61 protein-coding genes and 1 pseudogene (2 of these 62 running past the window's edge) are annotated in these 55,281 nt (G+C 56.3%); 30 read left to right on the plus strand and 32 right to left on the minus strand.

The annotated features are described in order from the left end of the window. Positions 1-10 carry the start of a helicase HerA-like domain-containing protein gene (locus AACY26_RS03505; RefSeq protein ID WP_339511016.1) on the minus strand. It extends 1,499 nt beyond the left edge of the window, so the window shows 10 of its 1,509 coding nt (coding positions 1-10); its start codon is at positions 8-10; its stop codon lies off the left edge, out of view. Between the two features lie 175 nt (positions 11-185). Here AACY26_RS03505 and AACY26_RS21320 point away from each other — a divergent pair. Next, positions 186-1,205: pseudogene (locus tag AACY26_RS21320) on the plus strand (HAMP domain-containing protein); the annotation flags it as partial. Positions 1,206-1,298: 93 nt separating this feature from the next. Then, positions 1,299-2,063: a methyl-accepting chemotaxis protein gene (locus tag AACY26_RS21325; protein WP_425439594.1), complete on the plus strand. Its 765-nt coding sequence runs from the start codon at positions 1,299-1,301 to the stop codon at positions 2,061-2,063. Between the two features lie 59 nt (positions 2,064-2,122). Here AACY26_RS21325 and AACY26_RS03515 read toward each other — a convergent pair whose 3' ends face one another. From AACY26_RS03515 to purU, 3 genes are read right to left on the minus strand one after another with little or no spacing between them, the layout of a single operon-like run. Next, a complete protein-coding gene (locus AACY26_RS03515; protein ID WP_339511020.1) occupies positions 2,123-2,308 on the minus strand; it encodes a hypothetical protein in 186 nt (61 codons plus the stop codon). A gap of 48 nt (positions 2,309-2,356) precedes the next feature. Further along, positions 2,357-2,782, minus strand: coding sequence for a CBS domain-containing protein (locus AACY26_RS03520; protein ID WP_339511022.1), 426 nt, complete (start codon positions 2,780-2,782; stop codon positions 2,357-2,359). A gap of 45 nt (positions 2,783-2,827) precedes the next feature. Next, positions 2,828-3,679 (minus strand): formyltetrahydrofolate deformylase, encoded by an 852-nt coding sequence (gene purU / locus AACY26_RS03525; protein WP_339511024.1) that lies wholly within the window; start codon positions 3,677-3,679, stop codon positions 2,828-2,830. 290 nt (positions 3,680-3,969) lie between these two features. Between purU and mvaT the strand changes: the two genes are divergently transcribed. Then, positions 3,970-4,344 carry a histone-like nucleoid-structuring protein MvaT gene (mvaT, locus tag AACY26_RS03530; RefSeq protein WP_339511026.1) on the plus strand — a complete coding sequence of 125 codons (375 nt, stop codon included), beginning with the start codon at positions 3,970-3,972 and terminating at the stop codon, positions 4,342-4,344. Between the two features lie 179 nt (positions 4,345-4,523). Here mvaT and sbcB read toward each other — a convergent pair whose 3' ends face one another. Beyond that, positions 4,524-5,963, minus strand: coding sequence for an exodeoxyribonuclease I (sbcB, locus tag AACY26_RS03535; RefSeq protein WP_445261264.1), 1,440 nt, complete (start codon positions 5,961-5,963; stop codon positions 4,524-4,526). Between the two features lie 162 nt (positions 5,964-6,125). Between sbcB and AACY26_RS03540 the strand changes: the two genes are divergently transcribed. From AACY26_RS03540 to AACY26_RS03565, 6 genes are read left to right on the plus strand one after another with little or no spacing between them, the layout of a single operon-like run. Next, positions 6,126-6,872 carry an RDD family protein gene (locus AACY26_RS03540; RefSeq protein ID WP_339511030.1) on the plus strand — a complete coding sequence of 249 codons (747 nt, stop codon included), beginning with the start codon at positions 6,126-6,128 and terminating at the stop codon, positions 6,870-6,872. Continuing rightward, positions 6,869-7,852 (plus strand): stage II sporulation protein M, encoded by a 984-nt coding sequence (locus AACY26_RS03545; protein WP_339511032.1) that lies wholly within the window; start codon positions 6,869-6,871, stop codon positions 7,850-7,852. Before AACY26_RS03540 ends, AACY26_RS03545 begins: the two co-directional genes overlap by 4 nt. After that, positions 7,839-9,452 carry a DUF4129 domain-containing protein gene (locus AACY26_RS03550; protein ID WP_339511034.1) on the plus strand — a complete coding sequence of 538 codons (1,614 nt, stop codon included), beginning with the start codon at positions 7,839-7,841 and terminating at the stop codon, positions 9,450-9,452. Before AACY26_RS03545 ends, AACY26_RS03550 begins: the two co-directional genes overlap by 14 nt. After that, on the plus strand, positions 9,449-10,756 hold the full coding sequence (locus AACY26_RS03555) for a DUF4350 domain-containing protein (RefSeq protein WP_339511036.1): 1,308 nt from the start codon (positions 9,449-9,451) through the stop codon (positions 10,754-10,756). Before AACY26_RS03550 ends, AACY26_RS03555 begins: the two co-directional genes overlap by 4 nt. Next, positions 10,753-11,793, plus strand: a complete 1,041-nt coding sequence (locus AACY26_RS03560; RefSeq protein ID WP_339511038.1) for an AAA family ATPase — start codon at positions 10,753-10,755, stop codon at positions 11,791-11,793. Before AACY26_RS03555 ends, AACY26_RS03560 begins: the two co-directional genes overlap by 4 nt. A gap of 34 nt (positions 11,794-11,827) precedes the next feature. Further along, positions 11,828-13,159 carry a DUF58 domain-containing protein gene (locus AACY26_RS03565; RefSeq protein ID WP_339511040.1) on the plus strand — a complete coding sequence of 444 codons (1,332 nt, stop codon included), beginning with the start codon at positions 11,828-11,830 and terminating at the stop codon, positions 13,157-13,159. A gap of 82 nt (positions 13,160-13,241) precedes the next feature. Here AACY26_RS03565 and AACY26_RS03570 read toward each other — a convergent pair whose 3' ends face one another. The 3 genes from AACY26_RS03570 to AACY26_RS03580 all read right to left on the minus strand — a co-directional run bounded on the left by AACY26_RS03570 (position 13,242) and on the right by AACY26_RS03580 (position 14,640). Continuing rightward, positions 13,242-13,526 (minus strand): PA4642 family protein, encoded by a 285-nt coding sequence (locus tag AACY26_RS03570; RefSeq protein ID WP_339511042.1) that lies wholly within the window; start codon positions 13,524-13,526, stop codon positions 13,242-13,244. Between the two features lie 69 nt (positions 13,527-13,595). Further along, positions 13,596-14,078 carry a WbuC family cupin fold metalloprotein gene (locus AACY26_RS03575; protein ID WP_339511044.1) on the minus strand — a complete coding sequence of 161 codons (483 nt, stop codon included), beginning with the start codon at positions 14,076-14,078 and terminating at the stop codon, positions 13,596-13,598. A 4-nt stretch (positions 14,079-14,082) separates the two neighbouring features. Further along, the gene (locus AACY26_RS03580; protein WP_339511046.1) at positions 14,083-14,640 is read right to left on the minus strand and encodes a hypoxanthine-guanine phosphoribosyltransferase; all 558 of its coding nucleotides are present in this window, start codon (positions 14,638-14,640) and stop codon (positions 14,083-14,085) included. Positions 14,641-14,921: 281 nt separating this feature from the next. On the opposite strand from AACY26_RS03580, the gene upp reads away from it, so the two are divergent. Then, positions 14,922-15,560 (plus strand): uracil phosphoribosyltransferase, encoded by a 639-nt coding sequence (upp, locus tag AACY26_RS03585; RefSeq protein ID WP_339511048.1) that lies wholly within the window; start codon positions 14,922-14,924, stop codon positions 15,558-15,560. A 2-nt stretch (positions 15,561-15,562) separates the two neighbouring features. Next, positions 15,563-16,825, plus strand: a complete 1,263-nt coding sequence (locus AACY26_RS03590; RefSeq protein ID WP_339511050.1) for a uracil-xanthine permease family protein — start codon at positions 15,563-15,565, stop codon at positions 16,823-16,825. Positions 16,826-16,875: 50 nt separating this feature from the next. On the opposite strand, the gene AACY26_RS03595 is transcribed toward AACY26_RS03590, so the two are convergent. From AACY26_RS03595 to AACY26_RS03610, 4 genes are all read right to left on the minus strand, one after another. Next, positions 16,876-17,127, minus strand: a complete 252-nt coding sequence (locus tag AACY26_RS03595; protein WP_339511052.1) for a hypothetical protein — start codon at positions 17,125-17,127, stop codon at positions 16,876-16,878. Positions 17,128-17,228: 101 nt separating this feature from the next. Continuing rightward, positions 17,229-18,440 carry an RNA polymerase sigma factor gene (locus AACY26_RS03600; RefSeq protein WP_339511706.1) on the minus strand — a complete coding sequence of 404 codons (1,212 nt, stop codon included), beginning with the start codon at positions 18,438-18,440 and terminating at the stop codon, positions 17,229-17,231. Between the two features lie 47 nt (positions 18,441-18,487). Further along, positions 18,488-19,249 carry an ABC transporter permease gene (locus tag AACY26_RS03605; RefSeq protein WP_339511054.1) on the minus strand — a complete coding sequence of 254 codons (762 nt, stop codon included), beginning with the start codon at positions 19,247-19,249 and terminating at the stop codon, positions 18,488-18,490. Beyond that, positions 19,246-20,175: an ABC transporter ATP-binding protein gene (locus AACY26_RS03610; protein ID WP_339511056.1), complete on the minus strand. Its 930-nt coding sequence runs from the start codon at positions 20,173-20,175 to the stop codon at positions 19,246-19,248. Before AACY26_RS03610 ends, AACY26_RS03605 begins: the two co-directional genes overlap by 4 nt. 339 nt (positions 20,176-20,514) lie before the next feature. Here AACY26_RS03610 and AACY26_RS03615 point away from each other — a divergent pair, with 339 nt between their 5' ends. Both AACY26_RS03615 and AACY26_RS03620 read left to right on the plus strand, forming a co-directional pair. Next, positions 20,515-20,844 (plus strand): I78 family peptidase inhibitor, encoded by a 330-nt coding sequence (locus AACY26_RS03615; RefSeq protein WP_339511058.1) that lies wholly within the window; start codon positions 20,515-20,517, stop codon positions 20,842-20,844. 34 nt (positions 20,845-20,878) lie between these two features. Continuing rightward, a complete protein-coding gene (locus AACY26_RS03620; RefSeq protein ID WP_089359492.1) occupies positions 20,879-21,796 on the plus strand; it encodes a LysR family transcriptional regulator in 918 nt (305 codons plus the stop codon). Positions 21,797-21,847: 51 nt separating this feature from the next. Here the strand turns inward: AACY26_RS03620 and madM are convergent, their stop codons facing one another. The 9 genes from madM to mdcA all read right to left on the minus strand — a co-directional run bounded on the left by madM (position 21,848) and on the right by mdcA (position 29,232). Continuing rightward, positions 21,848-22,612: a malonate transporter subunit MadM gene (gene madM / locus AACY26_RS03625; RefSeq protein ID WP_339511065.1), complete on the minus strand. Its 765-nt coding sequence runs from the start codon at positions 22,610-22,612 to the stop codon at positions 21,848-21,850. Between the two features lie 5 nt (positions 22,613-22,617). Continuing rightward, complete coding sequence (gene madL, locus AACY26_RS03630; protein ID WP_339511067.1) at positions 22,618-23,028, minus strand: malonate transporter subunit MadL; 411 nt, start codon at positions 23,026-23,028, stop codon at positions 22,618-22,620. 72 nt (positions 23,029-23,100) lie between these two features. Beyond that, complete coding sequence (mdcH, locus tag AACY26_RS03635) at positions 23,101-24,036, minus strand: malonate decarboxylase subunit epsilon (protein WP_339511069.1); 936 nt, start codon at positions 24,034-24,036, stop codon at positions 23,101-23,103. Next, a complete protein-coding gene (locus AACY26_RS03640) occupies positions 24,033-24,686 on the minus strand; it encodes a malonate decarboxylase holo-ACP synthase (RefSeq protein WP_339511071.1) in 654 nt (217 codons plus the stop codon). The genes mdcH and AACY26_RS03640 overlap by 4 nt, the downstream gene beginning before the upstream one ends. A gap of 30 nt (positions 24,687-24,716) precedes the next feature. Next, a complete protein-coding gene (gene mdcE / locus AACY26_RS03645) occupies positions 24,717-25,523 on the minus strand; it encodes a biotin-independent malonate decarboxylase subunit gamma (RefSeq protein ID WP_339511073.1) in 807 nt (268 codons plus the stop codon). Further along, the gene (locus AACY26_RS03650) at positions 25,520-26,386 is read right to left on the minus strand and encodes a biotin-independent malonate decarboxylase subunit beta (protein WP_339511075.1); all 867 of its coding nucleotides are present in this window, start codon (positions 26,384-26,386) and stop codon (positions 25,520-25,522) included. Before AACY26_RS03650 ends, mdcE begins: the two co-directional genes overlap by 4 nt. Then, positions 26,379-26,678, minus strand: coding sequence for a malonate decarboxylase subunit delta (locus AACY26_RS03655; protein WP_339511077.1), 300 nt, complete (start codon positions 26,676-26,678; stop codon positions 26,379-26,381). The genes AACY26_RS03650 and AACY26_RS03655 overlap by 8 nt, the downstream gene beginning before the upstream one ends. 2 nt (positions 26,679-26,680) lie before the next feature. Continuing rightward, the gene (locus tag AACY26_RS03660) at positions 26,681-27,559 is read right to left on the minus strand and encodes a triphosphoribosyl-dephospho-CoA synthase (protein WP_339511078.1); all 879 of its coding nucleotides are present in this window, start codon (positions 27,557-27,559) and stop codon (positions 26,681-26,683) included. Next, complete coding sequence (gene mdcA, locus AACY26_RS03665; protein ID WP_339511080.1) at positions 27,559-29,232, minus strand: malonate decarboxylase subunit alpha; 1,674 nt, start codon at positions 29,230-29,232, stop codon at positions 27,559-27,561. The genes AACY26_RS03660 and mdcA overlap by 1 nt, the downstream gene beginning before the upstream one ends. Before the next feature lie 189 nt (positions 29,233-29,421). On the opposite strand from mdcA, the gene AACY26_RS03670 reads away from it, so the two are divergent. Then, positions 29,422-30,960: a sigma-54-dependent transcriptional regulator gene (locus AACY26_RS03670; protein WP_339511082.1), complete on the plus strand. Its 1,539-nt coding sequence runs from the start codon at positions 29,422-29,424 to the stop codon at positions 30,958-30,960. Here AACY26_RS03670 and AACY26_RS03675 read toward each other — a convergent pair. The 5 genes from AACY26_RS03675 to AACY26_RS03695 form a co-directional block, all read right to left on the minus strand. Beyond that, a complete protein-coding gene (locus AACY26_RS03675; RefSeq protein ID WP_339511084.1) occupies positions 30,957-31,727 on the minus strand; it encodes a crotonase/enoyl-CoA hydratase family protein in 771 nt (256 codons plus the stop codon). The genes AACY26_RS03670 and AACY26_RS03675 overlap by 4 nt on opposite strands. Before the next feature lie 100 nt (positions 31,728-31,827). Continuing rightward, positions 31,828-32,739 carry an SDR family oxidoreductase gene (locus AACY26_RS03680; protein WP_339511086.1) on the minus strand — a complete coding sequence of 304 codons (912 nt, stop codon included), beginning with the start codon at positions 32,737-32,739 and terminating at the stop codon, positions 31,828-31,830. A gap of 124 nt (positions 32,740-32,863) precedes the next feature. Continuing rightward, a complete protein-coding gene (locus AACY26_RS03685; protein ID WP_339511088.1) occupies positions 32,864-33,775 on the minus strand; it encodes an alpha/beta fold hydrolase in 912 nt (303 codons plus the stop codon). Beyond that, positions 33,775-34,557 (minus strand): class II aldolase/adducin family protein, encoded by a 783-nt coding sequence (locus tag AACY26_RS03690; RefSeq protein ID WP_339511089.1) that lies wholly within the window; start codon positions 34,555-34,557, stop codon positions 33,775-33,777. Before AACY26_RS03690 ends, AACY26_RS03685 begins: the two co-directional genes overlap by 1 nt. 148 nt (positions 34,558-34,705) lie before the next feature. Beyond that, positions 34,706-35,158: a flavodoxin gene (locus AACY26_RS03695; protein ID WP_339511090.1), complete on the minus strand. Its 453-nt coding sequence runs from the start codon at positions 35,156-35,158 to the stop codon at positions 34,706-34,708. A 105-nt stretch (positions 35,159-35,263) separates the two neighbouring features. Between AACY26_RS03695 and AACY26_RS03700 the strand changes: the two genes are divergently transcribed. The 3 genes from AACY26_RS03700 (at position 35,264) to AACY26_RS03710 (ending at position 36,804) form a co-directional block, all read left to right on the plus strand. Beyond that, positions 35,264-35,722, plus strand: a complete 459-nt coding sequence (locus AACY26_RS03700; protein WP_339511708.1) for a PAS domain-containing protein — start codon at positions 35,264-35,266, stop codon at positions 35,720-35,722. Positions 35,723-35,767: 45 nt separating this feature from the next. Continuing rightward, a complete protein-coding gene (locus tag AACY26_RS03705; RefSeq protein WP_339511091.1) occupies positions 35,768-36,124 on the plus strand; it encodes a hypothetical protein in 357 nt (118 codons plus the stop codon). Positions 36,125-36,195: 71 nt separating this feature from the next. Further along, the gene (locus AACY26_RS03710; RefSeq protein ID WP_339511093.1) at positions 36,196-36,804 is read left to right on the plus strand and encodes a PilZ domain-containing protein; all 609 of its coding nucleotides are present in this window, start codon (positions 36,196-36,198) and stop codon (positions 36,802-36,804) included. Positions 36,805-36,822: 18 nt separating this feature from the next. On the opposite strand, the gene AACY26_RS03715 is transcribed toward AACY26_RS03710, so the two are convergent. Further along, a complete protein-coding gene (locus AACY26_RS03715; RefSeq protein ID WP_339511095.1) occupies positions 36,823-37,776 on the minus strand; it encodes a MerR family transcriptional regulator in 954 nt (317 codons plus the stop codon). Positions 37,777-38,117: 341 nt separating this feature from the next. Here AACY26_RS03715 and AACY26_RS03720 point away from each other — a divergent pair, with 341 nt between their 5' ends. The 7 genes from AACY26_RS03720 (at position 38,118) to AACY26_RS03750 (ending at position 42,632) form a co-directional block, all read left to right on the plus strand. Continuing rightward, positions 38,118-38,687, plus strand: a complete 570-nt coding sequence (locus AACY26_RS03720; protein ID WP_339511097.1) for an antibiotic biosynthesis monooxygenase — start codon at positions 38,118-38,120, stop codon at positions 38,685-38,687. 251 nt (positions 38,688-38,938) lie between these two features. Continuing rightward, entirely contained in the window at positions 38,939-40,027 is a 1,089-nt protein-coding gene (locus tag AACY26_RS03725; protein ID WP_339511099.1) for an alpha/beta fold hydrolase, read from the plus strand. Between the two features lie 222 nt (positions 40,028-40,249). Continuing rightward, positions 40,250-40,960, plus strand: coding sequence for a dihydromonapterin reductase (gene folM, locus AACY26_RS03730; RefSeq protein ID WP_339511101.1), 711 nt, complete (start codon positions 40,250-40,252; stop codon positions 40,958-40,960). A gap of 22 nt (positions 40,961-40,982) precedes the next feature. Beyond that, positions 40,983-41,543 carry a GTP cyclohydrolase I FolE gene (folE, locus tag AACY26_RS03735; protein ID WP_339511103.1) on the plus strand — a complete coding sequence of 187 codons (561 nt, stop codon included), beginning with the start codon at positions 40,983-40,985 and terminating at the stop codon, positions 41,541-41,543. A 2-nt stretch (positions 41,544-41,545) separates the two neighbouring features. Then, complete coding sequence (gene folX / locus AACY26_RS03740; RefSeq protein WP_339511105.1) at positions 41,546-41,917, plus strand: dihydroneopterin triphosphate 2'-epimerase; 372 nt, start codon at positions 41,546-41,548, stop codon at positions 41,915-41,917. 71 nt (positions 41,918-41,988) lie between these two features. Then, positions 41,989-42,285, plus strand: coding sequence for a DUF1244 domain-containing protein (locus tag AACY26_RS03745; RefSeq protein WP_339511107.1), 297 nt, complete (start codon positions 41,989-41,991; stop codon positions 42,283-42,285). Positions 42,286-42,290: 5 nt separating this feature from the next. Then, positions 42,291-42,632, plus strand: coding sequence for a HopJ type III effector protein (locus AACY26_RS03750; protein ID WP_339511109.1), 342 nt, complete (start codon positions 42,291-42,293; stop codon positions 42,630-42,632). 63 nt (positions 42,633-42,695) lie between these two features. Here the strand turns inward: AACY26_RS03750 and trxB are convergent, their stop codons facing one another. Beyond that, the gene (gene trxB, locus AACY26_RS03755) at positions 42,696-43,643 is read right to left on the minus strand and encodes a thioredoxin-disulfide reductase (protein ID WP_339511111.1); all 948 of its coding nucleotides are present in this window, start codon (positions 43,641-43,643) and stop codon (positions 42,696-42,698) included. A gap of 267 nt (positions 43,644-43,910) precedes the next feature. On the opposite strand from trxB, the gene cysZ reads away from it, so the two are divergent. Beyond that, the gene (gene cysZ / locus AACY26_RS03760; RefSeq protein ID WP_339511113.1) at positions 43,911-44,678 is read left to right on the plus strand and encodes a sulfate transporter CysZ; all 768 of its coding nucleotides are present in this window, start codon (positions 43,911-43,913) and stop codon (positions 44,676-44,678) included. Between the two features lie 29 nt (positions 44,679-44,707). After that, a complete protein-coding gene (locus tag AACY26_RS03765; protein WP_339511115.1) occupies positions 44,708-45,910 on the plus strand; it encodes a glycosyltransferase family 4 protein in 1,203 nt (400 codons plus the stop codon). Between the two features lie 104 nt (positions 45,911-46,014). Here AACY26_RS03765 and AACY26_RS03770 read toward each other — a convergent pair whose 3' ends face one another. The 3 genes from AACY26_RS03770 to AACY26_RS03780 form a co-directional block, all read right to left on the minus strand. Further along, positions 46,015-47,118 carry an NADH:flavin oxidoreductase gene (locus tag AACY26_RS03770; RefSeq protein ID WP_339511117.1) on the minus strand — a complete coding sequence of 368 codons (1,104 nt, stop codon included), beginning with the start codon at positions 47,116-47,118 and terminating at the stop codon, positions 46,015-46,017. A 313-nt stretch (positions 47,119-47,431) separates the two neighbouring features. Continuing rightward, the gene (locus AACY26_RS03775) at positions 47,432-47,941 is read right to left on the minus strand and encodes a glutathione peroxidase (RefSeq protein WP_339511119.1); all 510 of its coding nucleotides are present in this window, start codon (positions 47,939-47,941) and stop codon (positions 47,432-47,434) included. A 149-nt stretch (positions 47,942-48,090) separates the two neighbouring features. Then, the gene (locus AACY26_RS03780) at positions 48,091-48,576 is read right to left on the minus strand and encodes an FKBP-type peptidyl-prolyl cis-trans isomerase (RefSeq protein WP_339511121.1); all 486 of its coding nucleotides are present in this window, start codon (positions 48,574-48,576) and stop codon (positions 48,091-48,093) included. Here AACY26_RS03780 and AACY26_RS03785 point away from each other — a divergent pair. The 4 genes from AACY26_RS03785 to AACY26_RS03800 all read left to right on the plus strand — a co-directional run bounded on the left by AACY26_RS03785 (position 48,545) and on the right by AACY26_RS03800 (position 53,359). After that, on the plus strand, positions 48,545-48,892 hold the full coding sequence (locus AACY26_RS03785; RefSeq protein WP_339511123.1) for a DUF3565 domain-containing protein: 348 nt from the start codon (positions 48,545-48,547) through the stop codon (positions 48,890-48,892). The genes AACY26_RS03780 and AACY26_RS03785 overlap by 32 nt on opposite strands. A gap of 10 nt (positions 48,893-48,902) precedes the next feature. Then, positions 48,903-50,099, plus strand: coding sequence for an acetate kinase (locus AACY26_RS03790; RefSeq protein WP_339511125.1), 1,197 nt, complete (start codon positions 48,903-48,905; stop codon positions 50,097-50,099). Positions 50,100-50,151: 52 nt separating this feature from the next. Further along, positions 50,152-52,245 (plus strand): phosphate acetyltransferase, encoded by a 2,094-nt coding sequence (pta, locus tag AACY26_RS03795; RefSeq protein ID WP_339511127.1) that lies wholly within the window; start codon positions 50,152-50,154, stop codon positions 52,243-52,245. Positions 52,246-52,471: 226 nt separating this feature from the next. Then, positions 52,472-53,359: an acyltransferase gene (locus tag AACY26_RS03800; RefSeq protein WP_339511710.1), complete on the plus strand. Its 888-nt coding sequence runs from the start codon at positions 52,472-52,474 to the stop codon at positions 53,357-53,359. Between the two features lie 21 nt (positions 53,360-53,380). Here AACY26_RS03800 and AACY26_RS03805 read toward each other — a convergent pair whose 3' ends face one another. After that, on the minus strand, positions 53,381-55,281 hold the 3' portion of the coding sequence (locus AACY26_RS03805) for a putative bifunctional diguanylate cyclase/phosphodiesterase (protein ID WP_339511129.1). Its footprint extends 229 nt past the window's final position; the window shows 1,901 of its 2,130 coding nt (coding positions 230-2,130); the start codon falls outside the window, past its right edge — the gene reads right to left on this strand; it ends in the stop codon at positions 53,381-53,383.

Consider the following 55,281-nt stretch of genomic DNA (forward strand, 5'->3'; position numbering starts at 1 on the left):
CTACAGCCATATTTACCGTCCTCTGGATTAAAGCTTCTGGGCCCACTTGCCGACATATCGGACAGTGGTGCCGTTGAAAAATGTAGCGCAGTAGTTTTTCGCTGGTTCCCTAAGGCCGCTAGTTTGCGACGCCGTATATATCCTTCTCAAAGACTGACTTCAGTACCCCAGGGGCGCAAGCGTGTATGAACACAAATTTAAAATTCAGTCACAAGATACTGCTTGCCGCTGTATTAGTTGTAGTTGCAGCCTTCTCAATTTTCACACTGTACAACGATTACCTGCAACGCAACGCCATTCGACAAGACCTTGAAAGTTACCTGCATGAAATGGGTGACATAACCGCCAGCAACATCCAAAACTGGTTATCTGGCCGGATTTTGTTGGTTGAGAGCGTTGCCCAGTCAATATCGAACAACCCGGACAATGCCGCGGTTGTCAGCCTGCTTGAACAGAAAGCCCTGACCTCAACTTTCGATTTTACTTACCTGGGCGGCACCGATGGCAGCTTTGCCATGCGCCCCGATGACAAAATGCCAGATGACTATGACCCGCGCACCCGACCCTGGTACAAAGAAGCGCTGGCAACTGCCGGCACCACGCTGACCGAACCTTATGTGGACGCAGCAACAGGTGGCCTGATCATCACCATTGCGACGCCAGCACCTAATGCTGGCGTGGTTGGCGGCGACTTGAGCATGAAAACCCTGGTCGAGACCATCAATTCGCTGGATTTTGGAGGTATGGGCTACGCATTTTTAGTCAGCTCGTCGGGCCAAATTCTGGTCCACCCAGACAAGTCCTTGGTGATGAAGTCACTCAAGGATGTCTACGCAGGCAATGCCCCAACCATCAGCAGCACGATCAGTGAGGTAGAAATCAATGGCAGCACGCGCATCATCAGTTTCGCCCCGGTAAAGGGCTTGCCGTCGGTTAACTGGTACCTGGGCCTGTCAATCGATAAGGACAAAGCCTATTCGATGCTCAGTGAATTCCGCACCTCGGCCATTATTGCAACAGTCATTGCAGTGGTACTGATCATGCTGTTGCTGAGCGTCTTGATGCGGATGCTTATGCAGCCACTGCATACAATGGGCAAAGCGATGCGGGACATCGCCATGGGTGAAGGAGACCTGACTCAACGCCTGGCCATAACCAGCCACGATGAGTTCGGTGAGATGGCCAAGTCGTTCAATCAGTTCGTTGAGCGGATTCACACCTCGATTCGTGAAGTGTCCTCGGCCACCACCCAGGTCAACGAAGTTGCCAAACTGGTGGTAAACGCCTCGAATTCCTCGATGCTCAACTCAGATGAGCAAGCCAGCCGGACCAACAGTGTCGCTGCTGCAATCAATGAACTTGGCGCCGCAGCCCAGGAAATTGCACGCAATGCAGCAGACGCCTCAACCCAGGCCTCGGATGCGCGCGAGCAAGCAGAGGATGGTCGCTCGGTGGTTGAACGCACAATCGCGGCGATGAATGATCTGTCTGGGAAAATCAGCACTTCTTGCAGCAACATCGAAGCGCTGAACAGCAAGACCGTGAACATCGGCCAGATCCTTGAGGTGATCAAAAGCATCTCGCAACAGACTAACTTGCTGGCCCTCAACGCTGCGATTGAAGCCGCGCGGGCTGGTGAAGCAGGACGTGGCTTTGCTGTCGTCGCCGATGAGGTGCGCAACCTGGCGCATCGCACACAAGAGTCGGCACAGGAGATTGAAAGCATGATCGAAGAGCTGCAAGTTGGCTCACGCGAATCAGTGACAACAATGACCGAAAGCCAACGTTACAGCGAGGAAAGCGTGGCAATTGCCAATCAGGCCGGCGAGCGCCTTGGCAGCGTCACCCAACGTATTGGTGAAATCGACGGCATGAACCAGTCAGTGGCCACTGCAACCGAGGAGCAAACCTCAGTGATCGAGTCGCTTAACATGGACATCATCGAGATCAACACCCTGAACCAGGAAGGTGTCGAGAACTTGCAGGCCACACTTCGCGCCTGCAGCGACCTGGAGCGCCAGGCCACCCGTCTCAATCAATTGGTAGGCAGTTTCCGCATCTAGCGCAACAAGTGCTTACAAGGAGGGCGCCGTCATGGCGCCCTCTTCAATTGTGGCGTTGGCTATGCGGCGCCTTCGTCCCGCTCATCCTCTTGATCAATATTCTGTGTCTGCTTGAGCAGCGCTTGCGCAGCAGAGAAGTCTGCGCCGTCTTCTGGGCTTAATTGATCAATGTCGTAACGGCTCAAACAGCCCTCGCCAACCGTATCGGGCGCCTTGGACACCGCGCGATCAAGTGGATCAGCCATGCGTTATCTCCTTTGCGTTGATGGCCAGTGATATGGCAACCGGGTTAATCAATCAGCCTGTGACTTACCCTGATCATGCTGGGCAAATTCTTTTGCAGCGCGCAACACATCGCTGCGACTAATCTGGCCAATCAGGCGACCATCGGCAATCACCGGCATACGCCCAAGCTTGCCTTGTAAAAAGCGCTCGGAGACTTCAATTACGCTGGTTTCCGGGCCGATGCTTTCAATATTACGACTCATGTAATCGCCAACTGTGCCGCCAATCGACTCGTAATAGGCGCCAGACAGTGTTGCGCGCAGACAATCACCCTCCGATATCAAACCCACCAGGCGCCCCTGTGAATCAACCACCGGAGCGCCAGAAATCCGATGCTCAAGCAATCGATTTATCGCAGTGAATAAATCGGTCTCGGCGCGAAATGTCACCAGGTGAGTGGTCATGTAATCACGAACTTTGATTGACTTGAGCATAATCGGATTCCTCTAAGCGTCGCCTGGCTGGCGTCTACAAGGCGATCAATCAAATACAACCGTCTTGTTGTCGTGCACCAGAACACGATCTCCTAAGTGATAGCGTAGCCCACGTGAGAGCACCATTTTTTCAACGTCCTTACCGAGACGTACCATTTCCTCGATGCTTTCGCGATGGCTTACACGTACGACGTCTTGTTCGATGATCGGACCTGCATCCAATTCCTCGGTAACATAGTGCGAAGTCGCACCAATCAACTTAACGCCCCTTAACGACGCCTGGTGATAGGGCTTGGCGCCAACAAAGGATGGCAAGAAGCTGTGGTGGATGTTGATAACGCGTTGCGCGTAATCACGGCACAACTGCGGCGGTAATATCTGCATGTAGCGTGCAAGTACAATCACATCCGCCTGATGCGCCTCGACCAAACGTGCCACTTCATCGAATGCTGGTTGCTTGTCTTGCGGATCAACCGGAACATGGTAGAAGTCAATACCGTGCCACTCGACCATACTGCGCAAGTCATTGTGGTTGGATATTACGCAAGGTATTTCGCAATCCAGCTCCCCGCTGTGCCAGCGATGCAGTAAGTCAGCCAGGCAGTGCGACTCACGACTCGCCATCAGAACAACACGTTTCTTGTGATCCGAGTCGGTCACTCGCCACTCCATCGAAAACTCACGTGCAATTGGACCGAAAGCCTGCTTAAAGCCGTCTATATCAAAGGGTAGAGAGTCCGCACGAATTTCATGACGCATAAAGAACCAGCCAGTCTGATTGTCCGAGTGATGACTGGCCTCGGTAATCCAACCGTTATAGGTAGCCAGAAAATTACTGACCTTGGCCACAATACCAACACGGTCTGGACAGGCAATTACCAGCCGAAAAGTGCGCATGAAAAGCTCCTGCTAAAGTTACAAAGGCGCCATTCTAGACAGCGCGAGAAAAAACCGCATTAACCCTGGCTGAACGGGGCATACAAAAATGCCAAACCCGACCGCAGCCTCAGACAATAGGCACATCAAATAAGGGGAAATGTTATTCACACGCCCATTGTTAGCCCTGTGTAAAACAACCTGTTACTTGCAAGAGTGTGACTTTTCTTTATAAAGCTGTTTACTTGTGAAAAGTGCATGTCTATTATTTGTTATACGTAGTCACCCCCGAATGAATCAAGGTACACAATATGTCGCTTATCAACGAATACCGCGCTACAGAAGAAGCCATCAAAGAACTGCAAGAACGCCTGAAGAACATGTCACAAGATGACAAGCTGCAGAAAGAGCTGGAATTTGAAGGTAAACTGCGCAAACTGATGGGCGAATACCAAAAATCCCTGCGTGACATTATCGCGCTGCTTGATCCGGACGCCAAAGTCAGCAAGAACGCGCGTGCAGGTAAAACCACCGGTACCAAGCGTGCTCGTAAAGTTAAGCAGTACAAAAACCCGCACAATGGTGAAGTCATCGAAACCAAAGGTGGCAACCACAAGACGCTAAAAGAGTGGAAAGCCAAGTGGGGCGGTGACGTGGTTGAAAGCTGGGCTACTTTGCTGGGCTAATCGTCCGCAAGTTGTTCACTGCTAAACAAAACGCCGGTCAAACCGGCGTTTTTTTATGCCAAAAAAAAATCGCCAACAATAGTGCAGCCCATGCCCTGCCTGGAAAAAATATTAAATACGTTATTAATGACTACACAGCTTGGCCTGCCGTCCTACATTAACAGGCGAAAAATAATCGGCTAAGAAAGCCGGTAACGTACAACCAACTGCTCAACATAGGCTTGCCACTCGTGCAAAATTAGTTGTTGAGAAGGTGTTGCAGTTAAAAGCGCCTGGCTCAAGGCCTCGGCAAATTGAGTTACTGTATTGGGCGCACCGTATTCGGGCAGCGTTAAGCGATGCTGGCAAAATACTTGCCAACGCACTTGCTCTTCAGCGCTCAAACTTGATGGCAGGTTCCGAGCCCGATAACGAAACAGTAGCTCAGGTAAACGCACATCATCGAACGGCCAATTTTCTGCCGCCAGTTGCTCGGGCTCGCAGCTGCGCACTCGCTCACACAAGTTACGGTCACGATTACCAATAAAGCCGTCATAAAGTTGCTGTTCTGGATCATCACTGCCGGCAAATGCTTCATCGCGATAGATCTCGGGCATTTTCGCCTGCCACTGAGACTGCGCAGCGATTAGTTGATTGGCGCGATCCTGGAACTTCGGCATGTCGAGGCCCAAACGCTGGACATCAGAGTCACGCAGCACACTTAATGGCGCGACCACCGGGCAACGATTGATATGGAGTAGCTTCAAAGGCACCGGCAGCTGGCCGTCGCTCAGCGCATCATGACGGGTATACAGGCGCTCGCGCAGCGAGTCGGCGGTTTCGTCGAGCAGCACACTGGGATCACGTTGCAAGTCGCACACAATCAGCGCATTGCGGTTACGTGGATGCCAGGCCAATGGCAGCACCACAGAAAGATAATGGTTGTCCCCGGCAAAGCGGCCGGAAACATGCACCATCGGCTGCAGTAGCTTGACCTGATCCAACACGCGCGACTTGCTACGCAGCTCATACAGGTATGAATAGAGCTTGGGTTGTTTGTCGCGCAGCAGCCGCGCCAAGGCGATAGTTGCGCGTACATCGGACAATGCGTCGTGCGCCTGGCCATGATCGATACCGTTGGCCGCGGTCAGCAATTCCAACTTGAGACTGACCCGCCCTTCGAGCTCGGGCCAGACAATCCCTTCCGGGCGCAACGCATACGCAGTGCGCACCAGATCAATCAAATCCCAACGGCTATTGCCGCCTTGCCATTCGCGCGCATAGGGGTCGAAGAAGTTGCGGTACAGGCTATAGCGCGTGACCTCATCGTCAAAGCGGATGCTGTTGTAGCCCGCACCACAAGTACCAGGCAGCGATAGCTGAGCATGGACCTTGGCCATGAACTCAGCTTCATCAAGCCCCCGCTCTGCCAATACCTGCGGCGTTATACCGGTAATCGTGCATGCCGCGGGGTGCGGCAGAATATCGTCGCTGGGCTTGCAGTAAATATTGAGCGGCTCGGCAATCTCGTTCAGTTGTTCATCGGTACGAATACCGGCCACCTGCAAAGGGCGGTCGCGGCGCGGGTCGATACCGGTCGTTTCGTAGTCGTACCAGAAGATACTTGAAGTCACTGTCATGTCCTGAGCAAATGGCCTGTGCAGTCTAACATCGCTTATTGGTCCAATCTTTTGACCGATCAAAAGATTGAGTTGCGGTTTTAATCCACAGATTGTGCCTAGACAGGTTGCCTCAGCGACTCGCGCTGGCTAGCATCGGGCTTTATTCATCGCAGTCAGCCGATGCCGCATACCGAAAACAGCCTAAAATACGCCAACAGCCAGACCTCGGGCCAGCCTAGCGCCGGACTGCTGGATACGCGTTACCACGTCGAAACGCCAGAAGGTATCGATCTCACCCTACGCCCGGCCGGACTTGTTCCACGCGCGCTGGCGTACAGCATCGACTTGATTATCCGGGGCGTCGTCATGGGCCTTATGTACCTGCTGTTAGGCATGCTTGGCAAACTGGGCATGGGCCTGGGCACCATCTTGCTGTTCGTGGTGACCTGGTGGTACATGGTTTTGTTCGAGGTGCTCAATCAGGGCCGCTCGCCCGGCAAACAATGGATGGGCTTACGCGTGGTTCACGACGACGGCACGCCGGTTGGCTGGCCTGCCTCTCTGACCCGCAACCTGCTGCGCTTTGTCGACATACTGCCAATGGGCTACACCTTCGGCATCCTCAGTTGCCTCAACAGCCCGACATTCAAGCGTTTGGGTGATATAGCCGCCGGTACGCTGGTGGTTTACCGCGAGGAAAAACCACTTGCCCCTATCCTGCCTGAAGCCGAGGCCGTACGCGCACCCTTTGCGCTCAGCTTGAACGAGCAACGCGCGATTCTGGGCTTCGCTGAACGAGCCAATGGTTTGTCTAAAGAACGCCGCATTGAACTGGCAGGCATTCTTGCGCAACCGCTGCAGGTACCTGCCGAACAAGCCGAGCACAGGCTCAACGGCATTGCCCACAGCTTGGTGGGGCCACGATGAAGCAGAGCCAATTCGAAAGCCATCACCAAGCCAGCTGGAAAGACTTTGCCAGCAAACTGGATGGCCTGGAAAAAGCCGGCAAGACCGACGCGGCTCACAGCAAAGGCTTCGCAGCCGATTACCGGCGCATTTGCCAGCAACTCTCCCTGGCCCAGGCTCGTGGCTACAGCAACCACTTGATTGAGCACCTGCAACAATTAGCTTTGCGCGGCCACCAGCAGTTCTACCGGCATCGCAGCACAATTGGCGCGCAGCTTGTTGGTTTCTTGCTCAGTGGCTTTCCCCGCCTGGTTCGAGCCCAGTGGCGTTTTGTAGCCGCCGCCAGCCTGTTGTTCTTTGGCAGCCTGACCATCATGGGCTTGCTGGTCTACTTCTTCCCTCACCTGGTCTACAGCGTGGTCGACCCGCAACAGGTTGCCAGCATGGAAAGCATGTATGACCCGGACGCAAGCCGTCTCGGTCGTTTCAGCGAACGCGGCGCCGGTGATGACTGGATGATGTTCGGCTTCTACATCATGAACAACATCGGCATTGCCTTCCAGACATTCGCCAGCGGCTTGCTACTGGGTCTGGGCAGCTTGTTCTTCCTTCTGTTCAACGGCGTGATGATAGGTGCGGTCGCCGGTCACCTGACCCAAATTGGCTACAGCGAAACATTCTGGTCGTTCGTCATAGGACACGGTGCCTTCGAGCTAACCGCCATCGCCCTTGCTGGCGCTGCGGGCTTGAAACTTGGCTGGGCCTTACTCGCGCCTGGCCGTTTACCGCGCATGGAAGCCTTGCGCTTGGCCGCGGCGGTCAGCATTCGGCTAGTTGCCGGGGTTACGGTGTTTTTATTGCTTGCCGCGTTTATCGAGGCCTATTGGTCATCCATGACGTTCGCCACGCCCCATGTTAAATACGCGGTAGGCGCTTTACTCTGGGCGTTGGTCTTGAGCTATCTGACCCTTGCAGGCCGAGGTGTACATGCGCCTGACTGAAGCCAGCGTAGCGATTCGACCACGCAGCAACTGGGAAGCCATGGACCTAGGCGTGCTGCTTGCACGGCGACACGCTGGATTACTGATGGCCAGCTGGGCACTGGTTACCCTGCCGATATTTGCCCTGCTTTGCCTGGTGTTCTGGAACTCGCCAAGCATTGCCCTATTTGTTTTCTGGTGGCTCAAGCCTGCCTACGAGCGATTGCCGCTGTACATTTTATCCAACTGCTTGTTTGGCAATACGCCAACGCTAAAACAAGCCCTGAAAGCCTATCCCCGGCTACTCAAGCCGCAACTGCTGGCCAGTTTGACCTGGCGCCGCCTGAGCACCACGCGCAGCTTTGACATGCCGGTTATGCAACTTGAAGGCCTGTCCGGGACAGCCCGCAGCCAGCGCCTGACAGTGCTCGGCCACAAAAATACCGGGGCCGCTACCTGGCTGACAGTCGTCGGCGTACACCTTGAATTGGCACTGAGCCTCGGCCTGGCCACCTTGTTCTACTTGATGCTGCCCCAGCAACTCGAACTGGACTGGAGCTGGCAAAGTCTGATTGCCACCGGGCAAAACGACTGGATGTGGCTGGAACACCTGTCCAACGGGCTCTATGCCTTGCTCTTGATTGTCTGGGGGCCGGTCTATGTAGCCTGCGGCTTTTGTCTGTACCTGAACCGCCGCACCGCGCTGGAAGCTTGGGATATCGAACTGGTATTTCGTCAGTTGCATCAGCGCCTGACAGGCATTGCCTATGCCCTGCTACTGGGCATAGGCCTGCTCTTCAGCCAGTTGCCCAACACGGCCATGGCCAACCCAGAACTGAAAGTTTCCAGCGCCAGCGCTGACTTGACCAGCGGCCCCCATGTCACCCCCGATCCACTGGGCCCGCACGCCGAGCGTTTGCAAAAGCAAGCTCTCAACAGCCAGGCGGCGCAACAGAGCATTAGCCAGCTTCTCGATAAACCACCGTTCAAGAACCCGGAAACGGTCACGCGCTGGCGCTTGCGTGACGAGGCTGACGCCAACAAAAAAGACGTCACGCCGGACACCGAGTTTCTAGAGTCACTGTTTTCAGGTTTGAAAACCCTGGGAAAACTATGGGAGTCGATGGAGACCCTGGCCCAAATCTTCGCAGCCTTGCTCTGGGCTGCACTGCTAGCCCTTATCGCGTGGGTGGTGTGGCGTTATCGAGACTGGTTAAGCACCTTCACCGGGCGCTTTGGCTTACCCCAGCGCCCCAACAAGCGACCACCGAGCCAGATGTTTGGCCTGGAAGTCGCCCCTGAAAGCCTACCCGATGATATTTGCCGCGAAGTTAGCCAGCTCTGGGAACGCGAACCTCGCGCGGCATTGAGCCTGCTCTACCGCGCCTTGCTCAGCCGCTTGCTGCATGACTATCGACTCGGCCTGAAAAGCGCCCATACCGAGTCAGAAGTGCTGCAACTGGTTGCAAGCCTGCAGCAGCCGCAGCTGGCCCAGTTCAGCTCAACCCTGACCCTGCACTGGCAAAACCTGGCCTACGGACATCGCCTGCCGCCGGCAACGGCCAAGCAATCACTGTGCGACAGTTGGCGCCAACTGTTTGAGCCTGGAGCCAAGGCATGAGCCGTCGAACCGGTTTTCTCCTCGGCGCCTTGGTAGTTCTTGCCCTTGGCGTGCTTGCCAGCTATTTATTGGGCCGGGCCGAATCCTATGAAACTGAAATCGACCATGGCCCAGCCCCTGAAGTTAAAGCAAACCCTTATTTCGCCGCGCAAGCTTTTTTGCGTGACCAAGGCGTCAAAGTCGAAACCGCTGATAGCCTAGCCAAACTGGCGCAATTGCCGAGCGCTGGCCACACCTTGCTACTGCTGGGTGATCGGGAAAAAGTCACCCCCCAGCAAACCCAGCGACTGCTCGACTGGTCAGCCAAAGGCGGACACCTGATATTTGTCGCAGAACGCTTATGGGATAAAAAGAAAGGCAAGAGTGGTGATTTGCTCCTCGACAGCCTGGGCATCCAGCAGCTTGACAGTGATGATCTCGAAAAGCTTGAAGATGCCAAGGACGCCACAACCGAAGCCAAGCAACCTGCAGCCGCAACCCGCGACGAAGCTGATGAGGCAGAGCAACAAGGGCGCTCACAATTGGAGCAATTGTCGCAAAGCGAGCTTGATGAAGCTCAGGCCACTGCTCCAGCGCCTGAAGAGGAGCAAGATGCCTATCCCAAGCTGACCAAGCTCTATCTCGAAAACGAGAAGGCGCCGGCCTACATCAGCTTCGACACTGATTTTCATCTTTATGACGCCAAGAACCTGGCCACGGCCTGGGCCAATAGCGCGCAATCAACCCACATGCTCCAGCTCTACCACGGTGACGGCTTGATCACGGTGTTAACCGATAGCTGGATCTGGCAAAACGATAAAATCGCCAAATACGATAATGCCTGGCTGCTCTGGTACCTGACCCAGGAAACCGACGTCACCCTGCTGTTTCGCGCCGACCATGATGACCTGCTGAGCTTGCTCTGGAAGTACTTCCCACAAGCGTTACTGGCCCTTGGATTGCTCCTGGCGCTTACCCTGTGGAGCGTCGGTGTGCGTCAGGGCCCGTTGCAATTACCCGCGAGTTTCAGCCGCAGGCAGCTGCAAGAGCACATACGCGCTGGCGCCGACTTCAGCCTCAGGCGCAGCGGCCAACAGACACTGCTCCAAGGCTTGCAGTTGGATATTCAACGCCGCGCACGCAAACGCCACCCGGGCTTTGAACGCTTGCCAGTGGCAGATCAATGGTTGGTTCTCAGCCGACTGACACGCCTTTCCACCAGCGCAATTGGTAAAGCCATGCGGCCACTGCCTCAGCAGCGGCTAACTGCCACCGACTTCACCCGTCAGGTTGCCAACCTGCAAACTCTCAGGAATGCCCTATGAGCGAACACACTCCGGACCAGCCTAGCGCCAACCCAGCAACCAGCCCAGCACCGGCTAGCTCGGTTGCTAATACGGCACAACAGCGCCAGCGCGCCAGCCAACTTGCCCAAGCGCTGCGCCTGGAACTGCAAAAGGCCCTGATCGGCCAGGCTCAGGTGATTGACGATGTACTGACCGCATTGATTGCTGGTGGCCATGTATTGATTGAAGGCGTACCCGGCCTGGGCAAGACCTTACTGGTACGCGCCCTGGCCAAATGCTTTGGCGGTGAGTTCTCACGGATTCAGTTCACCCCGGACCTGATGCCCAGCGATGTCACCGGGCATGCGGTCTACGACCTGCAAAGCGAGCAATTCAAACTGCGCAAGGGCCCGGTATTCACCAACCTGCTGCTGGCTGATGAAATCAACCGCGCCCCAGCCAAGACCCAGGCGGCACTGCTTGAAGTGATGCAGGAGCGCCAAGTCACCCTTGAAGGCCGAGCGCTGGCAGTGCCGCTGCCCTTTATGGTTTTGGCCACGCAGAACCCCATTGAACAAGAAGGCACCTACCCGCTACCAGAAGCCGAACTCGACCGTTTCATGCTCAAGCTGCGCATGGACTACCCGCAGCAAGACGAAGAAATGCTCATGGTTCGCCAGGTGACCCGCTCCAGCAAGGCCGACATGCTTGACGTCGCCCCGCTTCGCGCCCTGCTGCAAGCCAAAGACGTGCAAGCCCTGCAAAAGATCGCCAGCGACTTGCCGGTTGACGAACAGGTTCTTGACTATGCCGTGCGCCTGGCGCGCGCTACACGCAACTGGCCAGGATTCGCAATCGGCGCTGGCCCGCGTGCATCAATTGCACTGGTACGCGGCAGCCGTGCCCGTGCGTTATTACGCGGTGGTGATTTCGTTATCCCGGACGATATCAAAGGCTGCGCACTGGCGGTTCTGCGTCATCGTGTAAGGCTCTCGCCCGAGCTGGACATTGAAGGTTTGTCGGTTGACCAGGTGCTGCAACAACTCCTCGACCAGGTACCGGCGCCACGTCTATGACCACAGTCATCACTCGTTATCGGCTGGCTGCGCGATGAAACCGGCACCTCGCCTGCTAATCGCCATGGCGATCCTATTGCTCTGCGCCTTGCTGCTTGGGGCCCTGGATGCATTGGCAGTAGAGTTCCCCACAATCATCAACTCGCTCTGGTGGGGACTGCTGCTGTTACTAGGCGTGGCAGCACTGATTGATGCCTGGGTATTGCACAAGACACCTTCGCCGCGCCTGGAGCGCATGCTGCCCGGCCAGCTGCCGCTCGGCCGCTGGACTGATGTGCAACTGACCCTGCACCACAGTTACGCACATCGCATCGAAGTACAGGTATTCGATCACTCACCCCACGAGATGACCACCGAGCATTTACCGCAGCACGTGGTATTGAGACCGGGCGAACAAACCCACTTCAGCTACCGGGTGCGCCCTCTGGTCCGTGGCCACTTCCACTTTCCTCGGGCTGAGATCAGCCTGCCCAGCCGCCTGGGCCTGTGGCACAGCCGACGGCTGCTTGAGCAGACAGGGGAAACCCGGGTTTACCCAGACTTTGCACGCCTCCACGGCGCACAGTTGCTGGCGGTTGACGACTGGCTCAGCCAGATCGGTGTTCGCCAGCATCAACGACGCGGCTTGGGCATGGAGTTTCACCAACTACGTGAATTTCGCGACGGCGACTCCCTGCGCCAGATCGATTGGAAAGCCACTGCTCGCAAGCGCACGCCCATTGCCCGCGAGTACCAGGATGAACGCGACCAGCAAATTGTATTCATGCTCGACTGTGGCCGACGCATGCGCAGCCAAGATGGCGAGCTTTCGCATTTCGACCATGCCCTCAACGCCAGCCTGCTGTTGAGCTACATTGCGCTGCGCCAGGGCGACGCGGTGGGCATGAGCACCTTCGCCAGCGAACAAAGCCGTTATCTGGCGCCGGTCAAAGGCATTGCGCAACTTAATGTATTGCTCAACGCAGTCTATGACTTGAAAAGCACGCAACTGCCTGCCGACTACACAGCCGCGACCGATGCACTACTCAGCCGCCAGCGACGCCGGGCACTGGTGGTGATAGTCACCAACCTGCGCGATGAAGACGACCAGGAGCTGCTTAATGCCGTCAAACGCCTGGGCCGCCAGCATCGGGTGCTGATTGCCAGTTTGCGCGAGGAAGTACTGGACACGCTGCGTCAGGCGCCCGTGCAAAATCTTGATTCAGCACTGGCTTACTGTGGCACCGTCGACTATCTCAATGCCCGCGACAAACTGCACGAGCGGCTGCTGGCCAACAATGTCCCGGTGCTCGATGCCCGCCCAAGCGAGCTGGGGCCGGAGTTGGTCAGCCGTTATTTGTCCTGGAAGAAAGCAGGCGTTATCTAGCCACAAACAAAAAACCGCTGTTATAAGCCGCTGCCAAAGTCAGAGCAGCTTATAAAGCGGTTTTGGCTTGCGTGATCGACGATCAGGCGACCGACTTGATCAACTCGATATATGGCTGGGCGTTACGCTGATCCTGAATCAAGGCGACAAAGTCCTTGCCGTCAGCATCTTTGGCATTGACGTCATAGCCTGCGGCAACGAAAAAGCCGAGGAAACGCTCGAAATCATCAATGCGCAGGCCGCGATAGGCTTTTACCAGCTTGTGCAGCGAAGGTGGCGTGTCATCAGCGGGCTCGACATCGAGGAACAACTTGATCGGCTCGTCACCAATCTCTTCACCAATCACTTGTTTCTTGTCTTTACGCATCACTGACTCCAGCTAAACCGGGCTTCACGGGGCCGCAAGTGTACCCCGCACGCCCATTGTGCTCAACGCTCAGTCGACTGGCTCGAACTGCGCGCGCATCCAGCTCAGGTATTGCGCCACTTGCGGGCTGCCTTCACGCGGCGCCCAACTGGCGTGCTCTCCCTCACCGATCGGCAGGTATGGGCCCGCCTTGCACTCAAACAGGATGCTGTCGGCCTCAAGCACGACCAGGGCGTGGAAGATCCCCGGCGGCAGATCGACACCGACGCAATCAGAACCCGCCGCCAGCACACGCTTATCCTGCACCGCGCCGTCCTGATCAAAAATCAGCAGGCCCAAGCGCCCCTTTACCACCAACAGCGCTTCAGCTTTGTCCGCTGAAAGGTGGCGGTGCGGCGGGATGTAGGTATCCGGCTGCAAGCCAATCGCCATGCGATGACAAGGCTCTTCCATTGCATGGAAATTGTGATGCTGGCGCTGGCGCGGACTCTGCGCAGCCTTGTGCGCTAAATCAGCGAACAAGGCCTGGTCGAGAAATGCAGGGCGGCGCACTGGCTTACATGCCTTTAACGGCAAAGATGCCGGGTGCGTTACGCCAGTAACCTTTGTAATCCATGCCATAGCCAAAGATGTAGCGGTCAATGCACGGCAAGCCAACGTAATCGGCTTTCAGGTCCGGGCGCGCCTTGCGGTCATGATCTTTATCAACCAGCACCGCGGTATGCACAGCACGAGCGCCCGCGTGATGGCAGAAATCGATAATCGCGCCGAGGGTGTGACCTTCATCGAGAATGTCATCAATGATCAGAACATCGCGATCTATAAAGGAAACCTCGGGCTTGGCCTTCCAGAACAAATCACCACCGCTGGTTTGGTTGCGATAACGGGTGGCGTGCAAATAAGACAACTCCAACGGGAAGTTGAGCTTGGGTAGCAGCTTGCCGGAGAAGATCAGCCCACCGTTCATGACACAGAAAACCACCGGATTGGTCTCAGCCATCTCGGCATTGATAACTTCAGCCATTTTTGCAATGGCCGCTTCAACCTGCTCGTCGGTATACAGACAATCAGCCTCAGCCATTACCTGGCGGATGTGCGCGAGATCAGCAGACATGGTCGTTCCTCTTGGAGTTAGCGCAACACGAAAACCTGATCGGTGCGTCAAAATAAAAGTCGGCAAAGGTACGCACCTGTCTGCCCGGGGGCAAGCCCTCACGGACGAACGTAGCGCGATTTATGCCGGGTATTCTGGCTATTTTGAAGATAATTGCCACAAATCAACTAAACCAACCTTAGTTCAGGTGACATCGAAGTAGAACAGTGCCGCCCTTTATTGTGCTTAATGCTTTAATCTAAGCCAGTTTTTTTGCCAGCCCAGTCGGAGAGCCCCAACACATGCCAATCCAAGAGATTCGTCACCCGCTGATTCGCCACAAAATCGGCCTGATGCGTCGCGCTGATATCAGCACCAAGAACTTCCGTGAACTGGCTCAAGAAGTTGGCGCCCTGCTGACTTACGAAGCAACCAAGGATCTGCCGCTGGAAACCTACGAGATTGCCGGGTGGTGCGGTCCGGTTCAAGTGGAAAAGATCTCTGGCAAGAAAATCACGGTCGTACCTATTTTGCGCGCAGGGATTGGCATGCTCGAAGGTGTACTGAGTTTGATCCCGGGCGCCAAGGTCAGCGCCGTTGGTGTTGCGCGCAATGAAGAAACCCTGCAGGCACACACTTACCTGGAAAAACTGGTCCCGGAAATTGATGAGCGCCTGGCAATGATCATCGACCCGATGCTGGCGACCGGTGGCTCGATGGTCGCAACCATTGATCTATTGAAAAAAGCGGGCTGCAAGGAAATCCGCGCCATGGTACTGGTGGCGGCGCCCGAAGGGATCAAGGTGGTTAATGATGCCCACCCGGACGTTTCGATTTTCACTGCATCCATTGATGAGCGCCTCAACGAGCATGGCTATATCATCCCAGGGCTGGGTGATGCGGGCGATAAAATTTTCGGCACCAAGCAAAAGGACGCCTAAGCATGCAAGACCACATGCAAGACGCCACCTGGCGTCAGGCGCTGGCCGGCTCACAAATGTTATTCGTGGCATTCGGCGCACTGGTGCTGATGCCACTGATTACCGGCATGGACCCCAATGTCGCATTGTTTACTGCAGGTCTTGGCACACTGATTTTCCAGCTTGTGACGAAAAATCAGGTTCCAGTATTCCTCGCCTCATCCTTCGCCTTTATTGCCCCAATTTTGGCGGCTAAAGCCGACTTTGGCCTGCCCGCCACCCTGGGTGGCCTGGTTGCTGCTGGCGTGGTTTATATGCTGCTGGCTGGCGCCGTCAAAATTAACGGCACCGGATTTATCGACCGTTTACTGCCGCCGGTGGTGATAGGGCCGGTAATCATGTCGATCGGCCTGGGCTTGGCCCCTGTCGCCGCCAACATGGCCATGGGTAAGGCCGGTGATGGCAGTGCGCAACTGGTGCCTTACGACATTGCGCTGATGATCTCGCTACCGGCGTTGATCACCACGTTGATCGTGGCAGTCGTCGGTAAAGGCATATTCAAACTGATCCCTATTTTGCTTGGCGTAGCGGTCGGTTACAGCTTGGCCTGGGCATTTGGCGTGGTTGAGTTTGCGCCGATTGCAGCCGCCCCTTGGCTGGCTGTTCCCAACTTTGTGGCGCCTGAGTTGAACTGGAACGCAATACTGTTCATGTTACCGGTGGCCATTGCCCCAGCCATCGAGCACATCGGCGACGTGCTGGCAATCGGCACCGTCACCGGCAAGAACTACCTGAAAAAACCCGGCTTACACCGCACGCTGCTCGGCGACGGCTTGGCAACCTCTGCCGCTGGCCTGCTCGGCGGCCCGCCTAACACCACCTACTCGGAAGTCACTGGTGCGGTCATGCTCACCAAAAACTTCAACCCAAAGATAATGATCTGGGCAGCACTGATTGCCATGACCCTGGCGTTTATTGGCAAATTCGGCGCGGTACTGCAAAGCATTCCGGTGCCCGTCATGGGCGGAATTCTATGCCTGCTGTTCGGGTCTATCGCAGTGGTTGGGCTAAACACCCTGATCCGCCATCAGGTTGACCTCTCCGAAGCGCGCAACCTGGTTGTGGTCGCTGTCACCTTGGTGTTTGGCATTGGCGGTATGGTCATTGGTGCTGGCGATGTCAGCCTCAAGGGCATTTCGCTCTGCGGCATAGTCGCGATCTTGCTTAATCTTGTACTGCCGGGTGGCGCAGGCTGGCGTAACAAGCGCCTCAGCGAAGAGGCATAAATGCAACTTGCCCCTGCCGATCAACGGGCATTGATCGGCAGGGCACTGTTTCAGCGCTGGCTGTTCAAGCGGCGCACTTCGCGCTGGACCATGCTTGCATATTCAGGGGGCGTGAGTTGTGCAACCTGTTCACGCATCCACTCGTCCCACTTGCCCTTGCGCTTGCTCTTCTCGCCAAACAGACGCGCAGCATCAACCTTCGAGCGCTGCAGGTTTTGTTGCCATAACTCGAACAAACGCGCTTTCTCAGCCTCTCCAGCATTACGCTCTTCAGCGGATTTGTTCGCCAGATTAAAACTCATTGAGCACTCCTGTCGCAGAAAAAGGGGCGGATTCTACGCCCTTTTCACCTCACATACAGGTTTATTCAGCCAACAAAACCCAGGATCAATACCTTACTGATTTAGTCTTGCAGCTCACCTAAACGCCGCTCAATCATCAGCCGGTCAGGGCTTGAGCCAGCCATTTCCAGGGCTTTGCCATAGGCGTTTCGCGCAGCGACTCGATCACCCAGTCGCCGCAGGCAATCGGCCTTGGCCATCTGCGCCAGGTGGTAGCGCTCAAGTTCACCGCGTTCGAGCAAGCTCTCGATCAGGGCAAGTCCTGCCCCCGGCCCATCACACATCGATACCGCCACCGCCCGGTTAAGCTCAACCACCGGCGAAGGCTGCAAGCGCAACAACACATCATAAAGCCCCACAATCTGCGGCCAGTCGGTTTCTGCCGCCGTCGCAGCCTCGGCATGTACCGCCGCAATCGCAGCTTGCAGGTTGTAGCCGTCGTAACCGCCTTGTTGCAACGCTTGCAGGACCAACGCCTGGCCTTCAGAGATATAGGCTGGCGACCATAGGCTGCGGTCCTGCTCTTCAAGCAACACCGCCTGCCCGTCTGCGGAAATCCGTGCCGGGCGGCGCGACTCGTGCAATAACATCAACGCCAACAAGCCTTTCACCGGCGGTTCTGGCAAAAGTTCGAGCAGCAGCCGTCCCAGCCGAATGGCTTCTGTCGAAAGTTGGCTACGCGTGACTGACTCGCCCGAACTGGCAAAGTAGCCTTCGTTAAACACCAGATAGATCACCCGCAGTACCGCAGCCAGGCGCTGCGGCAATTCACTGTGCCCAGGGACTTCATAGGGAATACGAGCATCACGAATTTTCGCTTTGGCGCGCACGATTCGCTGGGCGATATTGCTGGCTGTAGTGAGATATGCCCTGGCGATGTCCTCGGTTGTCAGGTCGCAGACTTCACGCAAGGTCAGCGCAACCTGGGCGTCATCTGCCAACGCTGGGTGGCAGCAGGTAAAGATCAGGCGCAGGCGATCGTCTTCGACACTGTCAAAATCATCCACGCCTGGCCCATCGCCAGCCACTTGGTCATGGGTATCCAACGACTCAAAACGGGCATTGCGACGCAGCCCGTCAATGGCCTTGAAGCGCCCGGCAGACACCAGCCAGGCGCGTGGGTTAGCAGGCACGCCTTGGGTTTGCCATTGCTCCAGCGCCGCACGAAACGCCTCGTGCAAGGCTTCTTCGGCCAGATCGAAATCTCCCAGCAGACGAATCAACGTCGCCAGGACACGCCGCGACTCAGCGCGATAAAGCGCTTCCAGTTGCATGTTCAAGGTTTGAGGCCTGTGCAATTGCACCTCTCTCGGCCAACGCCCTAGCTTTTAAGCCGATATCCGCTCTTAAATATCCAAGCCACTGCGCCTATGCACAGCGCTAAAAAGCCCAGGATCATGGCCAGGCTGACGCCGACACTGACGTCGGAAACCCCGTAAAAGCTCCAACGAAATGCGCTGATCAAGTAAACCACTGGATTGAACAACGTAACCGTCTGCCAGACCGGCGGCAGCATGCTGATCGAGTAAAAGCTGCCGCCGAGGAAAGTCAGCGGCGTGACGATCAGCGCGGGGACGATTTGCAGTTTTTCCCAGCCATCGGCCCACACACCGATGATGAAGCCGAACAGGCTGAAGGTCACGGCGGTCAGAATCAGGAATGCCACCATCCAGAACGGATGAAGAATTTCGAAATCGACGAACAAGCGCGCGGTCAGCAGGATAATCAAACCCAGAATGATGGATTTGGTCGCAGCGGCGCCCACATAGCCGATCAGGATTTCAAGGTAGGAAACCGGCGCCGAAAGAATCTCGTAGATAGTGCCCGAATACTTGGGCATATAAATGCCGAACGAGGCGTTTGAAATACTTTCGGTAAGCAGCGCCAGCATGATCAGGCCCGGGATGATAAAGGCACCGTAACTGACGCCATGCACCTGGGTCATGCTCGAGCCAATCGCCGAACCAAACACCACAAAATACAGCGAAGTCGTAATGACCGGCGTGGCGATGCTTTGCAGCAAGGTGCGCCAGGTACGCGCCAGCTCAAACAGGTAAATGGCGCGAATCGCGTAGAAGTTCATGCGCGGCTCCTCACCAGGTTTACGAAAATATCCTCAAGCGAACTCTGGCTCGATTGCAGGTCTTTGAAGTCGATGCCTTGCTGCGCCAAATCCTTGAGCAATTCGGCGATACCGGTGTGCTCACGCTGGGCATCAAAGGTGAACACCAGCGCGTGGCCAGCGTCTGCTAACTCCAGCGGGTAATTATTGGCCAGTGCTTCAGGAATACTGCTCAGCGGCTGCTGCAGATGCAGGGTCAGCTGTTTCTTACCGAGCTTGTGCATCAATGCGGCCTTGTCTTCGACCAAAATGATCTCGCCCTTGCTGATAACGCCAATGCGATCAGCCATTTCCTCGGCTTCTTCAATGTAATGAGTGGTCAGGATGATGGTTACGCCGCGCTCGCGCAGGCCGCGCACCATATTCCACATGTCACGGCGCAGCTCGACGTCGACCCCCGCCGTTGGTTCATCGAGAAACAGAATCTGTGGCTCATGGGACAAGGCCTTGGCGATCATCACGCGGCGCTTCATGCCGCCGGACAATTCAAAGATGCGTGCGTCTTTTTTATCCCAGAGCGATAAATCACGCAGCAGTTGCTCGATATACGCCGGGTTGGCCGGTTTACCAAACAGGCCACGGGTAAACTTGACGGTGGCCAGCACGCTTTCAAAGCCTTCGTTGAACAGCTCCTGAGGCACCAGGCCAATCTTGGCTCGCGCCGCGCGGTAGTCCGAAATAATGTCGTGACCTTCAACCAGGACTTTGCCGGTGCCCGGATTGACGATACCGCAGATGATGCTGATCAAGGTCGTCTTGCCAGCGCCATTGGGCCCGAGCAGAGCAAAAATCTCGCCTTTTTGAATGTCCAGATTGATGGTGTTCAGCGCCGTATGGCCCGAGGCATAAACCTTGCTCAACTGCTGTATCGAGATAACCGGTTGCACAGAACCACCTTGAATGAGGGGCAATTAGAGGCGCGTTTAAATGTCACAGTCTACCTAACTGGATGATCGACCTCAAAATAGCCAGCGACTTTATTAGCAGTCGACGCTAAAGGCTGGAAACCGCACTATTTCGAGCAACCCGCAGGCCCGCCCCGCCGTGCTTTGCAGTAGATTGCTGGGCACCTGCAGGCCTAAAGCAGATACTCGCAGACTTGGTGGTAATCACCGAGATGGTTATGCTGAACGACTGTCGACAGTCCTGGACCGTCGCTTTGCGCTTGCCAAGCACGTCATTTTTGCACAGGCTGTGTCGCTATCACACGATCAGAGGATATCTTCATGCAACTAAAACATCTCGCTGGCCTGGCCCTAATTGCATTGCTAAGCGCCTGTAGCTCAATGGATAGCGGCAGCTCCGATAGCGACTCAAATAGCGCTGCGGCAACTGCATCTGATCGCTTCAAGGACAAGTGCAACGCCGATGTTGTACAAGACATGCTCGGTAAACGCGTAACCCCGGAACTGCGCAAGCAGATCAAAGAAAAAGCCGGCGCCAAAAGCGTTCGTGTACTCGGTCCAACCGACCCAATGACCATGGATTACAAGTCATCTCGCCTGAACATCGACACCGACGAAGCGGATGTAATTGACCGCATTACCTGCGGCTGAAAGCGCTCACTCCAGACTATCTAGGCGCTGACGCATGCAGATTGACGACGAGTTTACGCTGAAGAAACTTGAGACATTTCTGGCATTCATGCGCAGCGGCAACCTCAGCCGTGCAGCCGCCGAGCTTGAGACCAGCAACGTCAGCGTACATCGCGCGATTCACTCGCTTGAGAGTGCGCTGCGTTGCCCGCTGTTCAAGCATGAAGGCCGCAACCTTATCCCGCTGGAAAGTGCCTACTTGCTCGAAGATCGCGCCCAGAAACTGATCCAGGATGTGCTCGATACCATTCGCCTGACCCGAGAAGCAGCGGGTTTCTCGGCTGAGCGATTCAAGCTCGGCTCGCTGTATTCACTGACGGTCAAAACCGTCCCGCAATTGATCATGGGCCTGAAGCTGCGGCGCAGCGAACTCAATATCGACTTGATCCTGGGCTCCAATGTCGACCTGATGTTCAAGCTCAAGAACCTCGAAGTCGATGCGATCCTGGTGGCGCTGAACGAACATATTAATGATCAGGACTGCGAACAATTGCCGTTGTTCTCTGATGATATTTTTCTTGCGGTGCCTACAGACTCGCCCTTTGCCGAGCAAACAGATGTGGATCTGGCGGCGTTGAGGGAGTCGACCTTCATAACCCTGACCCACGGCTTCGCCACCCACCAGGACGGTGCGCAGGTGTTTCGCCATGCGGGGTTTGAGCCAAAGGTCGCGATGCAGGTGAACGATATCTTCACCCTGCTGAGCATGGTCAGCTCGGGCGTTGGCTACGCCCTGCTTCCGGGTCGGATTGCGGCGGTGTACGAAAACCGCGTCAAGCTGATTTCCCTGCAGGCCAAATACCGCATGCAGCAACACATTGGCGTGGTGTTCCTCAAGGCCAAGGAGCGCGACCCCAATCTGTTGGCCTTACTGGCCGAGTGCCGGATGTACAGTATCAACAACCCAGCCTGAGCAATACGGTTGCTCAGGCTGGGTAAAGCACAGCTTCAGCTTCGATCGGTTTCAGCCCATCAGGCCACGCATGATCAGGAACAGCAGCGACGGGCCAAGCAGGCAGCCCAGGGCCGTGTAGAAGGCTGCAGTCAGGCAACCGTAGGGCACCAGCTTCGGATCAGTCGCAGCCAAGCCTCCTGCTACGCCGCTCGATGTCCCGATCAAACCACCAAAGATCACAGCGCTACGTGGGTTGTTCAGACCAATGTAAGGTGCGACAAAAGGGGTTGCGATCATCACCAGGATCGCCTTGACCAGACCTGCACCAATGGACAGCGCCATAACCTCGGAACTGGCCCCAATCGCTGCGCCCGTCACTGGCCCGACGATATAGGTCACAGCGCCGGTACCAATGGTGGTCAGGCTCACTGAGTCGGTATAGCCGAACGCCATGGCGACGCCTACACCGGCAATAAATGAAGAACCAATGCCGACGAACAACGCCAATACTCCCACCATCCCGGCACGCTTCAACTCTTCAACATTGACCCCATACCCCGTTGCAACAATGGCAAAGTCGCGCAGCATAGCGCCGCCCAAAATGCCGATCCCGGATAACAGCGGAATATCGACCAGACCTTTGCTGCCACCGGTGTATGCACCGCCGATATAAGCGAAGAGCAAGCCAAAGAGAATAGCGATGGCCGAGCCATGTAAACGTCCATGGGTCAACTTGTCGGAGAGCCAATAAGACAGCCACATGGTGATGCCGATAATGGCAAAGCCTGCTACCAGGCTATAGGCGCTGAATACTTTTAGAATACTGTCGTACATGGCTATCACCGTGGCAGTTTAGGCAAAGGGTTTGCTTCAGTATCATCCTGTTGCTCTGGCTTTTTTTGGCCCATCCGGTCCAGCACCGAAACCAGGATAAACGCCAGAACCACAGCCGCCACACCCGCAAGAATCGCCATTGGCCCGCCACTAAGCGCACCATAAACGTTTTGCTGGGCAGCCATTGCCACCACGATTGGAATATAGACAGCGCTCCAGAACTCGATGCCCTGTTCTGACTTGAGGTTCAGATAACCGCGCTTTTGTAGATAGCCACCAAGAAAGATCAGCATCATCATGGCGATACCGACACCGCCGACATTGGCAGGGACGCCAATCAATTTCCCCAGTAGCTCACCGACGGTGATGCCGACCAGGGTGCAGAACGCAAGAAACGCTACACCGTAAATAATCATTATTTTTATCCTCATGAATCCGTGCGAAGTTGTTGTTTTTGTCTTCGTAACGATCAAGCGGTACTACTGAGTTCAAAAGTCGCGACTCGCCTCCTGACGCAACATGGCGTCCAATGTATCGAGACGAGCCCCTTGAAATGCAATGGCCTGCCCCGGCTCGAATAGACGCCGTGCCAAGCCTGTAAGTACGTTTCCAGGAGGCAATTCGAGGTGCAACCTAACGCCGCGCTCATAAGCCGTGCGCAGCGTGCTGTGCCAGTCGACAACGCGGCACATGTTGTTTGCCAGGTCATCACCCAGTTGTTCGGGCTTGCTCAGCAAGCGTGCGTTACTACTACTCAAATACCGGGCCGAGGGCGGCTCAAGCTTAATCCCGGCGAATGCGTTGCACAGTTCACGCGCTGGAGCCTCAAGCAATGGGCAGTGCGAAGGTACACTGACTGCGAGCGGCCTTGCACACCCGGCACCGGCTTTTCTCGCCAGCGCGGCAACTTGTTGCATGGCGCTGTGACTACCAGCGATGACCTGCTGCGCCTGGGCGTTGATATTGGCCAGGTACACCGGCTGCTCAGGGCTGTTTACCTGCGCCAGTAAATCTTCAACAGTGCCAAGTTCCAGGCCCAGAATTGCGGTCATGCCAAACCCTTGCGGATAGGCCTGCTGCATCAGCTCGCCGCGCAAGCTGACCAGGCGCAAGGCATCGGCAAAACTCACAACGCCTGCGATCACCGCAGCAGCGTAGGCGCCAATCGACAAGCCCGAGACAAAGTCAGGACGATGGCCTCGTCGCATTAGAATACGTGCCCCGACGACCCCGCTGATCAGCAAGCACAGCTGTACCGCACGGGTGCTGGCGAGCGCCTCGACGCTGTCCAGCGCCAAGGCATCCTGACCCAAGACCGCACTGGCTTGCTCCAGGCACTCGCGGCCCTCGGACGAGTCCGACAAGGCATGCAACATACCCGGCTGCTGCGCACCTTGGCCGGGAAAAACCCACAGGCTGCTCATGCGACGGCACACTCCACAGCCCAAGGGTCATCGACTAACAAGGGTTGGGTCTGGGTTTTAAGCAACACCTGGGAGCTGCTTGTCGCCCACTCACGTAGCGCAACGGCGCCAGCCGGACATTGCAATTGCACATCGACCGCCGCTGGCGCTTGGGCAATCAATTCCAGCCAAGACGTTGCTTGTGCACGCGATATAGGCCGAGGCGTTCGCACCAGTAAATCAAGATCGCTGGCGGGATGCGTCACCTCGATCCCACTGGCCAACTGGAAACCAAGGCTGCCGGTTATACCCCAGCGCACACCGATCTGGTTAAGCGGCACCGCCAGTTGTGCGAGCGCCTTGAACAACGGCCAGTCGCGATGTGCTTCAGCCAAAGCAGGCGTAATCAACTGCTCTGGCTGCACACAGCGAGTGACTGCCGAGAGCGGCATCCAGCAGGCAAAGCGCTGATCACGGGTTTTGCCGCGCACGCCCACGGCGATAGTGCCCGCAGGACTTGGTGCCCGCCTGACCACAACCGGTGGCTCGACCTGCAACGCCTCAACCGCCCAGGCAGGTGCATTCACCGGCAGATGTTCAGGGGCTAACCCCCAAAGCAGATCATGCGGTAGATAGAGCTGTTGCCTGGTTTGATCGAGGCGATTGTTCACCGGTTCGACTCCTGTTGCCCTAGCTAGAACTCACCACTGCGACCGAAGCAATTCACGTACCCGGGACGACGCCTCGCGGTTACTGGCACCGAGTCGGCTGCGCAGGTCGAGCGGGCTATTGGCGATATCGGTTAGCGCATTGCCCAGGCACTCTTGCACCTTGGCCACGTCATCGGCCTGCGGCTTGGCGGCGTCACTCACACTCAAGGTTTCCCAAAGCAAACCAAGGCTGGCGTAGTTTTCGATGTCATAAGCCATTGGCGCGATGGTCGCGGCCAACGCCTCCAACTCATCAACACTGCGCAAGGTCACCCGCGCGGCAGACTCCTTGCCCATGGCATGCACCATCACATTGGGGTCACGCAGGGCTATCAATCGATTGGCTTGATAGCCATGGGCCAGAAATGCCCCGGACATTGCTTTGCCCACCAACAGTGCAATAACGGCATGACCAGCCAGACGCGCACGGGCATAGCTGTCGACAGCACCGGCCAACGCCTGATGAATACCCAGCGCTTCCTCGCGGCGGCCGTAGGCCTGGCTCGGCACATCAACGATGGCAATCAGGGCGCGTTTATCTTCACGCTCGCGGTCCTGCTCTATCACCTGGTCAATCGCCTGGGCCAGCCCCCAACCTTCAAGCAAACCAACCTCGCCATTACGCGCACGTGGAAAGGGATTGTGGCTGTCGGCGACCACGGCCAGATAACGCACCGACTGGCCACCAAGGGTGCTGTCAGCAACGAGCAAGGAGTCCGGCAAGCCGGCAACGGTAGCCGCGTCGGCAGCCAACAACTGAAACCAATGACGGCCACGCTGTTCTGTAGCTGTACTCATGACTGCTCTCCTTGATAAAGACTGCGGACCTGGGCTGCATCGACCTGCTGCGTGGTATCAAGTGCGCCTAGGCGCTCAAGAAACCAAGCATGTCGGCGACTGCGCTCAAGTGCTGGCACGCCCTGCTTGAACAAGGCGCTGACCTGCTCGCGGATAACCTCAAGGTCATCGGCCACGTAGGCATCGACCAAGCCGCTGGCGTTGCGCTGCTCGCCGCCGGTCAGGCTCCAGATAAAGGGGCGATCGCGCGAGTCGTATTCATCGATACCGGCTTCCTGCTCAATCACCTGCGGACCGTTGAGGCCAAGGCGGGCTTCCTGAGTCACCAGCAGATAACTGCAAAGACCTGCCGCAATCGACATGCCGCCGAAGCAGCCCACCGGTCCGGCAATCAAGCCAATAACCGGTTGGTATTGGCGCAGATCGACAATTGCCGACTGGATTTCAGCAATGGCCGCCAGGCCCAGATTGGCCTCTTGCAAACGCACCCCGCCGGTCTCCAGCAACAGCAAGGCGCGGGTCGCAATACCATTGCGGTTATCTTCAGCGGCAAGCTCTAGCGCGCCGGCAATTTTGGCCCCGCCGACCTCACCAAGACTGCCGCCCTGGAATGCTCCTTCGATTGCCGCGACCACCACAGGCTCACCGTCGATGGTGCCTTTGGCGACAATCACGCCATCATCGGCCTGCACCACGATGCCTTGCTTGGGCAGCCAGGGCGAAGTCACCTTGGCGAATGGGTCTATCAGTTCGCGAAAGCTACCGGCGTCGAGCAGTGCCCGCGCACGTTGGCGTGCGCCGAGCTCGACAAAACTGCGCTGTTGCAGCAAGCGCGCGATATTGTTGGCACTTACATCATTCATCAGCCAAGGCCTCCATTGCTTGTTCCAAACGCAGGCGCACGACACCTGGCGTCGCGCCAAAGTCATGGATCGAGATATTCAGCGCAGGCATCTGCTGCTCACTGAACATGCGCTGGAACAGTTGCTGCCAACGGGCATCGCTGCCGTTGACCGAGGTCACTACTTCAATTGCCAAGGTGCCGCTGGTACCAGGTTCAAGCATCACTTCAAGATCGCCCGAGCCGACGCAACCGACCAGCGCGCGGCCTTGGGCTGGCTGCCCGGCACTGAATTGAAAAGACAGGGTTTGCATAATCAGACACTCCCTATTGGCGCGTGCAAGGCAGGCGCAAGGCGGTCGAGGAATAAAGTCGCGGCGAGTAAATCAGCAGCCCCGCCGGGCGAGGCACGCAGCCTCAACATGTCGTTATCGAGATCTCGCAGCAACCGGCGTCCTTCGAGGCTGGCACAACCACCCACCTCGATAACCGCCCGTGCTCCGTTCTGCATGCAATCGAGTCCGGTCAGGCCAGCGCGATAAAGCACACAGGTATCAGTCAGTTGACTCATGATCGCCAGCAGCGCATCGAGCCGTGCATTCTGTTCGCCCGCCTGCACCGAACGGCTGCGCAGCAGTTGGGGCAAGCCATGCTGGATGATTGCCGGGAAACCCAATTGGGCCTGTTCGCGCGCACCGGGCAAGCCAAAGGTTCGACAAACTTGCTGGCCATGGCTTTCAGTCGTGACGGGGATGGCCCGGTCGTTTAGCATGGCAATTCGCGCAGCGCGCAAGGTGACTTGGCCAGCCTCCAGCGCTTGATCATCCAGCGCGGCGGCAGCGCACAACAAACCCAGTGCCCAGATGGCGCCCCGGTGCGTGTTAACGCCGCCAGTAACGCGCAGCATTTCAACCTCGCCTTCACGACCAATGCGCCCCAGCGTCTCTCGCAATGCCTGATTGACTTCGCCGTGCTCGCACGCCGCCTCGGCCATTTCCTTGAAGGCGGGCCATAGCGACAACGCCGAAGAATGCATCAGGCCCAGGTGCAGGTCGTCGTGCGCCCCATTGCCTCGGCGATCAACCAGTCCCGGCTTGGGCGACAGATCGGCTTCATCAATCAGCACTTCAACGGCCAGGTCAGCCAGGCATTCAGCTAGGCTCAGCGGCGTGTGTTTAATCTGTAAGGCTGCCATCACCAGCTCCTGAATTTAGCAGGCGGGTTGTACAAGCCGCCCGACCACTCAACCAACTCGGCGATGCTCTTGGCCGCGAGCAACTCACGGCTGGCGTCTGCGCGGCGAATGCCCAGGTCTTCGGGCAAGGCAATCAAGCCTTCCTTGCGCATGCGCAGGGTATCTTTGGGGTCATGGCGCAACCCGATACTGGTCACACCGGCCACAGCAGCGATCATTGCTTGGCGCTCCTCAAGCGAGCGCGCCTTGTACAGGTAGGCAATACCTTCCTCGGTCAGCAGGTGAGTCACGTCGTCGCCATAGATCATGATCGGCGCTAATGGCATGCCACTTTTGCGCGCCACCTCGACTGCATCGAGGGTGTCGACAAAGGTTGGTTTACCGCCTTCCTGGAAGGTTTCGACCATCTGCACCACCAGCTTTTTACCGCGCTCAAGCAGGGTCACTGGAGCGCCGGTGTCGGAGCACATATCCAGCCATGCAGGCGTGGCATGGCGTCGCCCGCGTGGGTCGTGCCCCATATTGGGCGCACCGCCAAAACCGGCCAGGCGTCCGCGCGTTACAGTGGATGAATGACCATCGCCATCGACTTGCAAGGTGGCGCCAATAAACAGATCGACTGCGTATTGACCGGCCAGTTGGCACATCATCCGGTTTGAGCGCATCGAACCATCACGGCCGGTGAAGAACACATCAGGGCGCATGGCGATGTAGTTTTCCATGCCCAACTCGGTACCAAAGCAATGCACGCTTTCGACCCAGCCGGTCTCGATCGCCGGGATCAGGGTCGGGTGCGGGTTAAGCGTCCAGTTGCGGCAGATCTTGCCTTTGAGACCGAGCTTTTCACCGTAGGTTGGCAAGATAAGTTCGATGGCCGCGGTGTTGAAACCAATGCCGTGGTTAAGCGACTGCACATTGTGCTTTTCGTAGATGCCGCGAATGGCCATCATCGCCATCAGCACATGCACCGGCTTGATGTGGCGTGGATCGCGAGTAAATAGCGGCTCGATGTAGAAGGGTTTGTCAGCCACCACCACAAAGTCGACCCAGGAACCTGGAATATCAACACGCGGCAATTCGCTGGCATCCTCGACCAGCTCATTGACCTGCACAATCACAATGCCGTCGCTGAATGCGGTCGGCTCAACCAACGCAGGGGTGTCTTCGGTACTGGGTCCGGTATAGATGTTACCGGCGCGGTCAGCCTTGAACCCGGCCACCAGTGCAACGTTGGGGATCAGGTCAACCAACAACCGCGAGTAGAGTTCGATGTAAGTGTGAATCGCGCCGACTTCAAGCAGGCCGTCTTCGAGCAACTGGCTGATACGCAGGCTTTGCGGCCCGGCGAAGGAGAAATCCAGCTTGCGCGCGATGCCGCGCTCAAACAGGTCAAGATGCTCAGCGCGGCTCACACTCGGCATGATCATATGCAAGTCATGCAGGCGCTCAGGGCTGGCTTTTGCCAGTGAGCGGGAAAGGAAATCGGCCTGTTTTTGGTTATTGCCTTCAAGCACCACGCGATCACCGGGGGCAATCAATGCTTCAAGCGCCGCAACGATTTTATCGCTGGGCAAGACCACACCGTCGGCGAGGGCGCGGACTGTGTCGAGGCGCCGCTGTTTCTCGGCTCGGCGACGTGACCACTGCGGCGGCGGGGATATTGTTGTTGTCATGCTGACTCCGGGTGTGCGCTGTCGTGATGCCACATTAGGAGCCAGTGCCAATGGCCATCAATCAACCAGCAGATGTAAACGTTACGATTAGCGTAATGATTGTTTTGTCGCCGCACAGACAACAGCAACGGTTAACCTCTGCGTGCAGACCGGGCATACTTGTGCATTGCCCCTTGGCCAGTAGACCCCATGCGTATCCACGTCACCTTCATCGACCGCGTAGGCATCACCCAGGAAGTGCTGGCGCTGCTGGGTGGGCGCAATCTGAACCTGGATGCGGTCGAGATGGTGCCGCCCAATGTCTATATCGATGCGCCCACGCTCAGCTCCGAAGTGCTGGATGAATTACGCGAGGCCCTGTTCAAGGTTCAGGGGGTGCAGGCCGTTACCATCGTCGATATTCTTCCAGGCCAACGCCGACGCCTGCAGCTCGATGCCTTGCTGGCGGCGATGACGGACCCGGTGCTGGCCGTTGACGGTCAAGGTCGAGTGCTGCTGGCCAACCCCGCCTTGATCGCACTATGCGAGCAGGAGCCGGAAGGCTTGGCACTCGGCGATTTATTTGCCAACCCGTCCTTGCAACATGAGCTGCTCGAACAGCATTTCCGCCTGCCGCTTCGTGAGGTCACCCTTAACGGTCAAGCCTTGCTGCTTGATGCCATGCCGATTAGCGAGACCGCGGGCGCAGGTCAGCTACAACTCGCAGGCGCCCTGCTGACCCTGTACGAGCCCAGCCGAATCGGTGCTCGCCTCTCAGCCCTGCACCATGACCATGCTGAAGGCTTTGACTCACTGCTCGGCGACTCAGCACCGATACGCACGCTCAAAACACGGGCGCAGCGAGTGGCGACCCTGGATGCCCCGCTGTTGATTCAAGGTGAAACAGGGACCGGCAAGGAGCTGGTGGCCCGGGCTTGCCATACCAGCAGCGCGCGGTGCGACGCACCGTTCTTGGCGCTCAACTGCGCGGCATTGCCGGAAAACCTCGCCGAGAGTGAGCTCTTTGGCTACGCCCCCGGCGCCTTCACCGGTGCCCAGCGCGGCGGCAAGCCCGGCTTGCTTGAGCTGGCCAACCACGGCACGGTATTTCTCGATGAAATCGCTGAAATGTCGCCGTACCTGCAAGCCAAGCTTTTGCGATTTCTCAATGACGGGACATTCCGCCGGGTAGGCGGCGAGCGTGAAGTGAAGGTGGATGTACGGATTCTGAGCGCCACCCACCGCGACCTGGAAAAAATGGTCAGCGAAGGCAGCTTCCGTGAAGACCTGTATTACCGTCTCAACGTACTCAATCTTGAGGTTCCGCCGCTACGTGCCCGTGGCCAGGATATTTTACTGCTGGCTCGCCACTTCATGCGCCAGGCTTGCGCGCAGATCCAGCGACCGCCTTGCCGCCTTGCGCCGGACACCTATCCTGCTCTGCTGAGTAACCGCTGGCCAGGCAACGTACGTCAATTGCAAAACGTCATTTTCCGTGCGGCAGCCATCAGTGAAAGCAACCTGGTGCAGATCGACGACCTGGACATTGCAAGCACCGCGATCGCAGCACACTCACCCGGTGATGAGGTCGAAAGCCTGGAGTCGGCGGTCGCAGGGTTTGAAAAAGCATTGCTCGAAAAACTCTATGCCAGCCACCCCTCAAGCCGTCAACTGGCAAGCCGGTTGCGCACTTCGCACAGCGCTATTGCGGTACGGCTGCGCAAATACGGCATCCCCGGCAAGAACTAGGTCTTGCCGCCATGACGGCCCTGACCGCTCTTGAAGCGTTGGGCTCCAGCTTGGGTTTCGCCACTCTTGATGACCGCCATACCACGCTCAAACTCGTTCTCAAGGGCCTGAGTGAAGTCCAGATCCCATTGTTCATAGCTGCTTGCCCGGTCACTGAGCATGCAGCTTTGGGGTAAGCCGGCAATTTCAAGCGCCAAGGCCTGCGCCGCCGCCAAGGCTGTGCCCGTCGGCACGACTCGATTGACCAAACCCATCTGTAGCGCTTCATCGGCCAACACCGGGCGACCGGTAAGGATTAAGTCCAGGGCTCGTCCCTGGCCAATAACCCGTGGCAACCGCACCGTACCGCCATCAATCAACGGTACGCCAAAGCGTCGGCAAAAGACCCCAAGCACGGCACTTTGAGCGGCCACGCGTAGATCGGCCAGGAGCGCCAACTCCAGACCACCTGCAACCGCATGCCCTTCAATTGCTGCAATCAACGGTTTACCGAGCTGCATGCGGCTCGGCCCCATGGGCCCATCCCCATCGCGCTCAAGTCGGTTGGCGTGCATTGCATCATCGGCAACCGCTGACAAATCTGCGCCAGCACAAAATCCATCACCGGCGCCAGTGAGTACCGCGACCTTGGCATTTTCATCGGCTTCAAACGCACGCAAGGCGTCCGCCAACGCTTGTGCTGTCGGCCGGTCAACAGCATTGCGTACCTGCACCCTATTGATGGTCAATGTGGTAACAGGTCCAACCTTATCGACAAGGATGTTCATGGCTGCCTCGTTTCCAAGCAATATGTCCGATGGACTGCACCAAAAAGGCCAGCACATGGCTGGCCTTTACTTTAGATGTGTCGCAAGCAACAGCTTGCGATCAGATAGCAAACTTTTGCAGGTTAGCCATCATTTCTTTCAGCGCCTCGACGTTATCGGCGGGGTGCGCTGCGTTTTCAAAATCGCAGATCTGGGCCCAGTGCGCAGCAACATCTTCAGGGCTGAAACCCGCACGCGGATCAAAGCCCGCGCCAAGGCTACGCTCCCAACGCACTTTCCCCATCCAGCCGCCACCCACTTCGAACAGGCCTGAAGTTTCTTCACAGCTATTACTGGCCAGGTAAACCACCAACGGGCTGACCAGTTCGGGCTTGAGTTGCTCGAAGACCTGCGGCGGAATCAAGCCCTCGGTCATGCGCGTGCCGCCAGTCGGTGCAATCGCGTTCACCAGGATATTGTGCTTGCGCCCCTCGATCGCCAGGGTTCGCGTCAGCCCGTACAAGCCCAGCTTGGCCATGCCGTAGTTGGATTGGCCAAAGTTGCCGTAAATGCCGGAAGTCGACGAGGTAAAGATCACCCGGCCATAGCCTTGCTCGCGCATGTGCGGCCAGGCAGCGCGCGTGATTTTGTAGGCACCTTCAACATGCACTTGATAGACCTGGTCCCAGTCGACCTGCTCCATCTTATGAAAAGTCTTATCGCGCAGGATGCCCGCATTGTTGACCACCGCATCAATACGCCCAAAAGCATCCAAGGCGTGCTCAACGATTTTATCGCCCTCGGTGACCGAGTCGTGGTTGGCCACAGCCGTGCCACCGGCGGCACGGATTTCCTCAACCACTTTGTCGGCAGCCGAAGCATTGGCGCCTTCGCCGTGGGTGCTACCGCCCAAGTCGTTGACCACAACTTTGGCACCATGCTTGGCGAACAGCAGCGCATGGGCACGACCCAAACCGCCACCTGCGCCGGTGACAATTACAACTTGGTCCTGGAAACGAATGGCTTCACTCATCGGAAGACTCCTGACAGTGTTAATGATCGGCAGAGTGTCAGCCAGGGCCACGATTGTCACAACTATGACAACCGGGCCTGAATGGCGCCCGATAAGGCAAAGAGATAAGCGAGAGCGACCTTGATCATGTAGATCTATTTATCATCTCACCGCCTTGAGCCAATGCCTGGCGAAACGCCAGGTAATGTTCCAGTACGGCTTGCGGCGCTTCGGTTTGCGGATAATGGCCAATATCATCAAGCACCACTGTGTCAGCCTGGGGAATCAGCGCCCTATAACGCTCAACCATATGCAGCCCGGAAATGGGATCTACAGCACCATCAATCAGCCGCATAGGCACCTGCGTGGCCTGCATTGCAGCCACCCAACGATCGCGTTGCTGGCGTCGCTCGGGCATGTAGCGAATCAACCGGTGCATGATCGCAGGCCCATTGTTATGACTGATCAACGCCCAGAAATCATCAAGCTCAGCGCTGCTAGGCAAGGTATCGGCCCCGAAAACTTTAGCGAAACTGGCTTCGAGTTTTTTCCGGTTGAACAGGCGACCAATCAATGGCCCGACAGGGCTCAGCAACAACTTCTGCACTAACACCGGATGGTGGGTTTCCGGAAATAACCCGCCATTGAGGAACACGCAACTCGCCAGCTTGATACTGCCTTCCTGGTGGCGCGCCAGCAATTCCTGGGCAACGCTGTCACCGTAGTCATGCGCCAGCACATGCACATCTCCAGTTATCTGCAACGCTGCCAATAACGCCTGATGCAAGTCCGCCTGTTCAAGCAAGCTGTAAGCGTGACCGACAGGCTTGGCCGAGTAGCCAAAACCGAGCATGTCACAGGCTATCAACCGATAATGCTCGGCCAGTGGCCGCCATAGATAATGCCAATCCCAACTGGCAGTGGGAAAGCCGTGGATCAGGATCAATGGCGGGGCATCATCAGCCCCGGCGGTCCAGTAGCCAATCTGATGCCCCTTGAAATCAAAGTGCTGTGCTTGGCTGCGCCACTGTGCCAGCGCGATTCCTGGCAGCGCCATTAGCTGGCGTAGCCAGGCATTTGCTGATCGAGTTTGCGCAGCAAGGCTGGCCATGCCAGGGAGCCGCCCATGCCTTGCGGGCTCTTCATCACACCGGCGACCATGGCCTTGGCGCCATCAAGAATTTGCTGAGGAATGTGTATCAGCTCAGCACCGCCGCTCTGCGCCATGACCTGGACTTCGCATGCGCGCTGCAACGTAAACATCATCAAAAAGGTGTCGGCGATGCTTGATGAGGCAGTCAACAAGCCGTGGTTGGGCAAGATCATAAAGTTCTTGTCACCCAGGTCCGCCTGCAAACGCGCCTTTTCATCGTGGTTCAGCGCCACACCTTCATAACCGTGGTAGGCCAGGCTCGAAAGTACAAACAAGGATTGCTGCGACAAAGGCAACAAGCCCTGCTTCTGCGCCGAAACGGCAATGCCCGCCGCAGTATGAATGTGCACGACACAGGCGACGTCGTGACGAACCTCATGCACCGCACTATGGATGGTGTAGCCCGCCGGATTGATCTCATACGGGCTGTCCATCAACTTATTGCCAGCGAGGTCGATCTTGACCAGGCTGGAGGCGGTGATTTCGTGGAACATCAACCCGAATGGATTGATCAGGAACTCATCAACACCGGGGATCTTGGCTGAGATATGGGTGAAGATCAGATCATCCCAGCCGTGCAGCGCTATCAGCCGATAACACGCGGCCAGGTCAACACGGGTTTGCCATTCAGCAGCAGATACCTGGTCTTTGAGACTTACAGGCGGCAGTTCTTGGGCAGCACTCATCCTCGACACCTCTACAGTTATTGTTATGACCTGTATTGAGTCTAGCGAGTGCTTGGCCCTTGCCTAGTCGCCCTGGCAGCCAGCTTAGTGACCTAGCGAGTCAGAGCGGTGGGTTAACAGCTGATATTCAGACGCTGAATAAGACAAGTCATGCCTTGAGTGCGGCAACAAAACGGGCGACCCAGGGCTCTGCGTCAGTTTCAGGCGTTACGCTTTCACTGGCGTCAAGGCGCAGCATGTCCTGAACCTCACGAATGCCCAGCTCGGCATATAACTCACGCACCAGTTCGCCGCCACCACAAAAGGTATCGCCATAACTGGAATCACCCAGCGCAATAACCCCGCCTGGCAGCCCGCTCCAGGCCGGCAGATGATCTCGAATGGCGTAATACAGCGGCTGCAGGTTATCCGGCAATTCGCCCATGCCAGTGGTGGAAGTCACCGCAAGGAAAGCCTCGGGGGAAAACGCCTGCACATCAGACAAGCTTGCCCGCGGGTCATAGAAAGCGTCTAACCCCGCGGCCTTTAATAGCCCATGAACATGACGAGCGACTTCTTCAGCGGTGCCATAAACCGAACCAGAAAAGATCGCGACTTTCATAAAAACTGCTCCAAAAACTATCCAATTTGGGCGCTATTATGCCGCAACTGGACAGCCTCAATGGATGTTTTAGAATGCCTGAACCTAGACTTGGAATTTCAGTGCATGATCAGCGCAAAACTGCTACAGCTGGTAATAGACGCCTCGCATGATGGCATCGTGGTTGCCGAGCAAGAAGGTGATGACAACATACTGATCTACGCCAACGCGGCTTTTGAAGCGCTGACCGGCTACGCCAGAGAAGATATCCTCTATCAGGACTGTCGATTCCTGCAGGCTGGCGATCGCGATCAAGCGGGGCTGCAAGTCATTCGCGAAGCCCTCAAACAAGGTAAACCTTGCCGACAAGTCCTAAGAAACTTCCGAAAAGATGGTTCATTATTCTGGAACGAGCTATCAATAACGCCGATTTATAACGAAAGTGATAACCTCGTCTACTTTATTGGCATCCAGAAAAATGTCACGGAGCAGGTGCAAGCACAGGAACGTATCAAGCAATTGGAAGATGAAGTTGCACGTCTTAAAACCCAACTTGCCACTACAGCCCTGCCGCCTGAACGCTAGGTCACTTTTTCTCTGGGGATTAAATTTCTGACCTAAGAGTTGCTCATGGACGAACCGGTACTGCTCACGGATGAAGAGGTGGCATTCATACAGCAGCTTTATAACCAACACGAGAGTGAGCAGCCTGAAACCTTGCCAGCCCAAGTTGATCTTATGGAGTCACTGAACGACCTGATCAGTGGTTATAACAATCTCGAAAACATCACCGTTGACGTACGAATTGTTAATCAACAGGGCAATGTGCAAGCAATTATTCCTGTCTACACTGAAAGCGAGCAACTTAATTGCGCGCTTGGTATTAAGGCAAACACAGCACTGCAATTGAAAGTTCAGGAGCGCGTCAAACAGTTGGAAGCTGAAGTTGCACAGCTAAAAATCCGACTAACGGACGCCATTCCCTAAGCTAAGCGTAAAACTAAACCTATTCTGAACTGTCATATCACCACAACGTAACGCTTGGCGTAGAGTTCGATATGCAAAATCCAGTGCTCCTGACAGACGACGAACTGGAGTTTATCCAGCACCTGTATCACCGGCCTGCAACCAAGCAGCCTGGGGCTTTGTCTGTGCAAATCGACCTCGAAGAGTCACTAAAAGACCTGCTCAGTAATTACGCAAACGTTGAAAAGCTGACCATTGACGCTCGTTTTGCCAACCAGCGGATGATCTTCACCCCGTTCGTCTCCGAAGATGCCCAGCACAATCAGCATCTTGAGTTAGGCACCCCGCAGATATTCGATGAGTCCGGCACTGACAGGCGTGCCTGGCGGTTGCCTTTAACCCCTCCAATCGAACTACGCAACCTCAACGGCAGCGCAACTGGCCTGTTGGTGCATGAGCTGTCATTGAATGGCCTGCTTATTGAGCAGCCTGCCAATCGCAAGGCCCCGACCCAATTCAGCTTGTTATTGCCGCTTGGCAAGCAAAAGCCAATTTCGGTCAAGGGCCAGTTCGTGCGTAGAGCGACCAAAACCCATCTTGCTTACCAGTTGGAAGCAATGGACAGCCTGAGCAGCGAACGCTTGCAGCAGTTTCTTTATCTGCAGCACCGTGCCCTGTATCCACAAGCGCATCCCGAATAGATCGCCGCGCGGCCTCGGCTAAGTATCCAGATGCCCGGCTAGAAACTGCTGTAAGCGACGCGCCATCAAACGCCCTTCATTACCCAGGCAAGCGACGGCTGAATCGCTCAGCACCTCCTCGATCAGATCGGCACACGCCCCCGTTAGACTGACCGGACAATTGACTGCCAAAGCCAGGCGTTTAAGGGTCTGCGCCAGCTGCTCACTGGGCGGTTGGTTGGAAAACAACACCAGCCCCAAGGGTTTAATTCGTTCACATAAGTACGCCAACTCGCCCAATGGCTGACCAACTCCTAGGACGGTCACTGCAACATTGGAATCGCTGAGTAACAGGCCAGCCACCAATAGTTCGAGTTCACGACAATGGCCTGGCAGCGCAGCCAATAGCACACGCCCCTCTGCCTGGCTGCGCGCTAGATGCAAGCGCTGCATGACCCGACCACGCAGGAAGCTATCGTAAAACAGCCACTCACTGGCTTGACTCACCTCATCGTGGCGCACAAGCAAGTCTTGCCAGAGCGGCATAAGGATGTCCTGAAACACCACTGGCAATGGGTAGCTGGAAAAAACCTGGCCGTATAAACGGTCAAGCTGGATGTCATCAAAACCGCTCACCGCAGTACGTATCTGAGCTTGCCATTGCTGCCACTCTGATGAAGTGACCACTTCATAGACCGGTAATCTAACCGCCTCGAGCGCGTCGCGCTTGGCGAGAATCTTACCAACCTTGCTAACCGAAACGCCCCGCTCGATCCATGCCAAAATGCTGCGTACCGACTCAACATCTGCCTGTGAATACAAACGATGCCCACCTTCGGTACGCGTCGGCTGTATCAGCCCGTAGCGTCGCTCCCAGGCACGCAAGGTAATTGGATTGACGCCTGTCAAACGTGAAACTTCACGAATCGGGATTAGCTCTTGCTGCTTTGCAGCATTGGAACCAAGGGTCATTGCAGCAACGGGATCTGGCATAGCAGGTGATTTCTGCAAGATAAAGTCACAACATTGTAACCCAGCTGGTTGAATCACATATTGGTTGGAAACTGTACAGACTGATGCACGCGCCCTTCGCTTGCGCTTTATCTCTTGCTGCTCGTTACCTGAACGCTCAGGCAGATACTGCACTCCGGTGGTGCGAATCGACCACTGTCCCAACCCACCGCGCCAGCAATTAGCGCCTGATAAGCCCAAGCTGGCTTATTTCTGAAAAAACGGAATAATCCTTGCCTATATTTAGCGCGACTCACCACCCCGAGTCGCCTACTGCTTGCACTCATACCCTGAATGCAAGCCCGGTTTAATGGAGATACACAATGTCTGCACACCCTGTCACCTTGATGGTGGCGCGCCGCGTTGCCTGCGGGCGCTATCACGACCTTATCGCCTGGCTACATGAAGGCGAGCATCTGGCAACCGACTTTCCGGGCTATCTGGGCTCCGGAGTTCTTGCCCCGCCCCCTGGCGACGATGAATTCCAGATTATTTTCCGTTTCGCCGACGAACAAACCCTGGCCTCATGGGAGCATTCGGCTTCCCGCACCGCCTGGCTTGGACGCGGCGCCGGCTTGTTTGCCCAGCCCCAGGAGCAACGTGCAGTCGGCATTGACGCCTGGTTTGGCGCCGCCAACCGTCAACCACCTCGCTGGAAGCAAAGCGTAGCGATATGGTTGGCATTCTTCCCGGTTTCCTTGTGTTTCAACTTCATATTCGGCAACTGGCTGAACGACTTCTCGCTGATCAACCGCGTGCTGCTCTCGACCTTGGCGCTCACACCATTGATGACGTATTTGTTTATCCCGCTGTCAACGCGCCTACTGGCGCCCTGGCTGCACGGCCGTAGACGCTCCACGCTGCGCACCGTTGAAGCAACAAGCGCGCAATAACCCCGCCCAAGCCGTTTAGCTCAATACTTTGCGCATTGAGCTAAAACGCCAGCCGCCGCGACATGCCTTGGTAGTTTAGGGTTACAAAATCCATAAAAGCAGGCCAAAAAGCTCCTATAGACTGCCCAGAAGCCGCTGACTTTTCGCTTACGAATTTGTATGCAAGTGGCGCTGCCAACAACGCACAACCTTCTTCGTAGCTCCGCTTAACAGCCTGAGCTGAACCTTGCGCGCAAATGGACTGTTTCTATATGACCCGTCATTTTTCGAGTAATTTACTTGCCACGGCGGCTGCCTTTGTCAGCTTGAGCCTGGCCTCTTTACCCACTAGTGCAGCAACAGCCAGTAGCGAACCGGCCAAAACAGCCTCCTCGGCAACGTCGCGACCGGCTTATGACATCGACCTGAGCAATTACCAATATCCCTATCCCGTCAGCTTCTTCGAGCTGAGCAGCCAACAACACGCGGGGACGACAGAGCCGCTGAAAATGGCTTATATGGACGTGGCGCCCACGTCAGGCAAAAGTAACGGCAAGACCATCGTGCTAATGCACGGCAAGAACTTCAACAGCGCCTATTGGCGCGACACCATCAAGTCGCTTACAAGCGCTGGATATCGCGTGATTGCTCCGGACCAGATCAGCTTCGGTAAATCGACCAAACCCATCGCCTATCAATACAGCTTCCAGCAACTGGCCAATAACACCAAGCAGTTGCTCGACTCCCTGGGGATCGAAAAAGCCAGTGTTCTGGGCCATTCCATGGGTGGAATGCTCGCCACTCGCTTCAGCCTGATGTTCAGTGACTTCACCCAACAGCTGATTCTGGTCAACCCGATTGGCCTTGAGGACTGGAAAACCAAGGTTCCTTACGCCTCAATCGATGCGATCTACAAATCGACACTTGCCACCAACTACGAGCAGGTCAAGCAGTACCAGCTCACAAGCTACTACGATAACAAGTGGCAGGCCGGCTACGATGAATGGGTCAATCTTCTGGCTGGAATCACCCACGATAAAGACTACCCGCGATTCGCCTGGAATGCGGCGTTGACCGCAGACATGATCTTCACCCAGCCGGTGGTCTACGAGTTTGGACAAGTGAGCATGCCGACCTTGCTGATCATCGGCACTCGTGACCGCTCTGCACTCGGCAAGGACCGTGTCAGCGGTGAAGTAAAAGCCTCACTGGGTCGCTACGACCGACTGGGCAAGCAAACAGCTGAAGCGATTCCCAATGCCAAGTTGGTTGAGCTCGATAACGTCGGCCATATGCCACATATCGAGGCTTTCGATCGATTTATCGAGCCACTGGTAAGCTTTTTAGACGAGTCAAAGTAAGCCACCACATGTTGGCCTGCCGCCCGGCAGGTCAACCACCTCTCGCACCAGTCACACCCCATCCACAGCGGCAAGGCACCTGCGCCCGCTCCTCTCTTCACAGACCAGGGCTGCCCATGCCGGTATAGTTGTACAACACCAACTGCTGGTATAGCTTTAGCCAGGGTTCGGCTGAAGTTCGCCGCTGACCGAGCCGCCTTCAACCTTCAACCCGAGTAAAGCATGAGCAGCAACTCCGCCCCGATCCTGATTACCGGAGCCAGTCAACGCATTGGCCTGTACTGCGCCGAACGCCTGCTGGATGAGGGCCAAGCGGTAATTGTCACCTTTCGCACTGAACGCAAAAGTATTCAGCATCTGCGCGAGCGTGGCGCCGACGTCATACAGGCCGACTTCAACTCGGAGGCCAGTATTCTCGAGTTTATCGAGGCACTGAAAATGCAAACCCAAAGCCTGCGGGCCATCATTCACAATGCCTCCAGCTGGCGTGCCGAACAAGCGGGCCATGAAGCCGAGACATTCGGGCAAATGACTAATGTGCACATGTTGGCGCCTTACCTGATCAACTTGCACTGCGCCTCGCTGCTGGAGCAATCGCCCTGTGCTGACATCATCCATATTACCGATGATGTGGCACGCAAGGGCAGCGCCAAACATATTGCCTACTGCGCGAGCAAAGCTGGCCTGGAAAGCCTGAGCCTGTCCTTTGCCGCCAAATATGCCCCGCGCATCAAGGTCAACAGCATTGCTCCGGCGCTGATCATGTTCAACCCGGATGACGACCACGACTACCGCAGCAAAGCCTTGAATAAATCAGCATTGGGCATTGAGCCCGGTCCAGCTGTGATCTACCAGTCCGTACGCTATCTACTCGACTCGCCATACACAACGGGCACCACTCTTACTGTAAATGGCGGCCGCCACCTCAAGTGAGGCGGACCCTGAGGGTTTCAAAATGAACGATCAACTGTCCGAGCACTACCGTGAAATATTGATCGCAGTGGGCGAAAACCCCGAGCGCGAAGGCTTGCTTGACACACCAAAGCGTGCGGCCAAAGCCATGCAATACTTGTGTCACGGCTACGAGCAAAGCCTTGAAGAGGTGGTCAACGGTGCACTGTTTGCCAGCGATAACGATGAAATGGTCATCGTTCAGGATATCGAGCTCTACTCTTTGTGCGAACACCACTTGCTGCCCTTTATTGGCAAGGCGCATGTTGCCTATATTCCGACCGGTAAAGTGCTGGGCCTGTCGAAAATAGCCCGAATAGTCGATATGTACGCACGCCGCCTGCAAATCCAGGAAAACCTGACTCGGCAAATTGCCGACTCGATCCAGGCCGTGACCCAGGCAGCGGGCGTTGCAGTGGTTATCGAGGCCCAGCACATGTGCATGATGATGCGCGGTGTCGAAAAGCAGAACTCAGTCATGAATACATCAGTGATGCTGGGGGCCTTCCGTGAGTCGTACAATACCCGCCACGAATTTCTGCAACTGATCGGACGGAGTAAATAACCATGCCGCGACTGGAACCGGGAATGGCGCGAATTCGCGTCAAGGATCTACGCCTGCGCACCTTTATCGGGATCAAGGAAGAAGAGATTAACAACAAGCAGGATGTGCTGATCAACCTGACTATTCTCTACCCGGCGGTAGAGGCTGTGCGCGACAACGATATCGACCACGCATTGAATTACCGCACCATCACCAAGGCAATCATCCAGCACGTTGAAGACAATCGCTTCGCCCTGCTCGAACGCCTGACCCAGGAAATTCTCGATTTGGTCATGCGCAACGACGCCGTACGCTACGCTGAAGTAGAGGTCGACAAGCCACATGCCCTGCGTTTTGCCGAATCGGTCTCTATCACCTTGGCGGGACATCGCTAGGCAGGATTGCCGCCCGCCTGCTGGCCTTTTATTATCGGCGCATTATTGCCCTGCCAACCCGGAGCACTGCCATGACTGACCAAGAACGTCTCGAACTCGAAGCTGCGGCTTTCCGTAGCCTGGTGCAACATCTACGCAGCCGGCCTGATGTGCAAAACATCGACATGATGAACCTGGCCGGTTTCTGCCGGAACTGTTTGTCCAAATGGTTCAAAGCGGCCGCTGATGACAGTGGCGTGGCTATTACGCCAGACCAGGCACGCGAAGAAATTTACGGCATGCCGTACGCCGACTGGAAAGCCAAATACCAGAAAGAAGCCACAGCCGAACAGTTGGCTGCGATGAACACGAAAACCGACAAAGGATAAGTTGCATGAGTGCCCTGCAAGCGTTTCGTACACGTTTAAATAGCGACACATTCACCTTTGCCGAAACCCTGGATTTTATTGCCAAGCACTATGTTTACCAGCCCAGCGCCTTTAGCAACGGCGGCGTTGAAAACCCAGCCGGGCAAAATGAAGGCTCGTGCAAAACCCTGGGCTTGGCGTTACTCGAACAACTGAGCGACGAAGAAGCCCTGCGCTGCTTCGGCGAACACTATCGCAGCGTGCTGGCCACCCCTGAAGGGGCGGATCACGCCAACATCCGTGCACTGATGGCCCATGGTTTGAGCGCCGTAAAATTTGCCCAGCCGTCACTTGCCCGCGCGGCATGACCACTGCGCCGGCAAAACAAAAAGCCCCGCATAATGCGGGGCTTTTGCTAACTGACCTGAACCTTATTGGCCATCAAGATAGCGCTCAACATCCAGCGCAGCCATGCAACCGGCTCCCGCAGAGGTAATCGCCTGGCGGTAAACGTGATCAGCCACATCACCTGCGGCAAAAACACCCGCCACACTGGTCGCAGTGGCATTGCCATCACGGCCACCATTCACAACAAGGTAACCATCTTTAAGCGCAAGCTGGCCCTCAAACAACGAAGTGTTTGGCGTATGGCCGATGGCAACGAACAACCCGTCAACCTTCAACTCCGCGTGGCTGCCGTCATTATTGAGCAAGCGCACACCGGTAACCCCCATATTATCGCCCAGCACCTGATCAACCTGAGCGTTGAGCTTGAGTTCGATCTTGCCCTCGGCAATCCGCGCCTGCAGCTTATCTTGCAGGATTTTCTCGGCGCGGAAGGTCTCGCGACGGTGAATCAAGGTCACCTTGCTGGCTATATTGGCCAGATACAAGGCTTCTTCCACAGCGGTATTGCCACCGCCGACTACCGCAACCTCACGATTTCGGTAGAAGAAGCCGTCACAGGTGGCGCAGGCAGAAACGCCTTTGCCCATAAATGCTTCTTCACTCGGCAAACCCAGATAGCGCGCGCTGGCACCGGTAGCGATGATCAGTGCATCGCAACTATAGGTGGCATTGTCGCCCACCAGGGTAAACAGCTTACCGGCCAGGTCAACGGCATTGATGTGGTCGAAAACGATCTCGGTTTCAAAGCGCTCGGCATGTTCTTGCATACGCTGCATCAAGGCCGGGCCGGTCAAGCCGTGCACATCACCTGGCCAGTTATCGACTTCAGTCGTGGTGGTGAGTTGGCCACCCGCCTGCATGCCAGTAATCAGCAGCGGTTTGAGATTGGCGCGGGCGGCATAGACAGCGGCACTGTAACCGGCAGGCCCAGAACCCAGAATAATGACGCGTGCATGGCGTGTAGCCGACATAGTTGACTCCTACAGGCGCTGAGCCTGATAAATAAAGCGGGACTACTCGGACACCTAGGGGAAGGTCATGGTCAAAGCAGTAGCCCCAAAATTTAACTGGAGCAAAGAGTATCGGGCAGGCCGTAGTGTTGGAAATTTGCTTTAACAATTCAGCACATAGAGCGCGACTATAAGCCTCTAAAGTCGCCTTGCCAGCGCTAGCACAGGCTTTCCCCAAGACACTAAAGCCGGTAAGGTCGGCACAACTTGTTATTCACGGAAAACGCCATGCCTGCTCCCGTACTGTCTGGACCGCAATACCTCAGCGAAGGCCTGAAACTGGTGCTAAGCCCTGGGTTGCGCCTGTTTGTACTCTTGCCACTGCTAATCAACTTGCTGTTGTTTGGCGCCTTGGTTGGCGTTGCAACCCAGCAGTTCAGTAGCTGGGTCGACACCTTTATGCCCAACCTGCCTAGTTGGTTGAGCTTTCTTGAGTACATCATCTGGCCGTTGTTCGTGGTCTTGGTGTTACTGATGATCTTCTTCACATTCACCATGCTCGCCAACATTGTTGCAGCGCCTTTCAACGGCTTTCTTGCTGAGAAAGTCGAAGTGGTCGTGCGCGGGGAAGACAATTTCCCACCCTTCAGTTGGGGTGAACTGGTGGCCATGATTCCACGCACACTGAGCCGCGAGATGCGCAAGCTGGGTTACTTTTTGCCACGTGCGATCGGCTTGTTCATCCTGTCGTTTATCCCGGTGGTCAACCTGATTGCAGCGCCTCTTTGGCTGTTGTTCGGGGTCTGGATGATGGCTATCCAGTACATCGACTACCCGGCGGACAACAACAAGATGAGCTGGCAGGACATGCTCGCCTGGCTGCGCGAAAAGCGCTGGCAGAGCCTGGGTTTCGGTGGCATCACCTACGCCGCGCTGCTGATACCCTTCGTCAACATCCTGATGATGCCCGCTGCCGTGGCGGGAGCAACGCTGTTCTGGGTGCGTGAGCGCGGGGATACTCGGGTCGCCAAGGCGCCCGGCCAAACAGCGTCATAATTTCACAACAAAAACGTCACACTCGCTACATGACAGCAGTCGAGACTGCTGTCATGAGCACATCATCCTTGTATATCGCGTTAGTCACCGAAACCTTCACACCTGAAATCAACGGCGTGGCCAATACTCTTGAGCGACTGGTTAATGGGCTACGCGCACGCGGCCATCAGTTGCAACTGGTCAGGCCTCGGCAAAGCAGCGACCAAACGCGCAAAAGCGACGAGCACCTGCTGCTCACACGCGGTTGGCCATTACCCGGTTATCCAGGACTGCAGTGGGGGCAGTCGGCGCGGCACAAGCTGCTCAGCCGCTGGCGCAAGCAACGCCCCGATGTTTTATATATCGCCACCGAAGGGCCGCTTGGCTGGTCGGCATTAAGTGCTGCCAAGCGTTTGAATATCCCGGTAGTAAGCGGTTTTCATACCAACTTCCAGCAATATAGCGGGCACTATGGTGCAGCCATACTGACGCGCTTGATCACCAATTACCTGCGCTGGTTCCACAATGCTTCACGCATGACCCTAGCGCCCAGTATCAGTCAAAAAATGGAACTGGAACGTCGCGGCTTCGAGCGTGTGGAACTGCTCGCGCGTGGGGTAGACAGTCAGCTGTTTAATCCAGCCAAGCGCTCCAGCGAGTTGCGAAAACAGTGGGGGCTTGATGAATCAGATACTGCGGTTATTCACGTTGGCAGACTGGCCGCCGAGAAAAACCTGAAACTCTTGGTCGATACCTTCAAGACGCTGCAACAACGCTACCCACAACACAACCTGAAGCTGATTCTGGTTGGCGATGGGCCGCAACGAGCTCAGCTTCAGGCACAACTGCCCGACGCAATATTCTGTGGTGTACAGCGCGGTGAGCAATTGGCCGCACACTATGCCTCAGGCGATTTGTTCGTCTTTCCCAGCCTGTCCGAGACCTTCGGCAATGTGTTACTTGAAGCGCTAGCCTCTGGCCTTGGCGTGGTTGCTTACGATCAAGCGGCCGCCAGCCAGCATATTCGTCATGGGCACAATGGCGCCTTGGCAATGCCTCAGGATCAACAAGCTTTTATCGAGGCGGCGTGCTGGCTACTCGATACGCCGGAAAGCCTGCGCAGAGTACGTCTAAATGGCCGCCAACATGCTGCTCGCCAAGGCTGGTCGACTATCATCGACTTGTTTGAGCAACATCTGCGCAATGCACTTATCCCTATCGCCGACCTGCCGGCGGCCCGCACCCAGCCCTGAGGCGAAAGAAGACAAAGGCCCCAAATCGCAGGCCTAAAAAAGCCCCGATGTGCCGGGGCCAAGGAAAGTGCCCCGCCAGTGTGTGGCTGAGCAAACTTTAATGGTTAAACGAGGCTCATCAGCGCTTCGCGGCTGAACGGGAGAATCTCTTCCTCGCGACCTTCACGGACTTTCAAGGCCCAGTCCGGGTCGACCAACAGGGCTCGGCCAACCGCAACCAGATCAAATTCCTGGTTATGCAAACGCTCAAGCAGTCCTTCGAGCTTGGCTGGCTGCGCGACCTTGTCAGTGTTGACCATGAACTGCAGGAACTCGCCATCAAGCCCCACACTGCCGACAGTAATGGTTGGCTTGCCAGTCAGCTTGCGGGTCCAGCCTGCCAGGTTGAGTTCCGAGCCCTCAAACTCAGGCTCCCAGAAGCGCCGGGTCGAGCAGTGGAAAATATCCACGCCCGCATCAGATAACGGCTTGAGGAAGGCTTCAAGCGCTTGTGGGGTTTGTACCAGGCGTGCGCTGTAGTCTTGCTGCTTCCACTGCGAGAAACGCAGGATAATTGGAAAGTCCGGCCCGACAGCGCCACGGACGGCCTCAATCAATTCAATAGCGAAGCGAGAGCGCTGAGCCAGATCACCGCCATACTCATCGCTTCGTTGGTTACTACCTTCCCAGAAGAACTGGTCGATCAGGTAACCGTGCGCGCCGTGCAACTCAACCCCGTCCATACCGATGCGCTTGGCATCAGCCGCGGCTTGGGCAAATGCTGCGATAACCTCGCGGATATCCTCATGGCTCATGCCATGGACAACCACTTCACCGTTCTTCTGCTTCTCGCTCGGGCCATAACCCGGCACGCTCGCGTCCGGCTCGGTTCCAAGCTTGCGCACATTACCTACATGCCAAAGCTGAGGCACGATCTTGCCGCCTTCGGCATGCACCGCATCCACCACTTTCTTCCAGCCAGCCAAGGCATCCTCACCATAGAAGCGCGGCACATTCGGGTAACCATTGGCAGCCTTGTGGCCAACGGTGGTGCCCTCGGTAATGATCAAGCCAACACCGGCCGCAGACCGGCGTCGGTAATACTCGACAACCTTGCTGTTAGGCACCCCGCCTGGCGAGAACGAACGCGTCATGGGCGCCATCACCACGCGACTCGGGAGGCTCAACTGGCCCAGGTTAAATGGCTGAAACAGGGCTTGTGCAGTCATGGATTCTCCAACAGCGCAGACAGGATCAAACTCGACGGAATGATGCATACGCAGACAAAACAGATTCAATGATGATCAATGCAAGACCGACAAGAGAGCGACACCGCTCTATCGAGCGCGCAACGCCCTACAGGGGAAGCATTGATGTGTTGAGCGCGACAATAGAACCGCGCAAGCGTCAAGCCCAGCACTATTGATATCAGTGATTATGTCAACAACAGCACTGAAAGATTACGACCAGGTGAGGTACGCCACCAAGGGCTTCACGACGTTGGCGCGGGGTCGTGAAGCCGTAATAGCGTCAATTAGCCTATTACTTGGCAGTAAGGGCTGGCTCGGTGATACCCAGGCTAGTTTCAATGGCCTGAATCAACGCAGGATCTTCCGGCGTCATGCGGGGCGAGAAGCGCGCCAAGACGCGCCCGTCTGGGCCGACCAGGAACTTCTCGAAGTTCCAGGTGATATCGCCGGGAAACTCAGCCCCCTCACCCGCCAGCAAGCGATACAGGGGATGGCGCTCAGCACCGTTGACCTCTATTTTGCTGGCCAGTGGGAAACTCACCCCGTAGTTGCGAGTGCAGAATGCGCCAATAGCCTCCTCGCTGTCCGGTTCTTGCCCTGCGAACTGGTTGCAAGGCAAGCCAAGCACGCTGAAGCCGTGGTCGTGATATTCCTGGTAGAGTTTTTCCAAACCCGCGTATTGCGGGGTCAGACCGCATTTGGAAGCCACGTTCACCACTAGAACGACCTTGCCCTTAAGTGGTGCCAGCGGTAACTCCTGACCATCAAGAGCCCGCAAAGTTATATCGTGAAAGGCACTCATGGCTTGCTCCTTGAGCTTGCAGCACATTCCCCATGGGACAAAAAAGGCGCCCTTGAGGCGCCCCTTTCTTACTCACTTGTAGCTTAGCAGTCAGCCACACTTATAACAGGACCATAAGTCGTATTGTGTGACCAAGCGGCACGCAGCAATCAATGCTGGTGACCGCCCTCGCCGTGGATGTGACCGTGAGCGACTTCTTCTTCGCTGGCGTCGCGAATATCAACGACCTTCACTTTGAAGTTCAGACGCTGACCCGCCAGAGGATGGTTACCATCGACGATCACATCGTCGCCTTCCAGCTCGCGAATGGTAACGATCTGCATGCTGCCGTCTGGACCGGAAGCGTGGAACTGCATGCCCACTTCCAGCTCATCGACACCTTCAAACATCGAGCGATTCAGGGTCGCCAGCAGTTCGGCGCTGTATTCGCCGTAGGCGTCTTCTGGCTCAACGGAAACGTCCAGCTCGTCGCCAACTTTCTTGTCCAGCAGCGCTTTTTCAAGACCGGCAATGATGTTGCCAGCGCCGTGCAGGTAGACCAGCGGTGCGCCGCCAGCGGAACTATCTATCACCTCACCAGCGTCGTTGGTCAGGGTATAGTCGATGGATACGGCCTTATTGGCAGCGATCAGCATGGGGCGGAACCTTTTGCTTATGAATGAAGAACGGACAAGTTTAACCAAGCCATCGCCCGAAAGCGAACCCGCCCCGGACGGACGGACTGGCAGTATGCCCGTACGCTTGCTTGACTTGCGTCAGGACGAGGACGGTCATTGGGTGGCAGTATTGTCATGCGGCCATACCCAACACTTGCGCCATGAGCCTCCGTGGCAAAACCGTCCATGGGTTCAAAGCCCGGAACTGCGCCGGGCGCAACTGGGTCAACCCTTTGAGTGTGGATGGTGCACAGCCAACGCCGAACAGGCAAAAAACACTGCTCCAGAGTGCTAAGGAACGCTATATGCAGCCAAGCAATATATTGGTGATTAATTGCGGCAGTTCATCGATCAAATTTGCCTTGGTCAATCCATCAGAGCCCGACTTCGCCCTTAGTGGCCAAGCCGAACGCTTAGGTGGCGCCGATGCTGTATTGCATTGGCAGCATCGCGGCAGCAAGGACTCAAAGCCCATCGCTAATGCTGACCACCGCCTGGCGCTTGCCGAACTCCTGCCACTGGTCGAGCACGCCACCCAAGGTAAGTTGCTGGGCATTGGTCATCGCGTTGTGCATGGCGGGGAGTACTTCACCGCGGCTAGTCGCATCGACAGCAAAGCCTTGCAACAAATCAAATCCCTTGAGCCGCTCGCACCGCTGCACATCCCGGTAAACCTGCTCGGTATCGAGGCTGCGATAAGGCTGTTTCCCGAACTGCCCCAGGTTGCGGTATTCGATACGGCCTTCCATCAAAGCCTGCCGGAACATGCATTTCGCTACGCACTGCCTGATGCACTCTATCGTCAGCACGGCGTGCGCCGTTATGGTTTCCACGGCACCAGCCATCATTATGTAAGCGCGCAGGCGGCAGCATTTAGCGGCTTGGCCTATGGCGACAGCAGCTGGTTGATCGCTCACTTGGGTAACGGCTGCTCAACTTGCGCCGTGGTTAATGGCCAAAGCCGTGACACCAGCATGGGGCTGACCCCGCTGGAAGGCGTGGTGATGGGCACACGCAGTGGTGATGTCGACCCCAATCTGCATGGTCACCTTGCGAAAACACTGGGTTGGAGCCTCGATGAAATCGACCGTGTCCTCAATCAGGAAAGCGGTGTGCTCGGTTTATCCGGGCTGTCCAATGACATGCGCACTCTCGAACAAGCACGGGAGCAAGGACATGTCGGCGCGACATTGGCGATCGAAGTATTTTGCTACCGCCTTGCCAAGTCCCTGGCATCGATGAGCTGCGCACTGACGCGCCTTGATGGCCTGGTCTTTACCGGCGGCATTGGCGAGAACTCACCACTGATCCGCAACAAAACCGTGGAGCATCTCAAGTTACTCAATATACAGCTCGACCGCGAAGCCAACGCCCTGTGTGTTCGTGGCGTGGCCGGTCCTATTCACACCCAGGGCCATCCGCGCGTATTAGTAATACCCACCAACGAAGAGCGGCAAATTGCGCTCGATACGCTAGCGTTGTTGAAGCAACACACCTCATGACGGTGCAGCTTACTTGCACACCTGCTCCATGGGTTTAACGATAGGATCTAGCATGCATACCTTCTTCATCTCCCCCACCGGTTTCGGTGTCGGCCTGACATCTATCAGCCTCGGCCTGGTTGGCGCCCTTGAGCGTGCAGGGCTCAAGGTGGGTTTCTTCAAACCCATCGCCCAGCCGCATCAGGGTGACTTGGGCCCCGAGCGCTCCAGCGAGCTGATTGCCCGCACCCACGGCCTGCACTCCCCCAAGCCCTTGGACCTTGCCCATGTTGAACGCATGCTCGGTGATGGCCAGCTTGATGAGTTGCTCGAAGAAATCATCAGCTACTACCAAGTCGCTGCCGCTGATAAAGATGTGGTCATAGTCGAAGGCATGGTCCCAACCCGCCAGGCCAGCTATGCCGCGCGGGTCAACTTCCACTTAGCCAAAAGCCTCGACGCCGACGTGATCCTGGTCTCGGCGCCGGAGCAAGAAAGCCTGAGCGAATTGTGTGACCGGGTTGAGATCCAGGCTCAGATGTTCGGCGGTCCCAAAGATCCCAAAGTACTGGGGGCTATCCTCAATAAAGTGCGTAGCGACGATGGCATAGAAGCATTTGCCGCACGCCTTGCAGAACAGTCACCTCTGTTTCGGCGCGATGATTTCCTGCTGCTCGGATGTATTCCATGGGAAGAAGAACTCAATGCCCCACGCACCCGCGACATTGCTGATTTACTCGGCGCCCGGGTGCTTAACGCAGGCGATTACGAACAGCGGCGCATGCTCAAGATCGTGCTGTGCGCCCGTGCCGTTGCCAATACCGTACAGCTACTAAAGCCGGGGACGCTGGTGGTGACGCCGGGGGATCGAGACGACATTATTCTCGCCGCCAGCCTGGCTGCCATGAACGGCATGCCGCTAGCCGGTTTACTCCTGTGCAGCGACTTCGCGCCGGACCCACGTATTGTCGAACTCTGTCGTGGCGCCCTGCAAAGTGGCTTGCCTGTCATGGCAGTGAGCACCGGCTCATACGACACCGCAACCAACCTCAATCGCCTCAACCGCGAGATTCCGGTGGACGATAAGGAGCGCGCAGAAAAGGTCGCGGACTTTGTCGCCAACCACATCAACCATGAATGGTTGCGCGAGCGCTGCGGCACCGTGCGCGAGCTGCGCATGTCTCCACCGGCTTTCCGCTACCAGTTGGTGCAACGCGCCAAGGCCGCGAACAAGCGTATCGTACTGCCGGAAGGTAATGAGCCCAGAACCATCCAGGCTGCCGCCATCTGCCATGAACGCGGCATTGCTCGCTGCGTGCTGCTGGCCAAGCCCGAAGAAGTCGTGAGCGTGGCCAAAGCACAAGGCATCGAGCTGCCACAAGGGCTCGAAATCCTTGACCCTGATTTGATTCGCGAGCGCTACGTTGAACCCATGGTCGAACTGCGCAAAGGCAAAGGGTTGAATGCACCAATGGCCAGCGCCCAGCTCGAAGACAGCGTGGTGCTCGGGACCATGATGTTGGCACTCGATGAAGTCGATGGCCTGGTTTCCGGCGCCGTCCATACCACCGCCAACACCATCCGCCCAGCACTGCAGCTGATCAAAACCGCACCTGGCTACAAGTTGGTTTCTTCGGTGTTCTTCATGCTCTTGCCGGATCAGGTCGTGGTGTATGGCGACTGTGCGGTGAATCCTGACCCAAGCGCTTCGGAGCTTGCCGAAATAGCCCTGCAAAGCGCCGCCTCGGCAACCGCATTCGGCATTCCTCCGCGCGTGGCCATGCTCAGCTACTCCACAGGCGACTCAGGAACTGGCGAAGAAGTCGAGAAGGTGCGTGAAGCAACCCGCCTGGCCAAGTTGAGCGAACCTGGTTTGCTCGTCGACGGTCCTTTGCAATACGACGCCGCAGCAATCGAGTCGGTCGGCCGTCAAAAAGCGCCCAACAGCCCAGTGGCCGGACGTGCAACCGTCTTCGTATTCCCCGACCTGAACACGGGCAACACCACCTACAAGGCGGTTCAGCGCAGCGCCGACTGCATCAGTGTCGGCCCCATGCTGCAGGGGCTGCGCAAGCCGGTAAACGACCTGTCGCGAGGTGCGCTGGTAGACGATATTGTCTACACCATTGCCCTCACCGCGATCCAGGCCGCCAACCTGCCAAGTTAAGCAATGGTCGCCCCTAATATCGCCGGGCGGTTTGGCAGCGTCTTGCCCGGCGATATAAATCGACAACCCAGCAATTATGCTTTTTTTTGCAGTTACCCACCCCGGCAGTAGTTGAAGTTCATGCAGTTCAAGTTAACCTGTGCGCCCAACCGATCTGCGGTAAAAAACTGCAGACTTTGACTGAATCGGCGCGCGCGCCCACTTGTTGGAGGCATTTGCCCCCATGTTGAGTTTTCTTCCTGCATTCTTGCGCGGCATTATTGGTGTGTGTTGCCTGGCACTAAACACACTGTTTTGCTGCATACCGCTGTTTGCCGTCACACTCCTGAAAATCTGCTTGCCGTTTGCCGCAGCACAGCGGGTGTGTAATTGGCTGATGAACTTCATCCATGAGTTCTGGATAAGCTGCAACAAACTGTGGATGGATTTGGTCTGCACCACTCGCTGGCAGGTCGAGGGCCTCAAGAGTCTGGATTACCAGCATTCATACTTGGTTACCAGCAACCACCAAAGCTGGGTCGATATTCTGGTGCTGCAATACCTGCTTAACCGGCGCATCCGTCCGCTGAAATTCTTTCTGAAACAAGAATTGATTTGGGTACCGGTGATTGGCCTGTGTTGGTGGGCGCTGGGCTTTCCATTTATGAAGCGCTACTCCAAGGCTTATCTGGAAAAGCATCCAGAGAAAAAGGGCAAGGACCTCGAAACAACGCGGCGCACCTGCGACAAATTCCGCGCAAATCCAGTGGGCATTTTCAACTTCCTGGAAGGCACGCGCTACACTCCGAGCAAGCATGCGGCTCAGCAATCACCTTATAAATACCTACTCAAGCCCAAGGCCGGCGGCATTGCTTTTGTGCTCGATGCAATGGGTGAGCAACTGCATAGCATCGTCAATGTGACCATCTACTACCCGCAAGGCATCCCGGGCTTCTGGAGCCTGTTGAGTGGCGAAGTCAAAGAGGTGGTGGTCAATTTCAGGGAGTTGAAAATCCCACGCGAATTTATCGGCAAGAACTACGACCAAGATGCCGAATACCGCCAGGCATTCCAGCAGTGGGTCAATGTGCTATGGCAAGAAAAAGACGACGAACTCGCTCGCCTGCATCACTAGCCACGCACACAATGCAGTCGGCTAGTCTACCGGCTGCAGCTCAACCGAGCGATTGCCCCAACTCAGCCTGACCTCCTCCGGCCTGAGCTCAGCGGCAATCAAATAGCCTTGCAGTGCATCACACTGGTTGAGCACCAGCCAGTCACGCTGTGCCTTGCTCTCAACACCAGTGGCAATCACCTCAAGCCCGAGGTTGTGCCCCAGCGCAATGATCGACTTGACCATTGCGCCATCGGCCTGGGATTCAAGCATTGCACAGATAAACTGGCGATCAATCTTCAAGCAGTCCAACTCAAGGTAACGCAGATCAGCGAGCGAGAACTGCCCACGGCCGAAACCATCAAACGCGGTTTTAACCCCCAAGGCACGCAAGCGCTTTAGTTGCTCGCGGCTATGGGTAAGGTTTTGCATCAGCGCAGCTTCCGACACCTCCAGCTCGAGCTGCCCTGGCTTAAGCCCAAACTCGCGCAGTGCAAGGCTTAGCTCATCGACCAATCCCTTCAAACCAAACTGCAGCGCACTGATATTAATGCTTACCCGGACCGAATCCGCCACCTTGCCGACCAGTGATTGACGCATCTCAGCCGCATGGCGAAAGATCCACAGGTTCAACTCATTGAGTAGGCGCGTGTCTTCAAGCACCTGGATAAATTCAGCGGCCGGGCTCCAACGATTGTCAGCCTGCCCCAGGCGCAACAAAGCCTCAAAACCGCGCAGCTCACCCGTGACCAGGTCAACCTGGGGCTGATAACAGAGACTGAATTGCTGCTGACTCACCGCGCTACGCAACTGATCCTCAAACGCACGTTTCGAGCTCTCGCGACCGCGCATTTCCTCGGTATAAATCCGGTATTGGCGACGACCACCACGCTTAGCCTCGTACATCGCCATATCTGCCGCGCCCAGCAATGCTTCAATGCTCATGCCCTCTTCAGGCAAATATGCGATACCAATACTGACGCCCAGATTAAAATCAAACCCATTGAGATTGCGTCGCCCCGATACCACCCCAATCAACTTAGTGGCGACCCTCTGCGCATCCTCCGGCCGGCTCAGGCTGTCCAGTAGCAAGGTGAACTCATCGCCCCCCATTCGCCCAAGTGTGTCGTATGAACGAATACATTCGCGTAGCTGTTGGGCGACCTGACACAAAAGCACGTCGCCCGCATCGTGGCCAAGCAAGTCATTGACCCGCTTGAAACCATCCAGATCCATGTACAACACAGCCAAGCCTTTGCCACTACGCTCACGGCGCGACAATGCACTTTCCATTGCCTGAAGAAACCCACGACGATTCAACAGCCCAGTCAAGGCATCTGACAGGGCCAATGACTCAAGCTGCTCATGCAAGCTATTGGTGACTGACATGTCCAGCGCCATGAAAACCATTGCCTGCTGCGCGGGAATCGGCGAGCACGACAAGGCCACTGGCAAGGTCTGGGCATTGGATGCGTACAGAACTGCGTCATGCACGCAGTATGTTTCCCCATTCATCCAGCGCTGGTAATAGTCTGATGCTTGCCATGTTCCGGTAACAGGTGCGGCCTGCAGAAAGTCCAGGACCTGGCTGCCCAAAACCTCATGAAGCGAACATTGCAACATAGTCGCAATTGCCGGGTTGGCATAGCGCACCTCCCCCTGATCGGACACCACCATAATACCTTCGGCAGCATTCTCCAGAATGGAGGCATTGAATGCGCGTGCACTTTCGAGTTGCTGGGTCAAAGCGCTCAGCTCTCGGCGCTGTCGCTCAAGTGCAAGCAGCACAGTGACCTTGTGATTGAGCACGACGGGATCAAATGGCTTCTTGATAAAATCAATCGCCCCTGTGGCATAGCCACGAGCCAACACAGCATCAGTCTGATCCAGTCCGGAGAGAAAGATAATGGGGGTCAAAAGCGTCTTGGGCTGCTCACGCAAAC

This window comes from Pseudomonas sp. RL_15y_Pfl2_60 (assembly GCF_963970595.1).
In the GTDB taxonomy this organism is placed as follows: Bacteria; Pseudomonadota; Gammaproteobacteria; order Pseudomonadales; family Pseudomonadaceae; genus Aquipseudomonas.

Coding starts and splice junctions, on each gene's coding strand:
- AACY26_RS03520 (WP_339511022.1), bottom strand. CDS start 2,782: ATGCTCAAGTCAATCAAAGTTCGTGATTACATGACCACTCACCTGGTG.
- AACY26_RS03790 (WP_339511125.1), top strand. CDS start 48,903: ATGCAGCCAAGCAATATATTGGTGATTAATTGCGGCAGTTCATCGATC.
- AACY26_RS03545 (WP_339511032.1), top strand. CDS start 6,869: ATGAAGCAGAGCCAATTCGAAAGCCATCACCAAGCCAGCTGGAAAGAC.
- AACY26_RS03680 (WP_339511086.1), bottom strand. CDS start 32,739: ATGAGTGAAGCCATTCGTTTCCAGGACCAAGTTGTAATTGTCACCGGC.
- pta (WP_339511127.1), top strand. CDS start 50,152: ATGCATACCTTCTTCATCTCCCCCACCGGTTTCGGTGTCGGCCTGACA.
- AACY26_RS03705 (WP_339511091.1), top strand. CDS start 35,768: ATGGACGAACCGGTACTGCTCACGGATGAAGAGGTGGCATTCATACAG.
- mdcH (WP_339511069.1), bottom strand. CDS start 24,036: ATGAGCAGCCTGTGGGTTTTTCCCGGCCAAGGTGCGCAGCAGCCGGGT.
- mdcA (WP_339511080.1), bottom strand. CDS start 29,232: ATGACAACAACAATATCCCCGCCGCCGCAGTGGTCACGTCGCCGAGCC.
- AACY26_RS03555 (WP_339511036.1), top strand. CDS start 9,449: ATGAGCCGTCGAACCGGTTTTCTCCTCGGCGCCTTGGTAGTTCTTGCC.
- AACY26_RS03550 (WP_339511034.1), top strand. CDS start 7,839: ATGCGCCTGACTGAAGCCAGCGTAGCGATTCGACCACGCAGCAACTGG.
- AACY26_RS03690 (WP_339511089.1), bottom strand. CDS start 34,557: ATGAGTGCTGCCCAAGAACTGCCGCCTGTAAGTCTCAAAGACCAGGTA.
- mvaT (WP_339511026.1), top strand. CDS start 3,970: ATGTCGCTTATCAACGAATACCGCGCTACAGAAGAAGCCATCAAAGAA.
- AACY26_RS03570 (WP_339511042.1), bottom strand. CDS start 13,526: ATGCGTAAAGACAAGAAACAAGTGATTGGTGAAGAGATTGGTGACGAG.
- AACY26_RS03685 (WP_339511088.1), bottom strand. CDS start 33,775: ATGGCGCTGCCAGGAATCGCGCTGGCACAGTGGCGCAGCCAAGCACAG.
- AACY26_RS03580 (WP_339511046.1), bottom strand. CDS start 14,640: ATGTCTGCTGATCTCGCGCACATCCGCCAGGTAATGGCTGAGGCTGAT.
- AACY26_RS03620 (WP_089359492.1), top strand. CDS start 20,879: ATGCAGATTGACGACGAGTTTACGCTGAAGAAACTTGAGACATTTCTG.
- AACY26_RS21325 (WP_425439594.1), top strand. CDS start 1,299: ATGCTCAACTCAGATGAGCAAGCCAGCCGGACCAACAGTGTCGCTGCT.
- AACY26_RS03765 (WP_339511115.1), top strand. CDS start 44,708: ATGACAGCAGTCGAGACTGCTGTCATGAGCACATCATCCTTGTATATC.
- AACY26_RS03655 (WP_339511077.1), bottom strand. CDS start 26,678: ATGCAAACCCTGTCTTTTCAATTCAGTGCCGGGCAGCCAGCCCAAGGC.
- AACY26_RS03720 (WP_339511097.1), top strand. CDS start 38,118: ATGTCTGCACACCCTGTCACCTTGATGGTGGCGCGCCGCGTTGCCTGC.
- folX (WP_339511105.1), top strand. CDS start 41,546: ATGCCGCGACTGGAACCGGGAATGGCGCGAATTCGCGTCAAGGATCTA.
- AACY26_RS03600 (WP_339511706.1), bottom strand. CDS start 18,440: ATGCAACTGGAAGCGCTTTATCGCGCTGAGTCGCGGCGTGTCCTGGCG.
- trxB (WP_339511111.1), bottom strand. CDS start 43,643: ATGTCGGCTACACGCCATGCACGCGTCATTATTCTGGGTTCTGGGCCT.
- AACY26_RS03565 (WP_339511040.1), top strand. CDS start 11,828: ATGAAACCGGCACCTCGCCTGCTAATCGCCATGGCGATCCTATTGCTC.
- mdcE (WP_339511073.1), bottom strand. CDS start 25,523: ATGAGTACAGCTACAGAACAGCGTGGCCGTCATTGGTTTCAGTTGTTG.
- AACY26_RS03560 (WP_339511038.1), top strand. CDS start 10,753: ATGAGCGAACACACTCCGGACCAGCCTAGCGCCAACCCAGCAACCAGC.
- AACY26_RS03725 (WP_339511099.1), top strand. CDS start 38,939: ATGACCCGTCATTTTTCGAGTAATTTACTTGCCACGGCGGCTGCCTTT.
- AACY26_RS03750 (WP_339511109.1), top strand. CDS start 42,291: ATGAGTGCCCTGCAAGCGTTTCGTACACGTTTAAATAGCGACACATTC.
- AACY26_RS03590 (WP_339511050.1), top strand. CDS start 15,563: ATGCAAGACCACATGCAAGACGCCACCTGGCGTCAGGCGCTGGCCGGC.
- AACY26_RS03695 (WP_339511090.1), bottom strand. CDS start 35,158: ATGAAAGTCGCGATCTTTTCTGGTTCGGTTTATGGCACCGCTGAAGAA.
- purU (WP_339511024.1), bottom strand. CDS start 3,679: ATGCGCACTTTTCGGCTGGTAATTGCCTGTCCAGACCGTGTTGGTATT.
- cysZ (WP_339511113.1), top strand. CDS start 43,911: ATGCCTGCTCCCGTACTGTCTGGACCGCAATACCTCAGCGAAGGCCTG.
- AACY26_RS03605 (WP_339511054.1), bottom strand. CDS start 19,249: ATGAACTTCTACGCGATTCGCGCCATTTACCTGTTTGAGCTGGCGCGT.
- AACY26_RS03715 (WP_339511095.1), bottom strand. CDS start 37,776: ATGCCAGATCCCGTTGCTGCAATGACCCTTGGTTCCAATGCTGCAAAG.
- AACY26_RS03780 (WP_339511121.1), bottom strand. CDS start 48,576: ATGCTGATCGCTGCCAATAAGGCCGTATCCATCGACTATACCCTGACC.
- AACY26_RS03515 (WP_339511020.1), bottom strand. CDS start 2,308: ATGGCTGATCCACTTGATCGCGCGGTGTCCAAGGCGCCCGATACGGTT.
- AACY26_RS03615 (WP_339511058.1), top strand. CDS start 20,515: ATGCAACTAAAACATCTCGCTGGCCTGGCCCTAATTGCATTGCTAAGC.
- AACY26_RS03770 (WP_339511117.1), bottom strand. CDS start 47,118: ATGACTGCACAAGCCCTGTTTCAGCCATTTAACCTGGGCCAGTTGAGC.
- AACY26_RS03660 (WP_339511078.1), bottom strand. CDS start 27,559: ATGGCAGCCTTACAGATTAAACACACGCCGCTGAGCCTAGCTGAATGC.
- AACY26_RS03595 (WP_339511052.1), bottom strand. CDS start 17,127: ATGAGTTTTAATCTGGCGAACAAATCCGCTGAAGAGCGTAATGCTGGA.
- AACY26_RS03700 (WP_339511708.1), top strand. CDS start 35,264: ATGATCAGCGCAAAACTGCTACAGCTGGTAATAGACGCCTCGCATGAT.
- folE (WP_339511103.1), top strand. CDS start 40,983: ATGAACGATCAACTGTCCGAGCACTACCGTGAAATATTGATCGCAGTG.
- AACY26_RS03745 (WP_339511107.1), top strand. CDS start 41,989: ATGACTGACCAAGAACGTCTCGAACTCGAAGCTGCGGCTTTCCGTAGC.
- AACY26_RS03650 (WP_339511075.1), bottom strand. CDS start 26,386: ATGAATGATGTAAGTGCCAACAATATCGCGCGCTTGCTGCAACAGCGC.
- sbcB (WP_445261264.1), bottom strand. CDS start 5,963: ATGACAGTGACTTCAAGTATCTTCTGGTACGACTACGAAACGACCGGT.
- upp (WP_339511048.1), top strand. CDS start 14,922: ATGCCAATCCAAGAGATTCGTCACCCGCTGATTCGCCACAAAATCGGC.
- madM (WP_339511065.1), bottom strand. CDS start 22,612: ATGTACGACAGTATTCTAAAAGTATTCAGCGCCTATAGCCTGGTAGCA.
- folM (WP_339511101.1), top strand. CDS start 40,250: ATGAGCAGCAACTCCGCCCCGATCCTGATTACCGGAGCCAGTCAACGC.
- AACY26_RS03675 (WP_339511084.1), bottom strand. CDS start 31,727: ATGAACATCCTTGTCGATAAGGTTGGACCTGTTACCACATTGACCATC.
- AACY26_RS03710 (WP_339511093.1), top strand. CDS start 36,196: ATGCAAAATCCAGTGCTCCTGACAGACGACGAACTGGAGTTTATCCAG.
- madL (WP_339511067.1), bottom strand. CDS start 23,028: ATGATTATTTACGGTGTAGCGTTTCTTGCGTTCTGCACCCTGGTCGGC.
- AACY26_RS03540 (WP_339511030.1), top strand. CDS start 6,126: ATGCCGCATACCGAAAACAGCCTAAAATACGCCAACAGCCAGACCTCG.
- AACY26_RS03785 (WP_339511123.1), top strand. CDS start 48,545: ATGGATACGGCCTTATTGGCAGCGATCAGCATGGGGCGGAACCTTTTG.
- AACY26_RS03670 (WP_339511082.1), top strand. CDS start 29,422: ATGCGTATCCACGTCACCTTCATCGACCGCGTAGGCATCACCCAGGAA.
- AACY26_RS03775 (WP_339511119.1), bottom strand. CDS start 47,941: ATGAGTGCCTTTCACGATATAACTTTGCGGGCTCTTGATGGTCAGGAG.